The following is a 57671-nucleotide window of genomic DNA, read 5'->3' on the forward strand; positions in this document are numbered from 1 at the left end:
GGGGTCGGGGGTGTGCTGCCGGCGCGGTCGTTGGTCCTGGGTGGTGAGGCTGCTTCGTCGGAGTTGGTGCGGGAGTTGGTCGGGCAGGCGGGTGGTTGTGAGGTGTTCAACCATTACGGTCCGACGGAGACGACGATCGGTGTGGCGACCACGCGTCTGGACGTGGATGGTGTGGTTGCTGTGGGTGCGCCTGTGGCGAACACGCGTTTCTATGTTCTCGACAGCGCTTTGCGGCCGGTTCCGGTGGGTGTTGTGGGTGAGTTGTATGTGGCGGGTGTGCAGTTGGCGCGTGGGTATGTGCAGCGTCCCGCTTTGACGGCGGAGCGGTTTGTGGCGAATCCGTTCGAGCCGGGTGTGCGGTTGTACCGGACGGGTGACCGGGTGCGTTGGTCCGGTGATGGCCGGGTGGTGTTCGTGGGTCGTGCGGATGAGCAGGTGAAGGTCCGTGGGTTCCGGATCGAGCCGGGTGAGGTCCAGGCTGTGGTCGGCGGGCATCCGCTGGTCGACGGGGCTGTGGTGGTGGCTCGTGAGGATGTGCCGGGTGATGTGCGTCTGGTGGCTTATGTGGTTGCTGCCGATGAGGATGCCGATGTGGTCGGTCTGCCGGCGGTGGTGCGGGAGTTCGTGGGGCGTCGTCTGCCTGAGCACATGGTTCCGGCGGCGGTGGTGGTTTTGGAGGGTCTGCCGCTGACCGGGAACGGGAAGCTGGATCGCAAGGCGCTGCCCGTGCCGGAGTACGGTGCGTCGTCGGCCGGGAGTGGGCGTCGTGCGGTGAATCTGCGGGAGGAGCTGCTGGCTCTGGCGTTCGCCGATGTTCTCGGTGTTGAGGGCGTGGGCGTGGACGACGACTTCTTCGAGCTGGGCGGGCACTCGTTGCTGGCGGTGCGGCTGGTGAGCCGGATCCGGACCGTGCTGGGTGTCGAGACCGAGATCCGTACCGTGTTCGAGGCGCCGACCGTCGCCGGACTCGCGGCCCGACTCGCGGGCGCCGACACCGCCCGCGCCGCCCTCACCCCGATGCCCCGCCCCCACCACCTCCCCCTCTCCTACGGGCAGCGTCGGCTGTGGATCATCAACCGGATGGACGGGCCCAGCAGCACCTACAACATCCCCGTCTCCACCCGCATGGACGGCGACGTGGACACACAGGCACTGAGCGCGGCCTTCCGGGACGTCATCGGCCGCCACGAGGTCCTGCGCACCGTGTTCGGCGCGGAAGGCGGCGAGCCGTACCAGCGGATCCTCGACATTGCGGACGTGGACTGGGTGCTGCACTCGGCCGATGTCGACCCGGCGGAGCTGGCCGGGGCCATGGCCGAAGCCGAGCAGTACTGCTTCGACCTGGCGGCCGAGATCCCGATCCGGGCCTCGCTGTTCCGGACCGGTCCGGACGCGTGCGTACTGGTGGTCGTCGTGCACCACATCGCCGGTGACGGCTGGTCGTGGGACCCGCTGGCACGGGACCTGGCCACCGCCTATGCGGCGCGCCGCGAGGGCCGGGCACCGGAATGGGAGCCGCTGCCGGTCCAGTACGCGGACTACGCGCTCTGGCAGCGCGAGGTGCTCGGCGACGCGGAGGACCCGGACAGCCTGATCAGCCGCCAGGTCGCCTACTGGAGGGAGGCGCTGGCCGGGGTGCCGGAGGAACTGGAGCTGCCTACCGACCGGATGCGTCCGGCGACGGCGAGCCACCGGGGCCACCGCACCCGACTGGAGATCCCCGCCGAGGTGCATGCACGCCTGGCCGAGGTGGCGCGGGCCGAGGGCGTGACCATGTTCATGGTCCTGCACGGTGCCCTGGCCGTCCTGCTGAACCGCCTCGGCGCCGGCACGGACCTGCCGGTGGGGTCGGCGATCGCGGGCCGGTCCGACGAGGCGCTGGACGACCTGGTCGGGTACTTCGTCAACACGTTCGTGCTGCGGACCGACCTGTCCGGCGACCCGACGTTCCGTGAGGTGCTCGGACGGGTCCGGGAGTCCGGGCTGGGTGCGTTCGAGCACCCGGACGTACCGTTCGAGAAGCTGGTCGAGGAGCTGGCTCCGGCCCGTTCGATGGCCCGCCACCCGCTGTTCCAGGTGATGCTGCTGGTGGAGAACGCCGTCGACGGGTCGCCGGAACGGTCCGGCATCGAGCCCTCCGACGGTGGTGCCGCAGTCCTGTCGAGCGGCCCGGCCGTCGCCAAGTTCGACCTGGACGTCAGCATGGTCGAGGTGCACGACACGGACGGCGCGCCCGCCGGCATGCACGGCGCGGTGATCGCGGCAGCGGACCTGTTCGACCCCGAGTCGGGCGCCCGTATCGCCGAGCGGCTGGTCCGGCTGCTGGAGACGGTCGCCGAGCAGCCGGGAGCCCGGCTCAGTGCGGTGGATGTCCTCGGCGCGGACGAGCGGCGCCGTGTCCTCACCGAATGGAACGCCACCGAAGCCCCGGTACCGCACGCGACGGTCGTCGAGCTGTTCGAGGCACAGGTCGCCCGGACCCCGGACGCGGTCGCACTGGTGCAGGGGGACGTCGAACTCAGCTACGCCGAGCTGGACGCCCGGGCGAACCGGCTGGCACGGCTGCTCGCGGGCCGGGGCATCGGCCCCGAGGCGGTGGTCGCGGCGGTCTTCGAGCGCACGGTCGACCTGGTGGTGGCACTTCTCGGGGTGATCAAGGCGGGGGCGTGCTACCTGCCGATCGACCCGGCCTACCCCGCGGACCGGATCGCCTACGTGATCGCCGACTCGGGGGCGGCCTGCCGGCTCACCAGCGAGAGCCTGGGCCGGCGGCCGATGGAGCCCGAGGGCCGACCGCTGGCCGGGGCGGCCGAAGCGGAGGCGGACGAGGTCCCGCTGGTGCTGCTCGACTCCGCCGAGGTGGCGGCCGAGCTCGCGGCCCTGGCGGACAGCCCGCTGGCGGACGGCGAGCGCACGGTGGCGCTGCGGCCCGAGCACCCGATGTGGGTGATCTACACCTCCGGGTCCACCGGGCGCCCCAAGGGGGTTCTGGTGGAGCACCGTGCGATCGTCAACTTCCTCTCGGCGATGCAGGACCGCTTCGCGCTCGACGCAGAGGACCGGCTGCTGGCGGTCAGCACCCACGGCTGCGACATGGCGGGTTTCGAGTTCTATCTGCCGCTGCTCAACGGCGCCCGGATCGTGCTTGCCTCGCAGGAGCAGGTGCTCGACCCCTGGGCGCTACGCGGGCTGATCCGGGACACCGGGGCGACGATCGTGCACGCCACGCCGAGCCTGTGGCGCGGCCTGGTGGCCGACGCGGATGACCCGGTGGACTGGGCCCGGGTGCGGGCGATGATCGGCGCCGAGGCGCTGCCGGCCGATCTGGCGCGCACGCTGCTGGCCAGGACGCCGACCCTGACGAACCTTTACGGGCCGACGGAGACCACGGTCTGGTCGACCGGCAAGGAGCTGGCGGGGGAGGCGGCGGACGTCTCGTCGATCGGCGGGCCGATCGGCAACACGAGGGTCTATGTGCTGGATGACCTGTTGTCACCGGTGCCCGTGGGAGTGGCCGGTGAGCTGTACATTGCGGGCCGGAGTGTGGCACGCGGTTACCTGGGACGCCCGGAGCTGACGGCGGGGCGCTTCGTGGCGGACCCGTTCGCCGGCGTCGGTGAGCGGATGTACCGGACGGGCGACGTGGTGCGCTGGACCGCGGACGGTGACCTGCAGTACGTCGGGCGCTCGGACGACCAGGTGAAGGTGCGTGGGTTCCGGGTCGAACTGGGGGAGATCGAGGCGGTGGTCGCCGGGCATCCCTCGGTCGCCCAGGCCGTGGCGCTGGTGCGCGAGGACAATCCCGGTGACCAGCGGCTGGTGGCGTACGTGGTGCCGAACCGCGGTCTCGCCGAGGACGAGCTGGACCACCTCGGCCAGGCGGTACGCGCAGTGGCGCAGGACCGGCTGCCGGGTTACATGGTGCCGTCCGCGGTGGTGGTGATCGAGAAGCTGCCGCTCATGCCGAACAGCAAGCTGGACCGCAAGGCCCTGCCGGTACCGGAGGTCGAGGCCCGTGAGGAGGCGCACCACTCGGTCACCTCGTTCGAGGCGAACGTCGGTGCCGCGTTCGCGGAGGTCCTCGGCCTGGAGAGCGTGGGCGTGGACGACGACTTCTTCGCCCTCGGCGGTCACTCACTGCTCGCGGTCCGCCTGGTGGAGCGGCTGCGGGAGCGAGGGGTGTCGATCGCGGTCCGCGACCTGTTCGCGGCTCCGACCGTGGCCGAGCTGATGAAGCGGATGAGCCTGTCCTCGGTGCGCGACGCACTGGACGTGCTCCTGCCCATACGGGAGCAGGGCGACCGGCCGCCGTTCTTCTGCCTGCACCCTGCGGGTGGCGTGAGCTGGTGCTACATGCCGCTCGTCCGGTACGTCCCGGTCGACGTGCCGCTGTACGGGTTGCAGGCCCGGGGGCTGGACGGCTCGACGCAACTCGCGGGCTCCATCACCGAGATGGCCGCGGACTACATCACGCAGATGCGTTCGGTACAGCCGAGCGGCCCGTACCACCTGCTGGGCTGGTCGTACGGCGGCGTGCTCGCCCATGAGATTGCCGTCCAGTTGCAGGCGGCAGGCGAGGAGGTCGGGGCCCTGGTCCTGCTCGACCAGTACCCGTGGGACAGCGAGGCGGAGGCGGCCCTGGCGGCGCAGGAGGCGGAGCTCGACCCGGAGGCCGAGATCGACCAACTGGCCGACCTGGTGCGGCTGGAGGCGGGAGGCGTGCTGGGGACGATCACCGATGAGGAGTACCGGGCCTTCGCGCGGGTGTTGCACAACGGCCGCAGGATCCGGCGCACCCATGAGCACGGGCGGTTCGACGGTGACGCCTTGCTGGTCGTCGCCGAGAACGGCCGTACGGAAGAGGAGCCGACCGCCCACCGGTGGGCGGCTCATGTGACCGGCGTGGTGTCCGAGGCGGGTGTGCCGTGCACCCACTACGACCTCGCCAAGCCTGAGAACCTCGGCCTGGTCTGGGCCGAGGTAGCGGCCTGGCTTGGCTGGGAGGACTGAGGCCGGAACGGCGTGCGGGGTGTGCGGCCCGGTCGTCGCCGACCGGGCCGCACACCCCGCCGGCCCCCGGATGCGGTGAACGGTCAGACCGGGCTGCTCTGCCCGGCGAGCACCGAGGCGACCAGGCTCGGCTCGACGTTGCCACCGCTGAGCAGGACCCCGACCTCGCCGCCGTACTCGGCGGCGTGGCCGAGAGCGGCGGCGAGCGCTGTGGCCGCGGCAGGCTCGATGACCAGTCGAGCATGATGGAATGCGGCCCGGAGGGCGTCGGCGATGGCGGCCTCAGGGACGGTGATCACCGAGGTCACCTCCTGCCGGGCGAGACCGAAGGGAAGCGCGCCGATCCGGTCGGGGCGCAGACCGTCGGCGATGGTGTGCCCTACAGGGACTGTCACTGGACGCCCGGCGCGCAGCGCGGCGGTCAGGGCGGGTACGGCCTCGGGCTCGGCCCCGACCACGGCCTGCCCGTGCCGTGAGGCCGCCAGGCAGGCACCGGCGACGGCGCTGCCGCCACCGACCGGGACGACCACGGCGTCCAGCCGCACGCCCTCGGCTGCGACCTGGCCGATCAGTTCCGCGGTGGCGGTCGCTTGACCGAGGACCACTTGAGGGTTCTGATAGGGGTCGACCACGTCGTATCCGTACTGCTGCCGCAACTCTTCGACGACGGCGATCCGTTCGGCGAGCAGGGTGCCGGAGGTCACCACCTCGGCGCCGGTGTGCCGGATCCGCTCGATCTTGGTGGGCGGAGCATCGGCGGGCAGGACCAGGATGGCGGGCAGGTTGTGCTCACGGGCGGCGATCGCGACCGCGATCGCATGGTTGCCTGTGCTCTGTGCTATCACGCCCCGGCTCCCCGAGCCGGCCAGTTCGTCGACGGCCAGCAGGGCGCCACGAACCTTGAACGATCCGCCGCGCTGGAGGTTCTCGGCCTTCAGCCAGAGGCGCGTGCCCGCGATCGCGTCCAGCGGTTCGCAGCGCACCACCGGGGTCCGCAGGACCCGTTTGTCCAGTTTCCTTTCGGCGCGGTCGACGTCGATGGGGTGGAGCGGTGGTGTTCCGACCGCGGCCGTGGTCGGTCCGGTAAGGTGTTCAGACATCCTGCGCCTCCTTTCCGTCCGAGTCGCTGGTTTCTTTTTGCACTCCTTTTCCTGCCGCCGGGCCGACGTATTTACGGCACGCTGATGTATTGCCCATGGGGCTCCTCAGGGGGTTGTCTGCGGACAGTGCAGAAGTGTTCGTCATCCTTGCAGGGCTGGATCTCCCTGCGAAAGGCTCGGACAACGGGCCCGTGGCTGATCTCTGTTCGGACGGCAGTTTTCCGATGAGAACTATCCGATCCGCTCGTGCGGCATCAGGCCGCAGGTGTCATCCCGCGGTTGACAGATTTGTCGGCGACTGGACCCGGTGACGCGATGCGGTACGGGCCCGGTTTAATCCACCATGGTGATCATGATCGAGATCAGGGAACTGACGAAGCGCTACGGCGACGTCACGGCCGTCAACGGCCTCAGCTTCACAGCCGGGGCCGGGCGCGTCACCGGGCTTCTCGGACCGGCCGGCGCCGGCAAGACCACGACGCTGCGGTTGCTGTTGGGCCTGAGCAGTCCCACTGCCGGTAGCGCTGCGATCGGCGGCCGCGAATTCCGGGACCACGCGCCCGGCCCACGCGAGGTCGGCGCGCTGCTGGACACCCACGGCGTGTACTGCCCCCACATCGGGAACACCGCGCGGGAGTGCCTGGGCGGGCTGGCCCGGCGGCACGGCATCCCGCGAGCCAGGGTGGACGAAGTGCTGGACGAGGTCGGGCTGACCGAGGCGGAACAGCGCCGGGTCGGCACCTTCTCGCTGGGGATGAGGCAGCGGCTGGGCATTGCCTGCGCGCTGCTCGCCGAACCGCCGGTCCTGGTGCTCGACGAGCCCCTCAACGGGCTGGACCAGCAGGGTCTGGTCTGGGCGCGTGCCCTGTTTCAGCGGCTGGCCACCGAGGGGCGTACGGTGCTCGTCACCGGTCAGTTGTCCGCCGAACTGGAGTACCTGGCGGACGAGTTGGTGGTCATCGAGCGGGGCGAGCCGGTCCCGGTGCAACGTGCGGCCCCGTTCGCCGCCCGCGACGTCCGGGCGCGGGTGTCCGTGCGGACGCCCGATGTCGCGGTGCTGAGTGCCCTGCTGGCGGACGAAGGGGCGTCGGTGAAGGTGAACGACGACCAGTCGCTGACGGTGATGGGGCTGAGTGCGCTGCGCATCGGCGATGTCGCCTTTCTCAACGTCGTGCCGCTGCACGAGCTCGCCTCGGAGGCGCCGGGGCGTTGAGGTCTGAACCATCGCCGCTGCACAGGGGTGTTCAGGGTGTGCGGCATGCCATGGGCGTCATTGCCTTCCTATGATGACGGCTCGTCGACATCACCGCGCACCCCACGAGTCGTGCGCGGAAGCCCGAGCAGACGGTCGGATCCCGCTGGGCATGCGCCACGACCGTCGGCTCTTCCCGACGGCGCCCATCGTCCTACGGAGATACGGTGTACCGCCGCCCATGCTGCACGCGAACCCGCCTCGCCCGGCCCGCGGAGGCCGCGGATGCCTGAGGACCGCGACGTCTTCCAGCGCCTGATCGATCTCCTCTCGGCCGGCAAGGCGTCCTACCGGACCATCGCCCACGCACCCGAGGGCCGTACCGAGGCCGCCAGCCGCCTGCGCCGGCATCCGCTGGATCAGGCCGCCAAGTCCATCGTGGTCCGGGTCGCGACCGGCAAGCGCTCACGTCGCTACGTGCTCGCCGTGGTCCCCGGTGACCGCCGGGTCGATCTGCCTGCCTTGGCGCTGCGCTACGGCGGCCGGGAGGCCTCCTTCGCCGCCCGGGAGGTCGCCGAGGAGCTCGCCGGCACCGTCAGCGGCTCCATCGCCCCGTTCGCCTTCTCGGCCGAGCTGGACCTGCTCGTCGACGAGGGCCTGCTGGTCCACGACGAGATGTACTTCAACGCCGGGCGACTGGACGTGTCCGTCGCCCTGTCGGTCGCGGACTACCTGCACCTGGCCCGGCCCGCCGTCGCGGCGATCGCGGTCTGACGGACTCTCGTGTACCGGCCGGCCGACGGCCGTTCAACCGCCGCGCCGACGCAGTTGCACAGCGGGCGGCGGGCGTTCCGCGGGTTTCGCGACGCGTCCTGCCGCCCGCTCGCCCGTGTTCAACGACCGTGCCCCGCCGCCGAGTGTTGATCCATAGCGGCGCCCCGGGCCATTCTTTCCGGAGAGCGCTCTGTGCGCGGTGCTCTTTGTGTGGCGAGGCGGATGCGGTTTCGTCGGCTTTCCGGGCCCCAGGTCCTGGCTGATTCTCTCTGGTCGTCCTTCCATCGCGGTCCGGCCGGGCGCACGTAATTCCGGAGTGCTACCCGGTCGGTTGTTCAATTCCTTCTTATTTCTTCTGGAGAGAGAGGTGCAGATGTCCGACGAGCGGCTTTTCCTGCGATCGAAGGCCATCATCGAGCCACTGGTGGACAGGTTCTTCGCCTGGCCGTACACGGTGGCACCGGTACAGGCGGCAATGAACCTCGCGTTCCTGCAGTTGCCTCTGCTGGAGTCCTACCTGCAGTCCCCGCAGGTGCATGTCGCGGCCAGCAACAACCCGGAGCTTCGGGGCGGGTACTTCGTCAACATCCCCGAGTCACGCGCCGACGAGGTCCGCGACCTGGTCGCCGCCATCAAGCGCGACCGGGCCGACATGCTGCGCTTCGCCGAGGCCATCGCCGCGGGCCAGGAGATCCTGCGGGCGAACGCGACCGGCTTCGACCTCACCCCGCTCTACCCGAAGATGCCCGCCGAGCTCGGCGGACTCATCGAGCTCGCCTACGACACCGACAACCAGGCGCAGATCCGTTTCATGGAGCCGGTGGTCTACAAGAGCAAGGTCTACGACGACTCGCGCCAGTCGGTGCAGCTCTCCTTGGAGACCGGGATCGAGCGCCCGTTCATCCTGAGCACGCCGCGCCTGCCTTCGCCGGACGTCCTGGAGCTGGACATCCCGTTCCGCCACGACGGTCTGACCGAACTGTTCCGGTCCCGTGTTCACGGCGCCACGCTCGCGCACCTGCGCGAGGCGCTGGAGCTGGACGACGCCCAGGCCGCCCAGCTGTCCGGTCTGCTGACGGACCGTCCGGGCCTGGCGGAGGACCGCCACATCGACAGCGGCGGCCGCATTCGCTACTTCGGGCACGCCTGTCTGGTCCTGCAGACGCCCGAGGCCGCCATCGTCACCGACCCGTTCATCAGCGCCGACAGCACCGCGGGCGACCGCTACACGCTGGACGACCTGCCGGACTACATCGACCTCGTGCTGATCACCCACGGGCACCAGGACCACATCGTCCTGGAGACGCTGCTCCAGCTGCGCGGCCGCCTCGGCGCGATCGTGGTCCCGCGCTCCTCGCGCGGCAACCTCGCGGACCCGTCGATGGCACTGATGCTCAGGAACCAGGGCTTCAACGTGATCGAGGTCGATGACTTCGACGAGGTCGAGTTCCCCGGCGGTAAGATCACCGCGACTCCGTTCCTCGGCGAGCACTGCGACCTGGACATCCGTGCCAAGTCGACCTACTGGGCCGAGCTGGCCGGCAAGAAGATCTTCATCGGTGCCGACTCCTCGGGGATCGAGCCCGCGCTCTACCGCTACATCAAGGGCCACCTGGGCACCGCCGACATCGCCTTCCTCGGCATGGAGTGCGACGGCGCACCGCTGACCTGGCTCTACCAGGCACTGCTGACCATCCCGGTCACCAAGAAGATGAGCAACTCGCGCAAGCTCTCCGGGTCCAACGCTGAGCAGGCCGCCGCCATCATGACCGAGCTGGGTGCCCACGAGGCGTACGTCTACGCCATGGGCGAGGAGGACTGGCTGGGCCACGTCATGGCCACCACCTACACCGAGGACACCTACCAGATCAAGCAGATCGAGGAGTTCCTCACCTGGTGCAAGGACCGCAACATCAAGGCCGGCCACCTCTTCAAGCAGCAGGAATGGCGCTGGTAGCCGCCCGGCGTCGGTAGGGCTCGTCGGGGCGGGGCGCCCGGGATCCGTCATGTGCGGAGACCCGGGGGTCCCGCCCCCGGTCCTCGCTGCCCGGACCAATGAAGCCACGTCACGCACGAAACATCACCGGCCGTCGGCCGTTCAGGAGGTAGGTAGCACCATGGCTGTGCAGGACATCGCGTATGTCGAACTGTTCGTATTGAACAAGGTCTCCGCCGTCAACTACTTCGTCTCGGCCCTGGGCTTCACCAGAGTCGCGGACTCGGTGGAGACCGACCGGAGCTCCGTGCTGCTGCGACAGGGTGACGTGCGGCTGGTGGTCACTTCGGGCCGCGGCATCTGGAACTTCCTGGACAGCCATGGCGACGGCATCGCCGACATCGCCATGACCTGCGACGACGCGGCGGTGGCCGGTGAACGGGCGGTGGCGGGCGGAGCAGCACCGCTCGCCTCCGTCCGCGGCAACGTCGTGGTCTCGGGCTTCGGCGGCGTCGCGCACACTCTGCTCCCGGCAGCCGCCCGGCCCGGCGACATGCTCGCCGACGGTCGCCGGTGGACTCCCAGCCCGGTGGTGCCCGCCACGGAGCCGTCGCGGATCCGCCTGCTCGACCATGTCGCGGTCTGCCTCGCGGGCGACACCCTCGAGGAGTACGCCGACTTCTACCGGGACGCCTTCGGGTTCTCCCGCTATTCCTCGGAGTACGTGGCCGTCGGCGGACAGGCGATGGACTCCGTTGTGGTGCGCAGCGCCTCCGGCCGCGTCACCTTCACCCTCGTCGCGCCGGACCCCGGCAAGGAGCCGGGCCAGCTCGACGCGTTCCTGGAGCGCAACGGCGGCCCTGGTGTGCAGCATCTCGCCTTTCTCGTCGACGACATCGTCCCCGCCGTCGGCGAGGCCCGGGAACGCGGGGTGGAGTTCCTCAACACCCCGGACGCCTACTACGATCTGCTCGCCGAGCGATTCGACGGGATGGCGGAGCAGATAGCCGAGCTGCGCAAGGCGCAGGTGCTGGCCGACCGGGACGAATGGGGCCACCTGCTGCAGCTGTTCAGCCGCTCACCCTACGAGCGCAACACTCTGTTCTTCGAACTCATCCAGCGCGAGGGCTCCCGCGGCTTCGGCAGCGCCAACATCCGAGCCCTCTACGAGGCTGTCGAGCGTGACCGGCTGACCTCCTGATGAGCGACACCGGTGCCACCATCGCGAGGCCGTTGACGCCCGCCGACTACGCGGCCCTGGCGCGAGAGCGGTTGGAGCCCGCTGTCTGGGACTTCCTCGAGGGAGGCGCGGGCGAGGAACGTACGCTCGCGGCCAACCTGGCGGTGTTCGACCGTGTCCGGCTGCGTCCCAGGGTCCTGACAGGCGTAGGCATGCCCGCCATCGGTGCCGACATCCTGGGACGGACCTGGTCGGCACCGCTCGGTGTCGCGCCCATGGCCTACCACACGCTGGCCCACCAGTACGGCGAGGTTGCCACCGCCCGGGGTGCCGCACGGGCAGGTGTCCCTCTCGTCGTCAGCTCCTTCGCGAGCCGGACCTTCGAGGACATCGCCGCGGCTGCCACCGGGCCGCTCTGGCTCCAGGTGTACTGTTTCCGCGACCGCGTCACGACGCGCCGACTCGTCGAGCGCGCCGAGCGGGCCGGCTTCGAGGCGCTGGTGCTCACCGTGGACGCCCCGCACCTCGGCCGAAGGCTGCGCGACCTGCGCAACGACTTCCGGCTGCCGGCCGGCGTCGCTCCGGCCAATCTCGGCGGCGGGGACTTCTCCTCTCCGAGCGGACACGCCCGTACCGAGTTCGACCCGTTCCTCGACTGGTCGGTGATCGAGTGGCTGCGATCCGTCAGTTCTCTGCCGGTGCTGGTCAAGGGCATCCTCACCGCCTCCGACGCCCGGCGGGCGCTCGCCGCCGGGGCCGACGGCATCGTGGTGTCCAACCACGGGGGCCGGCAGCTGGACGGAGCCCCGTCGACGCTGGAGGTGCTGCCGGAGGTCGCGCAGGCGGTCGCCGGCGCCTGCCCGCTGCTCCTCGACGGCGGGGTGCGCCGCGGCGCGGACGTGCTGGCCGCCCTGGCCGTCGGGGCCGACGCCGTGCTCATCGGACGGCCGGTCCTCCACGGCCTGGCCGTGAACGGCGAACAGGGTGTGGAGCACGTCCTGGGTCTGTTCGCCGCGGAACTGACGGAGGCGATGACGCTCACGGGCACCGGCTCAGTCGCGGACGCCGGCCCGGACCTGGTGACGGACCCCGGGCCGGCGGACACGCCGCCCGGGATGCACCAGGAGGCCCAGCCGCGCCGGAGCCGGCCGCAGCGTCTCGGACCCGGCGATCAGGAACTGCCGGCCGGCGACCTGCGCAGGGACGAGCTGCACAGCAGCGTCTCGGACCCGGTGCTCGGCACGATGAACTTCCTGAACGAGATCACCCAGCGCTACCCCGAGGCAATCTCCTTCGCGCCGGGCCGCCCGTACGCCGGCTTCTTCGAGACCGAGCAGATCTTCACCCATCTGCGCCGCTACCTGGACCACCTGGCCGAGGGCGGGGCGTCTCCCGAGGGGATCCGTACAACGCTCTTCCAGTACGGCCCGACGGCCGGCCAGATCCGCGAGCTGATTGCCGAGACCCTGCGAGCGGACGAGGGCATCGAGGTGCCTGCGGAGTCCGTCGTGGTCACGGTCGGCGCCCAGGAGGCGATGCTCATCGCGGTCCGGGCCCTCATCGCCGGGCCCGAGGACGTGCTGCTGGTCTCGAGCCCCTGCTATGTGGGCATCACCGGAGCGGCCAGGTTGTTCGACATCGCGCCGACGGCGGTCCAGGAGGCACCCGACGGATTCCGCTGTGCCGACCTGGAGGCGGCGATCCTCGCCGAGCAGGCACGCGGGCGCCGCCCCCGGGCGTTCTACACAGTCCCGGACCACTCCAATCCGTCCGGGACGACGATGCCGCTGGAGCAGCGCCTGGAACTCCTCGACCTGGCGGCCCGCCATGGCATTCTGATCCTGGAGGACAGTCCGTACCGGATGGTGAGCCCGGGCCGGCAGCTGCCGACTCTCAAGTCGCTCGACCGCGGGCGCCGCGTCGTTCATCTGGGCTCCCTCTCTAAGACGCTCTTCCCGGGGGCCCGGGTGGGCTTCGTGGTCGCCGACCAGATCGTCGTCGGGGCCGACGGGACCACAGGCCTGCTGGCGGACGAACTCACCAGGATCAAGAGCATGGTGACGGTGAACACCTCCCCGGTCAGCCAGGCGGTCGTGGCCGGCATGCTGCTCGCCGCGGGCGGGCGGACCTCGGAGCTCAACACGGGGACGGCCGCGTACTACGGGGACGCGATGCGGGTCACCCTCCGTGAGCTCGAGCGTTGCTTCCCCGCAGCGGAGCGGGCGGACCTCGGCATCCGCTGGAGCGAGCCGAGCGGAGGCTTCTTCCTGGCCGTCGACGTGCCGTTCCGTGCGGACAACGCGGCACTGGAGATCTCCGCGGAGGAGTACGGGGTCATCTGGACGCCCATGTCGTACTTCTACCCGCAGGGTGGCGGCGAGCACAGCCTGCGGCTCTCCGTGAGCAATCTGACGCACTCCCGAATCGCCGAGGGCGTCGAGCGGCTGGCCCGCTTCGTCGGGTCCCGGCCGCGCCCGGGGCTCTGAGTACGACCGTGCTCCGCACCACGAAGGGCCCGCCGGACAGGCGGGCCCTTCGTGTTTCCCCGGAGTGGAACCGGGTTTCAGCCGTAGCGCCTCATCTCATGGAAGAAGCCGGGTACGGTCAACAGCGTGCCGGCCGCACTGACTTCGTCGTAGACGTACTTGGCCACGGCCAGGTCGAGCACGCCCAGGCCGAACGGGGAGAACACGACGGGGCGGTCGGCCGGGGGTGTGGTCCGGCCATCCAGCAGGTCGTAGAGGGTGCCGTCGACGAAGTCCCGGTTGCCGGTCCGCTGCTCCGCCAGGTGCGGCGAGGTACTGGCCTTCAGACAGTGGTCGATGTCGTCGACGAGGTTGTAGGAGGACAGGATGATCTCGGGGGAGAGATCGCGCAGTGAGACATGCAGGACCAAGGGGTTGTGGGAGAACAGCCCCGGGTCGAGGATGTGCGGCTCGCCCGCCACCGTGGCCAGCACGATCAGGTCCGACCCGGCGATCAGCGACTCGGCACTGTCGTGGATCGTCACCGGGCCGGCCTCGGAGCGGGTCAGGTACTCCTCGAAGCCCACTGCGTGTTCACGGGACAGGTCGAAGACGCCCACCTCGTCGAAGTCCAGGCCGTTGGCCACCAGATAGGTGTGCAGGTAGCGGGCGATCAGCCCGACCCCGATGAAGCCGACCCGACGCGGCGTCACACCACGCCGGTCGGCGATCGTCACCGCCGCGAGGGCCGCGGAGGCGGCCGTGCGCGAGGCGCTGATGACGGAGCTTTCCAGACAGGCCAGTGGGTAACCGGTCGTGGTGTCGTTGAGGACGACCACCGCGGATGCCCGGGGGATGCCGGCGGCGACATTCTCGGGAAACGAAGAGATCCACTTGATGCCGTGCACGTCAACCTCGCCCCCGACCGAGGCGGGCAGCGCGATGATGCGCGAGGAGGGGTTCTCGGGGAACCGCAGGAAGTACGAGTCCGGGTTCACCGTCAGGCCCTCGCCGTGCAGGCGGTACGCCTTCTCGACCATCGCGGTCACCTGCTTCTCGCGGCCGCGCAGGACGTCGACGACCTGCGCGCCGGAGATGACGGAGAAGGAGGGTGCCTGGGTCATGGGTGCTGGCTCCATTGAGGATCGGTGAACAGGTCTGTCTGGCCGAAGTGTTCGCGCAGCCAGCTCTCGTCGTAGATGGAGGTGAGGTAACGCTCTCCGAGGTCGGGGGAGATCGCGACCGCCACGGGATCCTCGCCCGGGTACTTCTCGCCCAGCCAGCGGGTGGCACCGCTCACCACCGTGCCGGTCGACCCGCCGAGCACGAAGCCCCGGGCTGCCATGGCGTGGCATGCGCGGATGGTCTCCGGCTCGGAGACGTGCACGACGTCGTCGATGCATGACTCGTCGACCAGTTCCGGGCGCGTGCTGGTGCCCAGGCCCGGGACCACCCGGCGCTCCGGCATACCGCCGAAGGTGACCGAGCCGACGGCGTCGACGGCCACGATCGTGACGGGCAGACGGCGCTCCTTGAAGTAGCGCGCACAGCCCATCAGAGTGCCCGTGGTGCCCGCGCCGACGAACAGCACCTCCAGGTCCGGGAAGCTCCGGGCGATCGCCGGCGCCGTGCTCTCGTAGTGCGCACGCCAATTGTTGGGGTTGGCGTACTGGTTGAGCCATACGTAGCGGTCGCTGGAGGCGCAGAGTTCGCGGACGTACTCGATCCGGCTGTGGAGGTAGCCAAGGTTGGCGTCCTGCCTCGAGATCACCCGGACCTCCGCGCCCAGTGAGCGCATCAGCCGTTGGGTGGTGGAGTTGCACCGGGGGTCGGTCACACACACGAAACGGTAGCCACGGTCGGCCGCGATGATGGCGAGCGCGATGCCCAGGTTGCCCGACGACGACTCCACCAGGACCGAGTCGGGACGGAGCAGGCCGTCGTGCTCCGCGGCGTCGACCATTTCGGTGGCCGCCTTCAGCTTGATGGATCCCGCTAAGTTGAAACCTTCGCACTTCAGATACAGCGGAGTGTCGTTCACCTTGCGCAGATCTATGTAGAGGTCCTCGACATTGAATTCATGAGGGGAGCTGATGATGGGCACGGTGCCGGACACCCTCTGCAGGACGGTAATGGATGTGGAAGTGGTCGGAATTCGGGCAGTCTGCGTCAAGACGTATTTCGTCCATTTGACCGGCCCTCAACAGCCGTCGCTCAACCGAAATTCCGCATCGCCTTCCATCGGGCGATGAAAGCGGTACCTGATCGCCCTAGCATGGATTACCGTACTGTAGGGAATCTTGCCCTGCAAGATCCGACTATTCCCTGAACAGTAAGTAGCGGCTATTAGTGCCGATCACAAGGAGCGGATTTCATGACGATCGTGGATGGCCTGCTCGGCCCCGCCGAGTTGCCGGAACTTGCGATCTCCCCGGGTGAGCTCCAGCGCGCTCGAGAGATGGCGGTGACCCGCGACCATGCGGTCGACCTTGCCGACGCCGTCATCACCAGGGTGGAGCACTTCGCCCGGGACCCCGGCAGGCCGGCGGTCAGGGACGCCCACCGCCGGCTCGGGTACGCCGAGCTGGCCCTGGAGGCAAGGCGCCTGGCCACCTTGATGGAGCGTGAGGGCGTCACCCCCGGCACGGTCGTCGCGGTCGGAGGCGAACGCGGCACCGCAGTCGTCGCCGCCTTCCTGGCCACCGAACTCCTCGGCGCGCTCTACCTGCCGGCGGACGGCAACTGGCCGGCCCGGCGGGTGGCGGACGTCATCGACCAGGCCGGAGCCGTCCTGCTGCTGAACACCGACCCGGAGACGGTCTCGCCCTCGCTCGCCGAGGGCGCCGAGGAGGCCGGGATCCCCGTGGTCCGGACCATCGAGGCCGCCTCCTGCGAACCCTGGCAGGGCCCGGCCCGGCTGGAACGCGTCGACCAGCCCCGGTACGTACTGTTCACGTCCGGCTCCACCGGTAGGCCCAAGGGCGCGGTGGTGGAGCACCAAGGCATGCTCAACCACCTCCACGCCAAGATCGTCGACCTCGGGCTGACCGAGCGCGACGTCGTCGCGCAGACCGCCCCGCTGGGGTTCGACATCTCGATCTGGCAGATGCTCTGCCCGCTGGTCGTCGGTGGCCAGGTCACCGTCGTCGCCGACGCAACGGCCCACGACTCGGTGGCCTTCGCCCGGCTCGTCGACGAACACCGGGTCACCGTTGTGGAGTTGGTGCCCACCATGGTCCGCCTGCTGCTGGACGACCTGGCCGCCGCCCCGACCGCGGGCCGGCTGGAGGGTCTGCGGTGGATGCTCGCCACCGGAGAGGAGCTGCCGACCGAGGTCGCCCGGCGTTGGCTGCGAGAGATGCCCCAGGCCGGCTTGGTCAACGCCTACGGCCCGACCGAATGCTCCGACGACGTCACCCATCACACCGTGCTCCCCGCCGACCTCGACCTGCTGCGTCTGCCGATCGGCGCCCCGGTCATCAACTCCCAGCTCTACGTGCTGCGTCAGGAGAATGACGGCTGGCACGCCTGCGAGCCCGGTGAGACCGGGGAGTTGTTCGTCGGTGGGGTCTGCGTGGGGCGCGGCTATGTCGGCGACCACGACCGGACCCGGGACGCGTTCTGCCGCGACCCGTTCCGCTCGACGCCGACCGGGCGGCTCTACCGGACCGGTGACGCGGTGACGGTCCTCCCACAGGGGGCTCTGCAGTACCTCGGACGTGTCGACCGCCAGGTCAAGATCGCGGGAGTCCGGATGGAGCTCGGTGAGATCGAGGCGGTCCTGCAGCAGCACCCCGCCGTCGGCGCCGTCGCGGTGGTCGTGCACGACTTCGCCCGCGGCCACTAGCCCGATACCGCCGGCTGTTCAACTGGCGCACCACCCCCAGTTGGCCAGGTCTGCGGACCGGCCGACCGGGCGCGGTAGCGCCCTCGGGTACGACGAAGGTGCCGTCCACCGGTCCAGGACCGGTGGACGGCACCTTCGTCGTACCCCGGAGAGCCACGTCAGCGCGGCTCCGGGCTGAGCACCGCCTCCTCCAGCGGGTCGTGCTGTGCGAACTGGGTGTGGTAGAGGTCGGCGTACAGGCCGCCCGCGGCCAGCAGCTCCTCGTGTGTGCCGCGCTCGCGGATCGACCCGGCCTCCACAACCAGGATCTGGTCGGCCTCGCGGATCGTGGAGAGCCGGTGGGCGATCACCAGCGAGGTGCGCCCGGTCAGGGCGGTCTTCAGCGCGCGCTGGATCGCCGCCTCCGCCTCCGAGTCGAGGTGGGCGGTGGCTTCGTCCAGGATCACCACCGGCGGTGCCTTGAGCAACAGCCGGGCCAGCGCGATCCGTTGCTTCTCACCGCCCGACAGCCGGTAGCCGCGGTCGCCGACCACGGTGTCGAGGCCCTCCGGGAGCAAGCGGACGGTGTCCCAGATCAGAGCCGCCTCGCAGGCCTCGACCAGCTCCTGCTCGCTCGCCCCCGGCCGGGCGTACTCGAGGTTGGCCCGCAGGGTGTCGTGGAACAGATGGGCGTCCTGAGTGACCACACCGATCGTGTCGCGCAGCGACTGCAGCGTCAGATCCCTGACGTCGTGGCCGTCCACGCGGACGGTGCCCTCGGTGGGGTCGTAGAGCCGGGGCACGAGCTGGGTGATCGTTGTCTTTCCCGCCCCCGACGGCCCGACCAGGGCGGTGAGCTTCCCGGCCGGGACCTCGAAGCTCAGCTCCCGAAGGGTCCATGCCTCCTCCGACTGCTCGGAGCGGCGGGCAGCCGGGTGCCCGAGCGAGGCCAGCGTGTCCTGGTCGCCGCTCGGGTAGCGGAAGGAGACCTTCTCGAAGGTGATTTCGGGCGCGCCGTCGGAGCGCAGCCCGCCGAGGTCCCGGGCATCGGGGCCCTGCGCGACGTTCGGCTGCAGAGTCAGGATCTCGAAGACTCGTTCGAAGCTGACCAGTGCTGTCATGGCGCTCGCCTGCAGGCTCGACAACTGGTTGATCGGACCGTAGAGCCGCATCAGCAGAGCGACCATGGCGACCAGAGTGCCGAGCGCGAGTGAGCCGTCGATGGTCAGCACACCCCCCAGCCCGTAGACCAAGGCGGTGGTGATCGCGGTGAGCACGACGCCGAGGACGCCGAGGATCTGGCCGTGCACGACCACCGAGACGGCGATGTCCCGTACCCGGCCGGCCTTGTGCGCGAACAGTCCCGACTCGTTCTCCGCGCGGCCGTACAGCTTCGCGAGCACCGCGCCCGCGACGTTGAACCGCTCGCTCATCAGCGTGCTCAGCTCGCCGTCCAGCTCCATCCGCTCCCGGGTGAGACGCTGCAGCCGGCGCCCGATGAGCCGCGCCGGCAGCAGGAAGAACGGGATCATCACCAGGGCGGCGAGGGTGATCTGCCAGGACAGGTAGAGCATCGCCGCCAGAACCAGCCCCAGCGACAGCACGATGGACAGCGACTGCGACAGCACGCCAGTCACCGCCTGACGGGCCCCGACCACGTCGGTGTTCAGCCGGCTGATCAGCGCCCCGGTCTGGGTGCGGGTGAAGAACGCCAGCGACTGCTGCTGGATGTGCGCGAACACCTTGTTGCGCAGGTCGTAGACGACGCCCTCGCCGATCCGTCCCGAGCATCGTGCCTGCACGTACATCGAGCCGGCCTCGACCAGGGCCAGACCGGCGACGGCCAGGCACAGCCACACCACCGTGTCGGTTCGCCCGGGCAGAATGCCGTCGTCGATGACCTTCTTCAGCACCAGCGGGCCGGCCGCGGTGACCACCGCGTCGACCACCGTGCTCAGCAGCAGCAGGGCCATGCTCCACGGATAGCTCAGGGCGTACGGCACGATCCGCCGGATCGTCCCCTTCCTGATGCGCCCGTCGGCCGCCTCGTCGTCGCTCCGCGCCCTGGTCCCGCCCGGTGCCGAGTCCTTGATCCTTGCCATGCTGGAACCAACTCCGCGCTTGTGATGGGCTGTCAGTACTTGTTGAGGAACTCGATGATCGCTTTGTTGACCGCGTCAGGGTTCTCCAGGTTCCCGAGGTGGCCGCAGCCGGGGATTTCCACGTAGTCGCAGCCCGGGATGGCGTCCGCCACCTCGGCGACCAGGTGGGGCGGGCAGATGAGGTCGTCGCCGAATGCGATCGCGCGGCACGGCACCGTGAGGCCGCGAAGCGCCTCGCGGCGGTCGCCGACAGTGTCGACCGAGTCCTGGCCGGGGACGGTGTGACCTGCGGTCAGTTCGAAGACCTCGAGCCACCCGGAGGCGGCGACGTCGTCGTTCAGTGTGGTGGGGGACAACATCTCCAGCGCGGTGCGCGCGGCCTGGTACTTGGGTGGGAGGGTGACGCCGGTGGCGTTCAGCTCGCGCTCCGCCGCCTGCAGCAACCGCCGGGTGGCGTCCGAGCGGGCCCTGGTGGCCATGAGGACGGCGCAGCGCACCAGATCGGGCCGGGCGAGCGCGAGCTCTTGGGCGATCATGGCTCCCATCGAGGTCCCGACGATGCGGCACGGCCCGATGTCCAGCGCCTCGATCAGCCCCAGGGTGTCGGCGGTCAGGTCGGCGAGCGAGTAGTCGCCGGGCGGTGTGTCTGACGGCGCGATGCCTCGGTTGTCGAAGACGATCGTCTCGTAACCCGCCCGCTCCAGGGCCGGTGACTGGTGCATGGTCCACACGCGGCCGGCAGCGCCCGAGCCCATGATGAGGAGCACCGGTTCCCCCCGGCCCGATCGCTGGTAGGAGAGCCGGATCCCGTTGGCGCTCACGAACGGCATGACGGCGCTCCCTCGCTGGCGGTGGGTGCGGGCAAGACGGCCTCCTGGAAGTCGAACGAGGGATGGTCCGGGGCGGACTGTCCGCGGCCGGAGGTGAGTTGCGCCATCGGGGTCCACTGGGCCGGTGCCGACGGGGAACGGCCCACTACTGCGGTGAGGCGGCTACTCACGATGACACCGGCCGGTAAGCCGATCAAGGTCGGCCTGTTGTGGACGAATGGGCATCGCGCCATCGTTCAACCGGCGCGCGGGGATCAGTTGAACAGCCAGCTGAGGCGGGCGGCTCGCATCGGTTGACTCGACGGCGCGGCCTGAGGCCATAGTGGCTTCGTACGGGGCCGGGCACCGCGCCGGACGGCCACCGACGGTGGGGCGAGGCCGGGTGAAGCGCCCAGGCGAACGCGCGCCACGATGCTATCCACCTCATGTACTCAAGAAAGGACGGCGTGGTGACGAATCCGTTCGAGGATCCCGATGCCGAATACCTGGTCCTGGTCAACGATGAGGGCCAGCACTCGCTGTGGCCCGTTTTCATCGACGTGCCCGACGGATGGAACTCGGTGTTCGGGAAGGCGGGACGCCAGGAGTGCCTCGACTACATCGAGAATTCCTGGACCGACATGCGGCCCAAGAGCCTGATCGAGGCCATGGCGGCGCAGAACTAGACGAGTAGCTCCGAATGCGGGGCTACTCAGACGTGGAGAGGGTGTCCAACCTCGGGTTGTGACCCCCGAGTTGGACACCCTCTTGACGGCACTGCGCACGCTTGTCGACAACCGCCTGAATGCCCGGCGATGGTGAGGACGACCGGCTCCGTCGCTTCGAGGCCGAGCCGATCACCCTGCTGTGGCCCGTGCCATGCCGGGCTGCCACTGCGAGGCCAATCGGTTGCGCTTCGCCCAGGCACAACTGCACTCGATGTTCCCCTGCCCTGCCCCGGTACCCGGCCTGCACCAACCTCCGAGGGCGGCACTGCCGCTCAATCGGACGACGCCCCTGCTTTGCGGCCCGCTGTCCCGCGGACAACGCACCTTTGGATCGTGACTCGACCCGTCGACTGAGCCCGCCCCCGTGAGACGGTGGAGCAGCGGCCTGCCGGCTACGGCCGCTGTCGCTCCGACTTCCGATTTCACCGTTGACCGATGCCGCACCTCGTTCACACCCCGGCCGGTCTACCGGCGACCTGGGCCGTGGCCGCCCCGACGATGCTCGAAACGGCAGGTCCTGGCCGCGTGATCGACGCCGAGCGGCACGTGGACCCGCCGACCGTCCCGGACTTCTGGCTCCGGGGGAGTGGGCTGCATCCCCGTTGAACTCGGCCGTTGCTGCCCCGCCAAAGGATCGAATCGGTCAACGACACCCTCGAGGGCACTCCACGAACGGCTCGCTCATCCGGCTCGACAAGGTAGGGACCACTGGGCCACATCGGACGGGCTGCGCGTTTCCCGGAGCCTGGTCACCTTCCGTACCGATCCCCGAGGAGCCGGTCGACGCGACGCCTCCGTCTCCCCCTCTGCGCCGCGCAGCCGCGGCAGCGTCCCGTGCACGCGCCGAGCCGTGTTCAACCGACGCGACGCGGCAGTTGAACACGTACGCGGGGCGCAGCGCAGACCTCATGGCGAGTTCCCCTTCCGGCAACGCCTGGCCAGCGGCCGGGGGCTCCGCTGAGGGCCGTTCGAACTCGCTCGAGTGCCAATCGGCCAAATCTCGGGGACGCCTCGACACTGCTGTGTCTCAAGGGTGACTATGGGTATGGGTGTTCGGAAGTTACTGGTGTTACGTGTGGGATCAGGGGAGGCTTGCCTTGCCTGAACCGCTGTCCGGCTTCGAGGGTGTCAAGTTCCCGATCGTCGGCGGCGCTCGGGCGTGCTTCCCCCACGGCGAGCGCGGTCCTTCCGGCCCCGGCAAGACGGGTTCAGCGCAACCGGATTGATCTATCCATCCGATGGGGGAGACGAGTATGAGTCGGGCAAGTGCGGATAATTTGCAATTTAGTTCAACCAGTGATAATGGCCGAGTCGCTGCGGCGGCAGAAATGCGTGGCCGCGACATCGTTTCCCTCCCGGTCGCGTCGCTCATTCCCGGAGAGTCGCCCCGTCTGGACGGGCAGAACACAGACCACGTGGCCCGCCTTGCGGAGCTCGACGAGCAGCTTCCCCCCATCCTTGTGGACCGCCGAACCATGCGGGTGATCGACGGGATGCACCGTCTGCTGGCGGCCTGCCTCAAAGGGCGGGAGACGATCGACGCGGAGCTCTTCGACGGGACCCCCGAGGAGGCGTTCCTTCGCGCGGTCGAGGCGAATGTGACACACGGCCTCCCGCTGTCGCAGGAGGACCGCCGAGCCGCGGCCGCGCGGATCCTCGAGGCCCACCCCCAGATGTCGGACCGAGCCATCGCCCGGGCCTCGGGCCTGGGCGCGAAGTCGGTCGCCACCATCCGGCGGACCTCGGCCCACGCGGCCCCTCAACTGATGGTCAGGATCGGACGGGACGGCAAGGTCCGTCCGCTGAGCAGCGCCGAGGGGCGCCGGAGGGCCGCCGAGCTGATCGCCGAGAACCCGGAGGCCTCGCTGCGCGAGGTGGCGCGGCGCTCGGGGATCTCGCCGGCGACGGTGAGCGACGTCCGCAAGCGGCTGCTCTCCGGGGAACTGCCGGTCGCGGAGCGCCGACCGGTCGTCGCCGCCCCGGCGCCCGACGGTATCCCACCGACCGTCTCCGAGCAGATTCCTCGGCAGCGCGCCAACCAGAAGGTGCGGCTGGTGCAGCCGGACCCGGTCGCGCTGATCGAAAAGCTGCTGCGCGACCCCTCCCTGCGCCACAAGGAGGAGGGCCGTCACCTGCTGCGCCTCTTTCAGCAGAACGCGCTCGGCGACCAGGTGTGGACCAAGCTGGCCGCCGTCGTGCCTTCGCACTGCAGGGACCTCGTCGTCGACCTCGCCCGCGAGTACGCAGAGACCTGGACGGAATTCGCGCAGGAACTGGACGAGAACATCCGCACCCCGGACAGGGACGTCCGCGTGCCGGAGCAGCGGATCGGTCTGGGCGCGTAGCCGCGCGTATCGGGGTCCGGCCGGCTGACGCGTCGACAGGATGAAACACGAGAACGACGAGGGGAATGCCTGTGATGCGGCACGTCAGGGGGTGACCTCTCGACGATTGGGGGAGCGGCGGTGAACGGGGCCGTCGACGTGGTGCGGGGGGCGTAACCACGTCGAACGACTGCCCTGACGCCGGATCGAATGGAACGGAGACGCGGGATGGGGTCCGCACATCCGGCCTGTGCTCTGTCGAGGTCCGTGACCTCCTCAGTGGGCAGGTGCATACAGCTAGTCAACGGGGTGAAACACTGTGAGCAATTTCCTCGTCCACCTACCCGATTCCGTGGACACCGACACAGCCGGTGGTCCGGCGGACCCTGCCGTGCCCGGCAGCACGTTCCCGCGAAAGGTCGCGACGCTACCGATCGCATTACTTCTTCCAGGGGACTCCCCCCGTTCGCGGGGGAAGGACGTCGACCACGTGGCCAGGCTGGCGGAGCTCGATGCCCCGCTGCCCCCGATTCTGGTCGATCGCCGTACCATGCGGGTGATCGACGGCATGCACCGCCTGACAGCTGCCACGCTCAAGGGCCAGGAGTCGATCGATGTCGAGTTCTTCGACGGCAGCGCGGAGGACGCTTTCCTGCGCGCCGTCGAGGCGAACGTGGCGCACGGTCTTCCGCTGTCGCACGCCGACCGGCGCAGGGCCGCGGAGCGGATCATCCGCTCCCACCCCCAGAGGTCGGACCGGGCGATCGCGCGGTCCGCGGGACTCGGGTCACGGACGGTCGCGAACATTCGGCGCGAGATGACAGGTTTCGCGCAGCAGCCGGCCGCTCGCGTCGGACTCGACGGCAAGGTCCGTCCGCTGAGCAGCGCGGAGGGCAGGCGTCGGGCCGCCGAGCTCATCGCCGAGAACCCGATGGCCTCGCTGCGCGAGGTGGCCCGGCGTGCCGGCATCTCACCGGCTACGGTCAGCGACGTCCGTAAGCGACTCGACTCGGGACAGCCTCCTGCCGCAACCGAGGCGCCAGGCCCGAGCGGTGACCTCGGGCCGGCCTCGACCGCCCGGCCGAAGGCCCCACGAAAGGCGCCGACGGCACCGCCCGCACCGGCCGCCGTCCTGGAGAAGCTGCTGCGGGACCCCTCGCTGAGGCACAAGCAGGAGGGGCGGCAGTTGCTGCGACTGCTCCAGCAGAATGCCATCGGGACCAGGGAGTGGTCCGCGCTGACCGCCGTGGTGCCATCGCACTGCGGCGACCTGGTGGTGGACCTAGCGCGTCAGTGCGCTGAGATGTGGCGGGAGTTCGCGCGGGAGCTGGGCGAGGTTTCGCACTCCTCGGAGCGCAGGGTGGCTGACTAGCGCTGCCCCGGAGTGGACCGGTCGGCCCTGCGACGCGATGCTCGCAGGGCCGACCGGTGTTTCCCGGCACGCCCGCTCCGACCGTGCCGGAAGACTGACCGGCCTTGGAACCGCTGAGTCGCCGTGCGAAAGCCTGCCGACATGACGTCCGTGCGTGCGTCTGCCGAGGTGCCGCGCAGGATTCTCACCGGCCTACGGCTGTCGTCGATCAGTACGGCGCTGTTTCCCCGCTCGTGATGAACAACGGATTCACGTCCTGTCCTCTTCGGTGCGGAAGCACGAACCGTTGACGTGGCCTTCACGGCCCGGCTGCCCAGGACGGGCACACGCGGCGCCGACCGGGGCGCGCACGGAGGCCTTCTCCCTCCCTCAGCGCTCCCGCCAACCTCGCGCCCGGAGAGACTTTCTCAGGGGCGCCGTCACATCGTGCGCGACGCTGAGGTGGACCACTCCGGCCAGTTGGCCAGTGGCGTGCTCCATGCGGATGTCCTCGATGTTGACCCCGGCGCGATCCGCATCCGCGAAGAGCTTCGCCAACTCGCCCGGCTGATCCCCGATCATGACGCTCACCACGTCGAACCGCTCGGGTCGGGACCCGTGTTTGCCGGAGATGCGGGCGCGACCCGACTTGCCTCGGCGCAGCATGTCCCCGACGATCTCGGCTCCGTTGTGGCGCTTGGCCTCATCCGTCGCTGCGACAGCACGCAGCCCCTCGACCATCCGCTCGAGGTCGGAACCCAGTTCCTCCAGCAAGTCAGCCACAGCACCAGCGTTGGCGCTCAGTATGTCCAACCACAATTGCGGGTCGGCTTCCGCGATCCGGGTGAGGTCCCGAAGGCCGGGCCCTGCGAGGCTCACCTCTCGTTCCTTGGCATTCTCCAGGCGCATGGCGACCAGGCTGGCCACGACATGCGGGGCGTGCGAAACCAGCGCGACCGCACGGTCGTGTGCGGCAGCCTGCATCACGACCGGTACGGCGCCGCACGAGGCCACCAATTCCAGAGCCATGTTGAGGGTGTCCGTGTCCGTGTCCGTCGTCGGTGTGAGGACCCACATGCGCCCTTCGAACAGATCGGCCCGGGCTGAAAGAGGGCCGCTGCGTGACGCGCCCGCCATTGGATGGCCCCCGATGTAGCGGGATGTGTCGCAGTCGAGGGTGATGGCATCATGCTGTGGCTCTGCTTTGACGCTCGCAACATCCGTATAGTGACGCGCCAGACCCTCTGCCTGCGCGTCCGCCAGTACCCTGCCGACCAGGGGCGGCGGCACTGCCACGATCGCCAGATCCACGTTCTCCGTCGGCGCCTGCGATGTCCCGGCTCCCAGCGATGCAGCCGTCCGTAACGCCTGCGGGTCAGTATCCCGAAGGTGCACGGTCACGTCATGCGCCCGGAGAGCCAGTGCCACCGAGGTGCCCATCAGACCTGTGCCGATCACCATCGCGGAGTGCATAGCGGCAGTGTCCATCCCTCGGTCGATCAGCAGCGTGGGGCGTGGATCCGCAGTGCAGTTCAGACCCCTGCTCAGTGCCCCCGCACCGAGCGCCTGGTAGGTCGGACGATAGGCCGTCGGTCGCGCCGCACGGAAGTTCAGACAGTGGTCGAACGCCCGACCGCCCTCATGGTGCAGCGAGTCGATGACCGATAGGCACCGAGGAATCGCAGTGGCCCGAAACCCGCAGTGACACGGCTCCCTGACGGCTGACCAGGACAGTCCTACTCGTCATACCTCAGAGCTACGCGGAAAGTGCCTTCTCAGGAGTGATGCAGATCAGGAGGCGTGATCCGTAGTTTCGGCACCGGAACACGACAGAGATCACATATGGAAGGACCATCAGCCATGGCGTCCCGCCCGCGCAGAGACCGCCTTTACCGGACCTTCTTCGCGGCCTTGGTCGCCGTATCGGTGGCGGTGCCGGTGTCCGGTGCGGCCCGCCCTGTGGCTGTGCCGGCGCCCGTACCGCCCACGCTTGCCCCTCTGAGCGCCGCCACCCCCGCGGCCCTCACCGACAGGTACGCCGTCAACCGCGACGGCATCAGGGCCGCCGAGCGGATGGCTGCGGATCACGGCGACCGGAAGCGGGCCGCCGAGCTGAGCAGAATGGCTGACCGGAAACGTCAGTTCCTCTCGTTCGACGGCCGTGACGGCGGCCGCACCGTCGAGGTGTACGGCGACCTGTCACAGGCCGAGCGGATCGTTGTGATGGTCCCGGGCGTGGACAACAATCTCGACAGGTACTGGCGCTTACGACGCGATTCCGTCATGCTCCAGCGGGAGCTGGGTAGCCGCTCTGCCGTCGTTGCCTGGCTCGGATACGAAACACCCACCATGGTGAGCCTGGCCGCCGTGACTTCGGGACGCGCCGAGAGCGCTGTCCCCGAACTACGGGCATTCATGGCCGAGTTGAAGAGACTCAAGTCCTCTGCTCGGACTTCGCTCGTATGCCACTCCTACGGTTCCGTGGTCTGCGCCGGGGCAGCCTCCGGGGTGGATGTCTCGGACATCGTTCTCTTCGGCAGCCCCGGCGTCGGTTTCGACCGAGCCGCGGAACTCGACACCCGGGCCACCGTCTGGGCGGGACGGGGCGACGAGGACCCGATCGCCGACGTGCCCCATGTGAAGCTCGAACTTCTCTTCACAACGGTGGGGTTCGGAACCGACCCGGTCTCGCCCGAGTTCGGAGCCAAGGTGTTCTCTGCCGGGCATTCCAACCACGACGGCTACCTGAAGGCCGATTCCGTGTCCCTGAAGAACATCGCTCGGATCGTTGCCGGACGGGCTGGGTCCGAGAAGGTTGCGGAGGCTGGCCGTGCGTGAACTCGTCCGGCGGATCGAATCCGCGACGCCTCCCAACCGGGACCGTGCCGTCGACGCCCTGCGTGCCGTCGCCATCCTGGGTGTGGTGCTGGGTCATTGGCTGGTGACCGGCCTGGTCGCCGACAGCGGCACGGTGCGCGGTGCCAGTCCGCTCCAGAACATGTCCGAACTCGCCCCGATTTCCTGGGTTTTCCAGACACTCGCGGTCTTTTTCCTGGTGGGCGGGCAGGTAGCCGCGTTGAGCTACGACTCCGCCCGCACCCGCAACGAGTCGTACGGTCGATGGCTCGGCGCCCGGTTGATGCGGCTGTTCCGGCCAGTCGTCGCCGTGCTGGTGGTCTGGATCGTGGCAGCGGGCGTGATGCTCGCGGCCGGGGTCGAATGGCTGACAGTACGAGCGCTGTGCAAGCTGGTGTGGTCCCCCCTCTGGTTCCTGCTGGTCTTCGCGGTCCTGACGGCGGCGACTCCGCTGGTGATGAAGCTGCATCCGCTGTGGCCGCTCGCCGTCGTACTCCATATCGACGTAATCCGGTTCGGCCTGGACGGACCTGAATGGCTCAGCTCGTTCAATGTGCTGGCCGGCTGGCTCGTCCCCTACTGCCTCGGCGCGGCCTGGGCCCGGGGCGGTCTGCAGAGCCGCAGCACCGGCTGGGTGCTGCTACTCGGTGGCGCAGCCACCACCGCCGGGCTCGTCCTCTGGGGGGGCTACCCCGCCTCCATGGTCGGGGTGCCCGGCCAGGAGATCTCCAACCTCGACCCGCCGACCCTCACGGTCGTCACCTTCGGTCTCACCCAATGCGGCGCGGCCCTGCTGCTGATCGGCCCGCTGCGACGAGCGCTGCGGCGCCCCGGCGTCTGGGCTGCGGTGGCGATGGCCAACCTCTCCGCGATGACGATCTTCCTCTGGCACCAGACCGCGATGATCGCTGTCACCGCACTCGGGCTGCTCGTCGGCGAGCCCCTGCCCGGCTTGCACACCGTGCCCGACAGCGAAGGCTGGGTGCTGGCGAGGCTGGCCTGGCTGCCCGTGTTCGCAGTGGCACTGCTGGTCTGCTGGGCCGTATTCCGTTCGTACGAGCAGCGCCGGCCCGACGGCCCTGGCCTCACCAGGGTCGTGGACACACGGTGGGCCGTTCCGGCCACGATCAGGCGGTCCGTCTGATGTGTGGGAGCTCCCGACTCACCGACCAGGTCGCCCGAGCGGTCCGCCGGCCCGGGAACGACGCTCGGCAACCGGTCCCCGCGACCCTTCGCTGACGGCAGCGGTCCTGCGGCGCGGAGACGGCGCACCGTGGCGACCGCCCACGGGCCATGAGGTCTGGTGGGCGAGACACCCCCGGACCGTGCTTGACGATGTGCCGGATGGGAAGCGGCGATGCCGTCAGCCAGCTCGGAGCGGTACGCCGCACCTCCGATGGCACCCCTGCCGATCCGCCTCGCTCGCGACGGAGATGCGGGGTCCCATGTCGTGTCCCCCTGCTGGTGATGTACATCCGGAAGCCGAGGAATGTGGCAGGGATCTCGTCCTGAAGGTGACTGTAACGGGCCGTGTCGGATGGTCAGATAGGAGGTCGACCACTTCCGAACATGAAAGGCTCTCATGAGCGGCACGTTGACACAGCGCACGGGATCGCCGTCCGTCCGGGCCGGGGGCTTCGCGTCCGCGGGATTGCGTGCGACCTCACTCGCCCGCGCGCTGCGCTGGGCCGCCCCGCGATGGCCGTTCATCGAGGAGGAGGTGGCCGGCCTGCGGCCGCTGGTGCCGCCGGGCGCCGTCTGTCTCGACATAGGGGCCGAGTACGGTCTCTACACCTGGACGCTGTCCGCGCTGAGTGGGCCGAAGGGTGCTGTGCACAGTGTCGAACCGCTGCCCGGCCCGGCCAAGTGGCTGCGGACGGCGGCCTCGGCCCTGGGATGCGACAACGTCACGGTGCACCGCATGGCCCTCGGCGCGCGGGCGCAGAACAGCACGATGAGTCTGCCCCGGCGCCGTCTGCTGCCCGTACACGGGCGGGCCTACCTCACCGAGGGAGCTTCGGGGCCCGGCCCGAACACCGAGTTCGCGCGCTCCCGGCCCGTGCGTACGGCCGTGCGTACCGTTGACGGCCTGTGCCACCACATGGGCCTGGACCGGGTCGACTTCATCAAGGCCGATGTCGAGGGCGCCGAGGCAGCCGTACTGGAAGGCGCCCGCAACACCCTGCTGCGGCACCGCCCTGCTCTGCTGCTGGAGATCGAGGACCGGCACCTCGCCAAGTACGATGTGCGGCCGGCCACGCTCGTGAGCGGCCTGGCCGAGCTCGGCTACCGCATGCACCGCTGGCGCAGCGGGGACTGGCGTCCGGTGGCTGGTGTCACGGACGAATTCCGGAACTACCTCTTCACGACTCGTCCGATCACCTGCGGCTGAAGGAATCTGCCCTGTCATGGGTTCCACACTTGTCATCACCAACGACTTTCCGCCCCGCCAGGGCGGCATAGAGACGTTCGTCCACGCCATGGCAACGCGGGTGCCCGGGGACGACGTCGTCGTCTACACCTCGCGCGAACCGGGCGACACCGCGTACGACGCCACACTGCCGTTCCCCGTCGTCCGTGACTCCAGCCGCACGCTGCTGCCGACCGCCCGGGTCACCCGCCGGGCCGTCGAGCTCGCCAGGGCCCACGGCTGCGACCGGGTCTGGTTCGGGGCCGCGGCGCCGCTCGCCATGATGGCGCCCGCCCTTCGGGCAGCCGGCGTACGGCGCATCGTGGCGACCACCCACGGCCACGAGATCTGGTGGGCCCGTGTCCCCGGGGCACGCAGGATGATGCGTCGCATCGGCGACGGCGTGGATGTCGTCACCTACCTCGGCGAATACACACGGGCCCGGATCGCACCGGCCCTCGGGCCGCGCGCCGAACTGAGCCGTCTGGTGCCCGCCGTGGACGCGCAGATCTACCGGCCCGACGCCGAAGCCGGTGCGGCTCTGCGCGCCGAACTGGGGCTGGAGGGCAAGCGCATCATCCTGTGCGTCGCCCGCCAGGTCGCGCGCAAGGGCCAGGACAAGCTGATCGAGGCCATGCCGCTGATCCGCCGACAGGTGCCCGACGCCGTACTGCTGTTGGTCGGCCAGGGGCCCGACGAGGCCCGGCTGCGCAAGCTGGCGCTGCGCCACGGCGCCGACGCGGTCAGATTCATCGGCGGCCGACGGCACGATCAGACCCCGCCGTACTACGCGGCGGCGGACGTCTTCGCCATGCCGTGCCGGACACGCAAGGCCGGTCTGGAGGCGGAGGGCCTCGGCATCGTCTTCCTCGAAGCTGCGGCGAGCGGTCTGCCGGTCGTCGTCGGTGACTCGGGCGGCGCCCCTGACACGGTGCTCGACGGCAGGACGGGCCGGGTCGTGGACGGCACCGACGCCGAGGTGGTCGCCGCCACGCTGACCCGGCTGCTGCTGGACCCCGAGCGCGCGGCGCTGATGGGCGCCGCGGGCCGTCGGTGGGCTCAGGAATCCTGGTCCTGGGACGTCTCGGCACACCACCTGACCCAACTGCTCACCCCTGCGCACGCGGACCAGCCGGCGCCGGTGCCGCCCGGCGGGGAGTAGTCCCAGCACCGCTCACGACACGGCTCCCGTCGGGCTCAGGGCTCGGCGGGAACCGCGTCGCGTCCGGGGCCGACCCGCATGGGCGCCGGCATCTCCGCGAGCGGAACCACCGGGTTGCGTGGTTGCGCCGCGCTGCCCGGACCGGGCGCGACCGAGGCCGACCGGGAGCAGGCCGCACAGTCCGGGCCGGACCCGTCCGGCCCCGACGGTGCGGCGCCGGACCCGTCAGGACTCAGTCCGCGCAGGGGGTGCCCCGGGACAGCCCGTACGGCGCGGAGATCCGGTACACCCCGGGGTGCGGCGCCGTCAGCCGGGTCCAGCCGTCGGCCTCGGCCAGACATCCGGTCTCCGAGGAGCGCCCTTCGACGCGCCGTCCGTCGGCGTCGACCAGTGCGAGCCAGGGCGACCACGGAACCCGCAGCGGCACCGCTCCCGATGACCTCACGGTGACGACCAACTCGCTCTCGTCGGCGCGCACCAGGGACGCGGAGGGCCCGGCCGGCGGCGCTGGATCCTTCACCCGGTAGAGCCTCCAGTCGGCGTCCGACCAGACCTCGGTCAGATAGGGCAGCCCACCGGAGACGAGTTCCGTCTCCTCCACCGAGCCGATGTCCGCCCGGCCCGACTTCGGCAGCACCACATAACGCACCGCCCAACGATCCAACCATGCACGGTAGTTGTCCGCGTCCAGCGAGCCGTCGTAGAACAACCCGTTGCGCTCCACATCGGCCTGCCGGTTCCAGCCGCGGGCGAGATTCACATACGGCACCAGCGCCGACGCCTCCCGATGGCTCCGCGGTGGCACCACCTCGACCCGGCCGAGCTCCGCGTCCCTGTGCTCCAACTGCCGCACCAACGGACCAAGTCCGCGTGCCCACGCCGCGTCGGGGGTGGTGAGGTCCACATCCGAGACGGTCTTGTTGGCTATCCAGGCCACCGTCCCGGCGAAGGCCAGCAGAGCCACCACCAGCCGCACCCGCCGTTGCACCCGGCTGCCCTCGTGGCGCTGTCCGGCCACGGCAAACAGCACCGTACCGCCGAAGATCTGCGCCAGTCGCTCGACGTTACTGCCCACCTGTGAAGCGACCAGCCAGGTCACGACCACCCCGACGGCATAGATCACCGCACCGGCACGCACCGTGCGCCACTGAGGTGGCGCGGTGAGAGCCACGGCTGTCGCGTAGAGGAAGGGCTGCACCACCGTGGCGAGCGCCAGCGGCTGCACCCCGTCGAACGGGAACAGCAACGCCGTCAGCCCCACCACCGCTGTCGGCGGCAGGGCCACCGCGCAGGCCGCGGACCAGCGCCTCTGCAGGACGAGCGCGGCACCGACCACCCCCAGGAACAGCCCCGCCACCGGACTGGCGGCGGTGGCGAGCAGCGAGAGCAGCGCCACGGCCGCACCCCGCAACAGCCGCGCCCGCCGCGAGGGCGAGGCGTCCAGGTCGCCGCTTCCGTGGCGGAACAACAGCACCACGGAGCCGAGCGCGAACAGCAGCCCCAGACCGAACGTGCCCCGGCCGGACACGACATTGCAGGTCAGAGCGACGGCTCCCCACAATGCCGGCACCAGAGGCCGCCGCACCGCACCGCAGCGCGTGAGAACGAGCGCGAGCAGGCCCGCGGAGAGCGTCCCGGCCACCATCATCGTCGTCCGCACGCCGATCGCCGCCATCACATACGGCGAGATGACGCTGTACGACATGGGGTGCATCCCGCCGTACCACGCGAAGGTGTACGCGGAACCCGGATGCCGGCCGGCGAACGCCGCCCACGCGTCCTGGGCCGCGACATCGCCGCCGCTGTTGGCGACGAACCAGAACCAGAGCAGATGCAGCACACCCGCGACGAGCAGCGTGACGGACACGGGATGCCGAACCAGTCGCCCGAGGCGGACGATCGCGCTCCCTGCGGGCGGGCCTGCGACCACTTGTGCGCCGACGGCTCCGCCTCGGGCGCCAGCAGTTGAACGCTTCTTCTGATAGACGATGGTCACCGCGGGCCCTCCCCATGTCGGCGGCGCGTCCCGAGAGCCACTCAGCCGACCGCCTCGCCTGCGGGGCGACCCTATCCAATTCGGTTCTGCCCACTGTCCGTCCACCGTCGGCAGCAGTTCCGGGTGCCTGGCCGGATGCCTCTCGGGACCGCGAGGGTACGTCTGCTCACCGGGGGGGGCGGACGGCCGCGGCGACGGCGGCCGGACGGTGCTCCGTACGGCCGCCCCGACCCGGCATGGCCGACGCGACGACGCCAGGTCGGTCCCGCCCGGCCGACGGTGTGCGGGCGGTCCGGCCGGCCACCGCCGTGTGTCGTGGGACCCACCGAGCCCGGGGATCCCGCGGCGGGGCCGTCGCTCGGGGGCTCAGGCTCCGCGGACCAGGGCGAGCAGCTCGGACCGGGTGGTGCTGTCCTCGGCGAACACCCCGTGGAACGCGGTGGAGGTCATCCTGGCGCTGGTCCTGATCCCCCGCATGGTCATGCACAGGTGCTCGCCCTGGCCGATGACGGCGACGTCCGGTGCTTCAGTGATCCTCATGACGTCCTCCGCGATGCCCGACACCAGACGCTCCTGGACCTGCAGCCGGTGGGCGTGCTGATGGGCGATCCGGGCGAACTTCGACAGCCCGAGCAGTTGCTTGGCCGAGCGGTAGGCAATGGTCAGCGAGCAGTTGAAGGGCAGCAGGTGGTGTTCGCACAGCGACCACACGTTGATGTCCGAGACCACCACCATCTGCCCCGAGGACGTCGTCTCGAAGAGCGTTTCTATGGTGCCCGGGTCGTAGTCGGTGAACTCGCGCCACCAACGCGCGTAGCGGGCGGGAGTGCCCCGCAGCCCGTCGCGGTCCGGATCCTCGCCGATCTCCACCAGGAGTCGGCGCGCAAGGTCCTCGAGCGGATCCGGCTGCACCTCGTCGGCGATGTCGAGGTCGACATCCATGAGCCGCTCTTCGGTGTCCACGAGCCGGCCTTCGATCTTGTTGTTGAGCACCCTCAGAAACCCCTCTTGTGTTCCCGGACCGGTGTGTGCGGTCCGGCCGTGATGTGCCGGCCTCGGTCAGTGGATCCGAACACCGGATTCCGCGTAGGGGCGTCCCTCGTGGTTCCCCCTGTGGAGCGGCCTCCCTGTCCACGGCGGCAGTGTTCGCAGCCGGGTCCGGACGCGGGACGGCGCAGTGCAGTCGTCCTGCCGGCTGTCTGTCCGTGGTCCGCGGTGCAGGGCACATGCGTGCCGCGCCGTGGAGGATGTACGGGCGGTGCGCCCCGTTGCCTTCGGAACGTGCCCTGTAGATCTCCTCCACATTCATGATCCACTCCCGCGATGCCGGTCGTTGATCATTTGAGGGAGATTTGAGGTCCGTGTGAGCTGCGGTTTCATCGGCCGGCCGGTGACCGCGGCGGTCGCGGCCCTCACAGCGGTGACGTCGCGGATGTGTGGCGGGCGTAACCCCTCATGATCGACGGGCGTGACAGCGGCGTAACGGTCATTTCGTACGGTCGGGATGCACGATCCGTTCGAGAGGGGGACGCCAGTGGTCGCTCAGGACTCGCGGACCGGGACCACACAGGTGCGGACGGTCTGCTCGTACTGCGGGGTGGGGTGCGGAATGGTGCTCGACATCGCCACGGGCCCCGACGGCCGCCGCACGGTGGCCAAGGCCGCCGGGGACAGAACTCACCCCGCCAACTTCGGCCGACTGTGCACCAAGGGCGCGACGACTGCGGACATGCTCGCCGCACCGGGTCGGCTGACCACCGCCCTGATACGTGCCGAGCGCGGAGCCGAGCCCGTCCCTGCCGGCGTCGAGGAGGCGATCGCGACCACGGCACGACGGCTGCGTACGATCGTCGACGAGCACGGCCCCGACGCCGTCGCCTTCTATGTCTCGGGGCAGATGAGTCTGGAGGCGCAGTACTTGGCGAACAAGCTCGCCAAGGGCTTCGTACGGACCAACCAGATCGAGTCCAACTCCCGGCTGTGCATGGCGAGTGCGGGTACCGGCTACAAGCTGTCGCTCGGTGCGGACGGGCCGCCCGGCTCGTACCAGGACTTCGAAAAGGCGGACGTCTTCCTCGTCATCGGCTCCAACATGGCCGACTGCCACCCGATCCTCTTCCTCCGCCTCATGGAACGGGTGAAGGCGGGTGCCCGGCTGATCGTCGTCGACCCGCGCCGCACCGCCACCGCCGAGAAGGCGGACCTGTTCCTGCAGATCAGGCCGGGGACCGATCTGGCCCTGCTCAACGGGCTGCTCCACCTCCTGGTGGAGAACGGTCACACGGACGACGGCTTCATCGAGGAACGCACCGATGGCTGGGAGGCCATGCCCGAGTTCCTCGCCGACTGGCCGCCCGCCGAGGTCGCGGGTGTCACCGGCATCCCGGAAGAGGACATCCGCCGGGCGGCGGAGTGGATCGGTTCGGCGGCGGAGTGGATGAGCTGCTGGACGATGGGGCTCAACCAGTCCACCCACGGCACCTGGAACACCAACGCCCTGATCAATCTGCACCTGGCCACCGGAGCGATATGCCGCCCGGGAAGCGGTCCGTTCTCCCTCACCGGCCAGCCCAACGCCATGGGCGGCCGGGAGATGGGCTACATGGGCCCCGGACTGCCGGGGCAGCGGTCGGTGCTCGTGGACGAGGACCGTGCCTTCGTCGAGGAGCTGTGGGGCCTCGAGCCCGGCACGATACGCGCCGACGGTTCCGGCACGGGAACCGTCGACATGTTCCGCAGGATGGCGGACGGCGGGATCAAGGCCTGCTGGATCATCTGCACCAACCCCGTTGCGTCGGTCGCCAACCGCAGGACCGTCATCGAAGGGCTGGAGGCAGCCGAACTCGTCATCACCCAGGACGTCTTCGCCGACACGGAGACCAACGCCTATGCCGATGTGGTCCTGCCCGGCGCCCTGTGGACCGAGAGCGAGGGCGTACTGGTCAACAGTGAACGCAACCTCACCCTCGCCCGGCCGGCCGTTGACCCGCCGGGGGAGGCACTCGCGGACTGGCGGATCATCGCCGGCGTGGCCCGTGGGATGGGATACGAGGACGCCTTCTCCTACGACAGCGCGGAGGAGATCTTCGAAGAGATCAAACGAGCTGCGAACCCGAGGACCGGCTACGACCTGCGGGGCGTGACCTACGAACGGCTCCGTGCCACCCCCGTCCAGTGGCCCGCGCCGACCGCGGGCGGACCGGACCGCAACCCGGTCCGGTACCTGGGCGAGGACGGGAGCGGCCCGGTGTTCCCGACGCCGAGCGGCCGCGCGGTGTTCTTCGCGCGCCCGCACATCCCACCCGCCGAGATGCCGGACGACGACTTCCCGTATGTGCTCAACACCGGCCGGCTGCAGCACCAGTGGCACACACTCACCAAGACCGGCAAGGTCCGCAAACTCAACAGGCTCAACCCGGAGCCGTTCGTCGAGATCCACCCCGAGGACGCCGCCGGACTCGGGATCGGGGAGGGCGACCCGGTGGAAATCGCCTCCCGGCGGGGACGCGCCGTGCTGCCGGCCGTCGTGACGGACCGGGTGCGGCCCGGGTGCTGCTTCGCGCCGTTCCACTGGAACGACCTGTTCGGCGAGTATCTGAGCATCAATGCGGTGACGAGCGATGCCGTGGACCCGGTCTCCTTCCAGCCCGAGTTCAAGGTGTGCGCGGTGTCCCTGACGAAGGTCGCCGCACCCGTGGCGATGCTGCGGGAACCGGACGACGTCCCCGTCGGGCAGCCGCCGGCGGAGGTCCCGGCCGCCGCCGCATCGCCGGCACCGACCGCGGGCGTGTTCGGGCTGGAGACGGTCCCGCCGCCCGTGCTGGCCGAGCACGAACGCCAGTATCTGGTCGGGTTCCTGGCCGGACTGGAATCAGGCGCGCCCGGCATCCCCGTACTGCCGCCCGGCGCACCGTTCACCGACGCCCACGCGCGATGGGTCAACGGAGTCCTCGCCGGCATGTACTCACGCGCCCCGCAGCACACCGGCGCCCCCGTGGAGAGCCCCGGCCGCGATGTGGTCGTCCTGTGGGCGTCGCAGACGGGCAACGCCGAGGAGTTCGCCGCGGCCACCGCGGGCCGGCTCACCGCCGCCGGACACCGTGCGGCGCTCGCCGGCATGGACGACACCGACCCGCACGCCCTCCCGCCTGCCGCCGACCTGCTGCTGATCACCAGCACCTTCGGCGACGGCGACGCGCCCGACAACGGCTCCGGCTTCTGGGACGCCCTCGCCGCTCCCGACACCCCACGCCTGGACGGCCGGCGGTATGCCGTCCTCGCCCTCGGTGACTCCTCGTACGACGACTTCTGCGGCCACGGCCGCCGTCTGGACGAACGCCTCGACGAGCTGGGGGCCGTGCGACTGGCCCCTCGCACCGACTGCGAACCGGACTACGAACAGTCCGCCCACGCCTGGCTCGAGCAGGTCCTGGCCACCCTCGTCACCGGCCCCGCCGGCCCGCCCGCCGTCCCGACGCCACCGTCTCCGCCCGCCCGGCCCGCGGCAGGCGGGCTCAGGCCCGCTCCCGTCACCGCCCGTCTCGTCGGCAACCGGCTGCTCAGCCTCCCCGGAGCCGGCAAGGAGGTCCGCCGGTTCACCTTCGACACGCATGACAGCGGGACACCGCTCAACTACGAGGCAGGGGACGCGCTCAGCGTCACTCCGGTCAACTGTCCGGACCTGGTGGCGGAATGGCTGGCCGTCACCGGCCTCGACACGGACGGCGCGGTGGAGGTCGGCGGGGTGGGAACGGTCGCCCTGGGGGAGGCCCTGTACCGGCACCTGGACATCACGAGGATCACTCCGGCCCTCATGGCCTTCGTCGCCGACCGTACCGGCGACCGCGACCTGAAGAAGCTGATGCGCCCCGACAACAAGGGCGAGCTCGCCCGGTGGTCCTGGGGACGGCAGGCCGTCGACGTCGTCGCCGAGCACGCCGTCCGTGCCGCCCCGCAGGAGTGGGCCGAGGTCCTCAAGCGTCTCCAGCCACGGCTGTACTCGATATCGTCCAGCCCGCTGGCCGACCCCCACCAGGTGTCCCTGACGGTATCCGTCGTGCGGTACGAGAGTCTGCACGGCCGGCTCCGCAAGGGCGTCTGCTCCGCATTCCTGGCCGACTCCGCACCCGACGCCCCCGTGCCGGTCTCGGTGCAGCGCGCCCCGCACTTCCGGCCCCCGGCCGACCCGGACACCCCGATGGTGATGGTCGGCCCCGGAACAGGGGTGGCTCCCTTCCTCGGCTTCCTCGACGAACGCCGTGCCCGTGGCCACCGCGGCCCCAACTGGCTCTTCTTCGGCGAACAGCACAGGGCCACCGACTTCTACTACGAGGACGAGCTGACGGCATACCTCGAAGACGGAACCCTCGGCCGTCTCGACACCGCCTTCTCCCGCGACCAGCGGGCCAAGGTCTATGTCCAGGACCGGATGCGCGAGCACGGGCCACAGCTGTGGACGTGGCTCCAGGAAGGGGCCCACTTCTATGTGTGCGGTGACGCCTCACGCATGGCCAAGGACGTGGACCGGGCACTGCGCGACATCGCCGCCACGCACGGCGGCCTCGACACGGAGGCGGCGGCCGCCTATGTGAAGCAACTCGCCTCCGAGAAGCGGTACGTCCGTGACGTCTACTGACCGGTGCAGGCCGGTGCAGGCCGGTGTCGATGGGGCGGGTTCGCGGACGGCGGGAAGGCGTGACCCGTGGGAAGGCATGACCGACGGGTCGCGGACCCCGGTGCGGCGGGCCGTGACGCCGTCCGGGCTCGCGCTGGACTCCCGCCCCGTACGCTCAGGAGCCGCGCGCCAGTTCCCGTTCCCGCCCGGTGCTCCCGACCGGCTCGTCCCAGCTCTGCGGCGGACCGAAGTGGTGCTCCACCCACCGGGGGTCGTACACCGAGTCGAGATAGCGCTCGCCCTGGTCCGGGGCCAGCGCCACGGCGGTGAGCGTGGCGGCGTCCTGGCGGGCGGCCAGCCAGCGCAGTGCGCCGCTGACCACCGTCCCCGTCGACCCACCGAACAGAAAGCCATGCCGCGCCATGGCATGGCAGCAGTGCAGGGTGTCCCGCTCGGGCACCATCACCACCTCGTCCACCAGGCTCGCATCGAGCAGCGGGGGCCGTACCCCCGCTCCGAGGCCCGGGATCATCCGCGGCAGCGCCGGGCCGCCGAAGGTCACGGACCCCACGCTGTCGACGGCCACGACCGTCACGGACCCGGTCCGCTCCCGGAACCAGCGGGCACAGCCCATCAGCGTGCCCCCCGTGCCCGCCCCGACGAAGAGGACGTCCAGCTCGGGGAACTGCGCCGCGATGGAGGGCGCCGTGCTGCGGTAGTGCGCCTGCCAGTTGTTCGGGTTCGCGTACTGGTTGAGCCACACGTACCGCGGGTCCTCCTCGCACAGCCGGCGCACCACGTCGAGCCGCGCACCCAGCAGACCGCCGTCGTCGTCGGCCCGGGTGAGGACCCGGACCTCGGCGCCGAGCGACTCCATCAGCCGGCGGCTCGCCCGATTGCAGCGGGAGTCGGTGATGCAGAGGAAGCCGTATCCCCGGTGCGCCGCAATCATGCTCAGTGCGACACCGAGGTTGCCCGAGGACGACTCGACGATCACGGATCCGGGCGTGAGCACGCCGTCCCGCTCGGCGGCGAGCACCATTTCCAGCGCAGCCTTGAGCTTGACGGAGCCCGCGAGATTGAACCCCTCGCACTTGAGATGGAGCGGTACCCCGAAGACCGGCTCGAGGTCGACGAACACATCGTCAGCGTTGATCTCGTAGGGGGCGGACACAACCGGCACTTCATCACCCCTTTCGTCCGGGCGCGGATCGGGCGCCGGTGAGTCCGTAGCGGTCGAGTGCGCGGAAGAGGCCTCCGCGACTCCGGGCCTCCCCGACTCCCGTGGCCGGTCGTGCACTTGCATCGAGCGCGAGGGCCGGCACCACAGGACTGGGGGGCAAGGCCGGCTCCATCCTCTGGGCCGTCCGGAGATTGTCGACGATCATGTGGGCCCCGGTCCGCCACGACTCGCGGATGTGTGCTCCTCGTACACGTGGTCGACGGCCGGCACGGCACGCCTCGTCGACGACCGTGCCACTGCCGAACCCGCCGCCTGCCGCCGCCATCGCCCGGCGCGCAGACGCGGCCCGGCAGCCGGCCCTGCGCCTCGAAGCGTGGCAGGAGTCGGCGGGAGCCCCCGGGACCGGTTTCGGGCAATGCTGCCGCGTATGCCCGGACCGATGCTATTTTCGGATCATGGGTGCGCGGAGGCTGGACGGCAGCGCGGGGGATGTCGAGGGGGACGCCGACCACGGCTCTGTGGGCGAGGGCTGCCTCGCCCACCGCCTGCCCGACGAGCGGATCGCGGCCCGTATCGGGGCGGCGCTCGGAACGTCGCGCACGGTCGTGGACGTCGGCGCGGGCACCGGCTCCTACGAGGCGGTGGCCCTCGAGGTGACAGCGGGTCGAACCGTCGGAGTCGACGAGGGCCCAACGTCCGGCCCACCTGTCCCGGGCGGTCGACGCCATCGCGGAGGATCTGCCGTTCGGGGACGACTCGTTCGACGCGGCGATGACCACGTCGAGCGTGCATCAGCGGGGCGATCTCGCAGCCGGCCCGCGCGAGATGCGAAGGGCGGCGCGCGGCCCGGTCGTGGACCTCACCTGCGCCCCCGACCTCGTCCGCGACTTCCGGCTCCAAGAGGGCGCACCCGAGGTCCTGGACACCGAGGCGCGCCGTGTCCGTCGGTCGCGGACATCGCCGAAGGTCCGGGCGGTCACACGACGGTACCTGTGCCCGAGTGCTCGGGGGGCTTCAGCGAGGCGTACTGCGCCTGTCCCCAGCGCCTGCTCGATCCCCGTGCACGACAGGCGTGTTCGGCACCGGGCCTCGTGGACGACGCCCGTACGCGGACGATTCGCCGCGGACCTTCGGCGCGACCTGGAGACCGGGGTCCGGGACAAGCGGTTCGGTCATCTGCGCGAGCAGCGGTTCTTCGCCGGATCGCTCGTCATCGTCCGGTCGGTTCCCGCCTGACGGGCCCGCAGCTCCCCGCCCGGTGGAACTGACGGCGGTGACCAGAGAAGAGGTTCCGTACGGTGATCGAGGGCCTACTGCCGCAGAGCGTGGCGGCGGTCGAGGACATCGGTGACGTCCCCGGCGATGTCGCCGGCCTCTTCCCCGAGGAAGAGGCATTCATCTCGGCGGCGTTGACAGGGCGCCGGCGTGAGTTCGCCGCCGCCCGTGCCTGTGCACGCCGGGCGATGATGCGGCTCGGAGTACGCCCGCAGTCCGTTCCCGCCTATGCAACGGGAGCGCCCAGATGGCCCTCGGGACTCGTCGGAAGCATCACGCACTGCCGGGGGTACCGGGCTGCGGCGCTCGCCCGCAGCACCGACGTCGCCTCACTCGGCATCGACGCCGAGCCGAACGTTCCCCTGAGGGACGGCGTGCTGCCGTTCGTCGCGTCCGCCGACGAGCAGGCGCACCTCCGTGATCTCTCCCGGGAGTTGCCTGCGGTCCACGTGGACAGGGTCCTCGTCAGCGCCAAGGAAGCCGTCTACAAGGCATGGTTCCAGCTCCACGGGGCCGGACCGGGATTCAGGGACGCGGAACTCGCCCTCTGCGACCTGGACCGCGACGAACTCCGGGGCGGCAGCGGCGACCCGGCGGCAGGGACCTTCGGCATCCGGCTGCTCGAGCGGCACGGCGCACCGAGGCACTCGCGCCACGAGGTCTTCCACGGCCGCTGGTGCGCAAGCGCATCCTTCATCTTGGCGGCGGTGGTGTGCCTGTGACCCAAGGCACCGGACCCCGGTCCCCGCGGGGGCCGACGGCCATCGGTGCCCAGGTGCAGGACAGGACCCCGAAGAGGAGAGAAGCGCCATGGATCACCAAGAACTTCGGCGACGGTTCGCGACGCTGACCACGGCCCATCTGGCCGATGCGTGCATCCGCGCACACGTCCCGGTGCGCTGCGCCCCCTCACTCGTGCGCCCCGTGGTGCCCGGGGCCCGACTGGCCGGCCGGGTCGCACCCGCTCGCCACGTCGGCAGTGTCGACGTCTTCCTGGAGGCGTTCGAAGAGGCGGCGCCCGGCGATGTGCTGGTGGTCGACAACGGGGGACGCGGCGACGAGGCATGCGTCGGTGACCTGGTGGTGCTGGAGGCCAAGGCCGCCGGGCTGGCGGGGGTCGTGATCTGGGGGCTGCATCGCGACACGGCCGACATCCGCGAGATCGGGCTGCCCCTGTTCAGCCTGGGAACGATCCCCACGGGACCGCTGCGGCTCGACGACCGCCCGGAGGACGCGATCGCCGCCGCCACCGTGGGCGCATGGACCGTGGGCCGGGAGGACCTGGTCCTGGGCGACGACGACGGTGTGCTCTTCGTGCCGGCGGCCCGCGCGCAGGAACTGCTCACGCTCGCGGAGACCATCCGGGACACCGAGCACCGTCAGGCCGAACGGATCCGGGAAGGCACCCCGCTGCGCAGCCAGGTCCGGTTCGACACCTACCTCGCCCAGCGCCGCAGGACACCGTCGCTCACCTTCCGGGACCATCTGCGAGCCGTGGGCGGCGCCATCGAGGAATGACCCGTCCTTCGGGATGCAGGCCCGTGCCACAGCCGAGGGGCTGTCCGTCGGAAGCCGCGGTGCGCTCCCCGCCGCCACGCGGCGCCAAGAAGAACCACCTCACGTCATCCCACGGCAGAACAGCCACACGCCGTCCAGCCCGCAGCGCTGCCCCACACCGACCGGATTTCCTCGACGCACCCCATGGAGCACCCCCGAGTGAGCCCCGTGCCCGCCACGGAGCACCGGGTCCGCGGCGCCCACCCGGACCGGTCGGCGGGGTCGCGGGGGTGTCGACCCGGTTCTAGAGTTGTCCGTGTCGCACCAATCGTCCGATGAACCATGCCCCGTCACAGGGAGGGCTGATGACCCGTATCCCGGAGACGGCGGGCGGCACACACCACGAGGACCATGCGTGAGATCATCCCGGCCCTGAGCCGGTGGTACGCGGCGGGCGAACCCTTCGGGCTGGCCACGGTCGTCGCCGTCAGCCGGAGTGCGCCGCGCAGCCCCGGAGCGGCCATGGCCGTCGGACCGGACGACGAAGTCCTGGGCAGTGTCTCCGGCGGATGTGTGGAGGGGGCGGTCCTCGAACTCGCCAAGGAGGTCGTCGACGACGGGGAAGCACGGATCCAGACCTTCGGCTTCAGCGACGAGGACGCCTTCGCGGTGGGACTGACCTGCGGCGGATCGATCACGCTGCTCATACGGCGGGTGTCACGGGACTCGGACCCTGCCTTCGGCGCCGTAGCCGATTCGGTCGCGGGCCACCGGCCCGTAGCCGTGGCGACGGTGACGGACGGTCCGGCGCCACGAGGCGCCTCGCTCGCCGTGTGGCCCGACACCGCCGAGGGCACGCTCGGCACGCACGGACTCGACGTGGCCGTCACCGCCGACGCGCGTGGCGAACTCGCGCAGGGCATGACCGGGCTGCGGCACTACGGACCGCATGGCGAACGCCGCGAGGACGCCGTCACCGTGTTCCTCCAGTCGTTCGCCCCGCCGCCGAGAATGCTCGTCTTCGGCGCGATCGACTACGCCGCCGCAGTGGCCCGCATCGGCGACTTCCTCGGCTACCGGGTGACCGTGTGCGACGCCCGCCAGGTATTCGCCACGCCCAAGCGCTTCCCCCAGGGAGTCGAGGTCGTGGTCGAGTGGCCGCACCGCTATCTGAGCGCCACCGAGACGGACTCCCGCACGGTGATCTGCGTGCTCACCCACGACCCCAAGTTCGATGTGCCGCTGCTGGAGGAGGCCCTTCGCCGTCCGGCCGCGTACATCGGCGCGATGGGCAGCCGCCGCACCCACGACGCACGTGTCGAACAGCTGCGGGAAGCCGGGCTGGGCGACCCCGAACTGGCGCGACTGCGCTCGCCGGTCGGCCTGGACCTCGGCGCCCGTACCCCGGAGGAAGTGGCCGTGTCCATCGCGGCCGAGATCGTCGCGCTGCGCTGGGGCGGCAGCGGCGCACCGCTGACCGCGACGGCGGGGGCGATCCACCCCACGGAGGTCTCCTGAGCGGACTCTTCCGAGCAGACGGTCCCAGGGTGTGCCCGCGCGGAGCGCCGAGCACGCCACGGCAGCCGGATCTCAGCCCCGGGGGAGCTCGAGGTGGCGCCGGGCGAGCACGGCGAGTGCCGCCGCTCCGGCCAGTGCGAGAGCGGCCGCCACACGGAGGACGGCTTCGATGGCGGGCCCGTCGGAGGCCGCCCGCGCGGCGGAGCCGCTCACGGCCTCGAGAACCGTCGCGGCAACGGCGACGGCCACCGCGCCGAGCAGCACCAGCGAGGTGAGGACCAGCCCGGAGGCGGCGGCGAGCCGGGCAGCCGGGACGTACGACTGCGTCGCCACGTTGGTCAGGGCCCACCCCAGGCCGAGACCCAGTCCGACCACCGCGAAGACCGCCGTGTACAGGGGGAGGGGGGTCACCCAGGTCAGGGCGTAGAGGCTGAGTCCGCTCAGCAGCATTCCCCCTGCCATCAGTGATTCGGGGCGCCAGTGCGTGGCCAGCCGCCCCGACCAGTAGCTCGCCGCCCCGGCACCGCCGGACAGGGAGAGGAAGACCAGCCCCGACTCCAGCGGCGAGAGTCCGCGTACCTGCTGCAGGTACAGCGCGGACAGCACCGCGACGAGGCAGTACACGACATTGGACACCGAGCCGGCGGCGGTGACCGTGACGAACGGGGCGTTGCGCAACAGGGCGAGGTCCAGGAGCGGCTCCGCCGTGTGCTGTTCGATCCGTACGAACACGGCCAGCAGAGCGAGCCCGCCGAACAGGCACACGAGAGTGGCCGGGGACGTCCAGCCCCACGAGGCCCCCTGGTCCACCGCGAGCATGATGGCGGTGAGGCCGGCCGCGATGGTGCACACGCCCGGAAGGTCGAGCCGATGGCTCGCCTGCTCGTCCCGGGTCTCGGGCACGCAGCGCAGCATCAGCACCACCGCGACGATGCAGAAGGGCACGTTGAGCAGGAAGACCGCCCGCCAGCTCACGTGCTCGGCGAACGCGCCGCCGACGAACGGCCCCAGTGCGGTGCCGATGGCACTGAAGGCGAGCACCGTCGCGACGGCCCTGCCCTGGCGGTCGTCCCGGAAGTACGCGGTGACCACCGCGACGGCCACCGGGAAGATCAGCGCGGCGGTCGCTCCCTGCACGGCCCTCCCGGCGACGAGCCAGGGCACGTTCTGCGCTGCACTGCACACCACGGACATGACTGCGAAGCCCACGAGTCCCGATACGAGAACCCGGCGTCTGCCGTGCACATCGGCCAAGCGCCCACCGGTGATCATCAGCGCACCGAGGGTCAGCATGTATCCGCTGACGAGCCATTGCAGATCGGTCGTCGGTGTGCCGAAGTCCCGCGCGATCACCGGCAGCGTCAGATTGAGGGCGAACCAGTCCATCTGCACGAGCAGCATCGAAATGGCAGCCGCGGCGATCACCGCGCGATCGTGCGCAGGGAAGAGGCCCGGCGCCTTCGTCCGCCTGCCGGATGTGGTCATGGGGCCCGCTCTCCGCGTCTTTGCCCATCGTGGCATCGGCCGACCGGCGCCGCGACCGCTCCGGGCCCGGTTCGGCTCGCCGGGCGAGCCGGTTGCCGACGGCGGACCGTACCCCGCCCGCCGCTCCCCGGGGCGTCCGCACGCTCTCGTCCGTCGACAGCCGCGCTGCTGCGGCCCGCTCTGCCCGTACGGCGCCCCCGGTGAACCGACCGCCCGGGTCCCGTCACCGCGGCCGGCCCGCCGCGGGCCCCGCGAAGGCATGGGACCTCGGGGCGGGGGTACCCGACGGCCACCTCAATCGACTTCGTCGGGGGACAGGGATGACACGGCCTACGAGCGATGACACGGCAGCGGCGGGCACCACGACGACGGTCCGCAGACCACCGATGACACCAGTGCTCCGAGTCGCGGCCATGTTGCTCGCGCTCGCCGGGACGGTGGCCTTCAGCGTGGTTCTGGCCCGGCTCACCCTGGAGCCGTCCGCCGCCTCCGAGCAACTGACGCACAGCAACGTCCGGCCGGGCGCCTCCATCGGGTCCTACCTGGCACACGCCGAGCCACGGGACATCGCCGAACAGCTGGGCGGGAACGTGCTCCTGGGCGTGCCGTTCGGTGTGCTGCTGCCCGTGCTGGTGCCGCGGGTCAGGGGCCTGCTGCGGGTGGCCGTGACCACGGCCGTGGTCATGGTGCTCGTCGAGCTGGTGCAGGGAGCCCTGGTGACGGGCCGGGCCTTCGACATCGATGACGTCATCCTGAACACGACGGGCGCGGTCCTCGGCTATCTGGTGCTCGGCCGCCGTCTCGGCCGCGCCGTCCATCCCCGCCGTCGCCACTGGTGGCACCGCTGGACCCGCCCGGTCGCGCCGCCCGAGCGGGCCCAGGGCTGAGCCGCCGGCCGCTGCGCCGCCACGAACTGCGGCTCCGGGGGCCCGGGGAACGCACCTGCGGCGCCCGCCCCGCATGATCAGTCCTTCGGACGCCTGCCGCTGCGGCGCGGCACCGGTGGCGCCCCGTCGAGGAGCTGCAGCCGCCGTTCCTCGCCGTGCTTCTCGATCTGCGTCACCACGCGTCGCAGCGCGTCCGCGGCCTGCCGGCACTCCTCGTCGCTGAGCTGCCCGGCCACAAAGGCCTCCTCGGCGTTGAACTCCGGGAACAGGCTCTGCATCAGCGCCTCGCCCTCGCTCGTGAGGGCCAGCAGGACCCTCCTGCCGTCGGTGGGGTGCTCGGTGCGTCTGACCAGCCGCCGGGACTCCAGAGTGCGGGCGACTCCTGTGAGGGTCCCCTTCGAGATGCCCGCCTCGTCGGCGACGAGCCGGGTCTCCCGCTCGCCCCGGATCCACACCACCCACAGCACGACGAAGCCGGTCCACGTCAGATCGGAGCCGCGCAGGACGGAATTCTCCACGTGCTGGCGCACCGCGGCAGCCGCGCGGTGGATGTTGCCCACCATGGCCATCTGCACATGGTGGATCGGGGTCTCGCCCAGTTTCGCCCGGATCAGCTCCTCGGTCTCGGCGATGGACCGCTGATCGCGCTCACCCGGCTGAGCTGGCACGCATCCTCCTCCGGAAGATCAAAGCCGTCCTGGTCCGATTTTCGAGGAGGTGAGGACACGCCGCCAGTCACGACGCGGGGGAGGGCGGTCGGGCCTCCGTGGCGCGGGCGCCAGGTGGCAGAGACCGGTCCGGGGCACCGGGTACGGAACCGGGATGTGCGCAACCGGCGCCCACTGCCCCGTGTCGGTGTTGGGCCGAACGGGTGAAGGGCGCAAGGATGGTCCCATGAGCAGGTGCGAGAGGTACGACGTCACCGACGAGCAGTGGGAGGGCCTGGCCCAGGTCGTCCCGCTGCGCGGTCGCAACGAGTGGCCGTCGCGAGTGGACCACCGCACGATCCCGCAGGAGTACGGCGCTGCTTCGGCCGCGGTCGTGGAATCCGAGCAGCGCCGTATGGTCGTCCTGCGGGTGCAGGTCTTCGCCGACGCGCGCGAGGTCGCCGAGTACCTCATCGCGCACATCCCCGTGCTGCTGGACCTCACGGGCGCGGACACCGACGTGGCCAAACGCATCCTGGACTTCAGCAGCGGCGTCGTCTTCGGCCTGGGGAGCGGGATGCACCGGGTGGACCGCAATGTCTTCCTGCTCGCACCGAACGGCACGGAGGTCGAGGGCGTCGCGGAAGCGGCCGTCCCTCATGCCTGACCGGCGGCCCCCGCGTGCCTCGGTCCATGTCCCCCCGGCCCCCATGTCCCTTCCGCCTTCCCCGCCTTTCCCGCCTTCCCCGGCTTCCGCGAGTGCTTCGGGTTCCTTGTCCTTTGCGCGCTGCACGGTCCCTCGTTCGTAGGAAGCCCCCCACGGCGGAACGGTTCGGCGTCCTGACCGGTGCGTAGCGTCCCCCGTATGGACTCGCTCAGCACCCGCCCGACGGTCACCGAACTGCGGCTCTCCGCCTTCGCGTCCCATCGTCGCGGCGCGTTCTCCCTCGGCCCCGTGACTCTGTTCGCGGGGCCGAGCGGCAGCGGCAAGTCCCATGCCCTGCGGGCCTACGAATCACTGGCCCGGCTCGCCGCGGGCATCGAACTCGCGCAGGTGTTCCCGGACCCCGGGGGCTGTGTGCCGGACCAGGCGGAGCGGGACGGGCAGGGCAGGCGGGGGTTCAGGATCGGATGCAGGGTCGAGGGCCCGGTCGGCCCCGTACAGCTCGATCTCGCCGTACAGGCCGAGCCGGAACTGCGCATCGTCGGTGAGCGTTTGACGGGCGACGGGCAGACCCTGCTCAGCACGGCACTGCGCGACCCGGAGCGCTCCTGCGTCCAGGCCGCCTGGCACACCGCCGGTGCCGCGACGGTCACCCGTGCCCCATTCCCCGACGACCGCCTGGGCACGGCGCTGCTGCCGTTGCGCGTCGCCGGCAGTACGGACGGACAACGGCAGGTGCTTGCCGCGGCCGAGCAGGTGGTGGTGGCCCTGCGGTCCGTGTTTCCGTGCGACCCCCAGCCGCAACGGATGCGCACGCCGGTACCGCGGGGGCAGGACCGTCTGCTCCGCGGCTGCGACAACCTGGCGGCGGTGCTCCACCGCACGCGGCACGAATGCGTCCGCCGGTACGCCCGGCTGACGTCGGTGGCCGGGGCGGGCTGTGCCGGCCCGGTCCGTGAAGTCGGCGTGGACGAGCTCGCGGACGGAACGCTCCGCGCGTACCTCGGCCGGGCCGCCGGCCGCACCACCGCCCTCGGGCGTCTGGGCGACGGTGAACTGCGCTATCTGGCAATGGCCCTGGTCCTGCTCACCGGACCGGGGGTGCTGGCGGTGGACCAGGCGGCGGAGGTCCCCGGGGCGCTGCAGTCCCTCACCGTCCTCGCCGACGGCTTCGACCGCTGCCTCGACCTGCGTCAGACGCGCGAACTGGCCTCCCTGGCCGCGTCGGTCTGCGCCGACGGGCATCTGCGGCTGGTGGGCGCGGTGAGCGGGGACGCCGCCTTCGCACAGGAGCTGGAGGGAGTGACGGTGGTAGACCTGTCCCGTGACAGAACTGGACGTGAAAGTACTGCAGCGCAGGCTGGCCGAGTTCGCGGCCGCCCGTAACTGGGAGCCGTACCACACCCCGAAGAACCTCGCGGTGGCGCTCACGGTCGAGGCGGCCGAACTGGTCGAGATCTTCCAGTGGTTGACGCCCGAGGAGTCCGCGCGGGTGATGGACGACCCGCGCAAGGCCCACCGGGTCGCGGACGAGGTCGCGGACGTCCTCGCGTATCTGCTCCAGTTCTGCGAGGTGCTCGGGGTCGATGTGCTGGCCGCGCTCTCCGACAAGATCGACCGGAACGAACTGCGTTTCCCCGCCGCCGAACGCCCGTCCGACGGCCCGGCATGACGGGATCGTCACTCTGCGGAGTGACTGATCTTTCCTCAATCGGCTTCCTGTCCACAGATTTCCGAAATCCCCTGGCCATTCGTCTGGGATGCCCTCACTCTGGGTAGTGACCCAGTGAGCGGAAAGTCGTACGAACGGGGGCGGCGTACATGGAAGCGGAACGGCTCATCGCAGCCGGCCGGCACGCAATGGCGGAGTGCCGGGACGCGCTGGATGTCGTGGCGGAGGCCTGGCAGGCGCAGGCCCTCGCCCAGGCGATCGGAACCCGGCTGGCTCTGTGCGGTCCCCAGGAGCTTCGCGGCGAGGCACGGGGCCTCAGTGAGGAGGGCGGGCGAGGCGGCGGGTTCGTCGATCCCCAACTGCTCGGAATCGGCAGCCTCCGAGCGTCGCAGCTCACCGAAGTCCTCGATCCCCGCCGTGCCCTGACCCTGCTGAGCAATCTTCTCGGCGAGGTCGGCATGGCGCTCGTCGGTGTCGCATGCGCCACCGACGAGGAGGGTCTCTACTGGCAGTGCATCGAGGCCATCGACGCCACGGACGAGTCCAACGACCGTGTGCGCGCCATGCTACGAAGACTCTCCCTGCGCGAGCACGAGCGCGGCCGCGTGGACCCGGACTCGGCCACGAGCCCGCCATGACCGCCTGCCGGGCAGGACGCGACGTCCGCCCGGTCCGGCGCACGGCCGCGGCCGTCAGGCCGAGGCCGGAAGGCCCCCCGCCTCGGCAAGAGGCCGAAAGGGTGAGTACGCCGCAACCGCTGCCGGCACGGGCTCGGGCGGGTCGCGGCTGCAGTCGATGCCCGCAGCGGCCTGCCGGATCCTGCACAGCACGAGCCGTGACCCGTCCTGGCGCCGGCCCACGCCGCTCGGCCGTCCGCGCGGCATCGCGCCTGCCGGACGGGGAGAGGTCGCTACAGCCGCGACGGTGCAGGATGGATGCATGGATCTTCGAATCTTCACCGAGCCCCAGCAAGGGGCTTCCTACGACACCCTGCTGACCGTTGCCAAGGCCACCGAGGAACTCGGCTTCGATGCCTTCTTCCGGTCCGACCACTATCTGCCCATGGGTTCGGCCGACGGCCTCCCCGGCCCCACCGACGCCTGGATCACCCTGGCCGGGCTCGCCCGCGAGACCAAACGGATCAGGCTCGGCACACTCATGACGGCCGGTACCTTCCGTCTGCCCGGTGTGCTCGCCATCCAGGTCGCGCAGGTCGACCAGATGTCGGGTGGCCGGATCGAGCTCGGACTCGGAGCGGGCTGGTTCGAGGAGGAGCACAAGGCGTACGGCATTCCCTTCCCGAAGGAGAAGTTCGCCCGCCTGGAGGAGCAGCTCGCCATCGTCACGGGCCTGTGGGCCACGGAGACCGGCAAGACGTTCACCTACGAGGGCCGGCACTACCAGCTGGAGGATTCGCCCGCACTGCCCAAGCCCGCCCAGGGCCGGGTTCCCGTGCTGATCGGGGGCCACGGGGCGACGCGTACGCCGCGGCTGGCCGCCCGCTACGCCGACGAATTCAACATTCCCTTCGCATCGGTGGAGGACAGTGAACGGCAGTTCGGCCGGGTGAGGGCCGCCGCCGTCGAGGCGGGCCGCAGGGCCGACGACCTCGTCTATTCCAACGCTCTCGTCGTCTGCGTCGGCAAGGACGACGCGGAGGTCGCCCGACGTGCCGCCGCCATCGGGCGCGAAGTCGCGGAGCTCAAGGCCAATGGCCTGGCGGGATCGCCCGCAGAGGTCGTCGACAAGCTCGGCCGGTATGCCGCCGTCGGCTCGTCCCGTGTCTATCTGCAGGTCCTCGACCTCGACGACCTCGGCCATCTGGAACTCATCTCCGCCCAGGTCCAGTCCCAGCTGGACTGAGCTCGGGTGAACGGAAGGGAACCGAACCCAGCCGATCGAGTCGAGCCGGAGACCTGGGAGACCTGGGACACCAGGGGGCCCGGGGAGGTCTGCGGGACCTGGGATGCCCGGAGGCCCTCACTCCCGGGCGAGCCGGTCCGTCCGGTCCCGCCGTCCGAACGCCCCTGCCGGCGACCCACCCCGGAGCCGACCGTGAAACCTGCGCGCACTCTCGCAGCCGCCCTTGCCGAAGGACCTCTCGTCCTGGACGGCGGCCTCTCCAACCAGTTGCAGGCACAGGGCTGCGATCTGTCCGACGACCTGTGGTCGGCACGGCTGCTCGCCGATGGTCCCGAGCAGATCGAGGCCGCCCATACGGCGTATCTGAGGGCCGGCGCGCAGGTGCTCATCACCTCCAGCTACCAGGCGACCTTCGAGGGCTTCGCCCGGCGTGGTGTCGACCCGGCAGGGGCCGCCGCCCTGCTGGCCCGCAGCGTGGAGCTGGCCCGCGCGGCCGCCGAGGACCAGGACCGGGAGGTGTGGGTCGCGGCCTCCGTCGGTCCGTACGGAGCGATGCTGGCCGACGGCAGCGAGTACCGCGGCCGGTACGGGCTCACGGTGCAGGAACTGGAGGCATTCCACCGCCCCCGCATCCGGGCTCTCGCCGCCGCACGCCCCGACGCCCTCGCCCTCGAGACGGTGCCGGACACCGATGAAGCGGTGGCGCTGCTGCGGGCCGCTCAGGACAGCGGGCTGCCGCTCTGGCTCTCCTACACCATCACGGGAACGCGCACACGGGCCGGACAGGACCTGGCCGCGGCGTTCGCGCTCGCGGCGGACAACGACCAGGTGATCGCCGTCGGCGTCAACTGCTGCGAACCGGCCGACGCGGACCACGCCGTGGAGCTTGCCGCCCGGGAGACCGGCAAGCCGGTCGTCGTCTATCCGAACAGCGGCGAGCGGTGGGACGCCACCGCGCGGGCCTGGCGCGGCGGAGTCACCTTCGACCCGGCACGGGCGCACGACTGGCACGCGGCCGGGGCTCGGCTGGTCGGCGGATGCTGTCGCGTCGGCCCCGACCGCATCGCCGCGCTTGCGGCGCTCGCCGGGCGGGAGCCGTAGCGGGCACCGGAAGGCGCCCGTCCCCGGTACGGCGGCATACGCCCGGCTCGTTCTCCGGGACACGGCCGCACAGACGGAGGCGATGCGGGCCCGTCCGTTCCGCCGGTCCGGACAACCGGAGAAAACACCTGGTCACAGGGAGCCGCGCCGACAATACTCGGACGTGTGTTCATGACGATCAGCACGACCGGCACCCCCGAGCGTCCCGCCACCGATCTGGGCTTTCTGCTGCACAAGCATCCCGACAGGGCGCAGACGTTCTCCACCTCCCACGGCACCGCACATGTCCTCTACCCCGAGGCGACTGCCGAGCGCTGCACCGCCGCGCTGCTGCTGGAGGTGGATCCGGTGGCGCTCGTGCGACGCGGCAAGGGCCGCGGCGGTGCCCCCGATTCCGCACTGGCGCAGTACGTCAACGACCGTCCGTACGCGGCGTCCTCACTGCTCTCCGTCGCCATGAGCACCGTCTTCAAGAGCGCGTTGCGCGGTGTGTGCCAGGCGAAACCGGAGCGTGCGGAGAGCTCGCTGCCGCTGCGGATCGAGGTACCCGCGCTGCCCGCCCGCGGCGGGGCCGAACTCGTGCGCAAACTGTTCGCGCCGCTCGGCTGGGCCACGGTCGACGCACAGCCCGTCACACTGGACGAGCAGTTCCCCGAGTGGGGGGAGTCGCGGTATGTGCGCCTCGTGCTGGAGGGAGAACTGCGACTCGCCGACGCACTGCGGCAGCTGTACGTCCTGCTGCCGGTCCTCGACGACGCCAAGCACTACTGGGTCGCGCCCGACGAGGTCGACAAACTGCTGCGGGCGGGCGAGGGCTGGCTGGCCGGGCATCCCGAACAGCAGCTGATCACCAGCCGCTATCTGTCACGCCGATGGGGGCTGACCCGGCAGGCGATGGAGCGCCTCGAGCTCGTACGGCTGGCCGAGACCGACGACCTCGAGGTCGAGGACGTCGACAACGCCGTGGACGAGAGCACGGACACCGAAGAACGGCCGGTGCCGCTCGCCGAGCAGCGCCGTACGGCCATCCTGGCGGCGCTCCGCGCGGCAGGAGCGTCGTCCGTGCTCGATCTGGGCTGCGGACAGGGCCAGTTGGTACAGGCCCTCCTCAAGGACGTGCGCTTCACCGACATCGTGGGTGTCGACGTGTCCGTACGCGCCCTGACCATCGCCGCCCGCCGGCTGAAGCTGGACCGCATGGGCGAGCGACAGGCCGGCCGCCTCACCCTGCTGCAGGGCTCGCTCACGTACACCGACAAGCGGCTGGGGGGCTATGACGCCGCCGTGCTCAGCGAGGTCATCGAACACCTCGACCTGCCACGCCTGCCCGCCCTGGAGTACGCCGTCTTCGGCTCCGCCCGTCCCTGCACGGTCATCGTGACCACGCCGAACTCCGAGTACAACGTCCGCTGGGAGTCCCTGCCGGCCGGGCACGTCCGCCACAGCGACCACCGCTTCGAGTGGACCCGCCAGGAGTTCCGGGAGTGGGCGGACCGGGTCGCCGGCCGCCACGGGTACGGCGTCGAGTACGTGGGCGTCGGCGACGACGACCCCGACGTGGGCACCCCGACCCAGATGGCCGTATTCACCATGACCGTGAAGGAGGCGGAGGCGGCATGACCACCACCCGCACCCTGCCCGTCCCCGACCTCTCCCTCGTGGTGCTCGTCGGCGCCACCGGCTCCGGCAAGTCCACTTTCGCCCGGGGGCACTTCAAGCCCACCCAGGTGATCTCCTCGGACTTCTGCCGCGGACTGGTCGCCGACGACGAGAACGACCAGAGCGCGAGCAGCGACGCCTTCGACGTGCTGCACTACATCATCGGCAAGCGTCTCGCCGCCGGGCGGCTCACCGTCGTCGACGCCACCAGCGTCCAGCAGGAGAGCCGCCGCCGGCTCGTCCAGCTCGCCCGTGAGCACGACGTCCTGCCGGTCGCGATCGTTCTCGACCTGCCCGAGGAGGTGTGCGCCGAGCGCAATGCGGCCCGTCCCGAACGGGCCGACATGCCGCGCCACGTCATCCAGCGGCACCGCCGCGAGCTGCGCCGCTCACTGCGCGGCCTGGAACGCGAGGGCTTCCGCAAGGTGCACATCCTGCGCAGTGTCGAGGAGGTCGAAGCAGCCCGCATCGTCCTGGAGAAGCGCTACAACGACCTGCGGCACCTGACGGGCCCGTTCGACATCATCGGCGACATCCACGGCTGCCGTTCCGAGCTGGACAGCCTGCTCACCAAGCTCGGCTATCTGGACGGGGCACATCCCGACGGCCGCACTGCCGTGTTCGTCGGTGACCTCGTCGACCGCGGGCCGGACACCCCCGGTGTGCTGCGCCGGGTGATGAGCATGGTGGCATCCGGCAATGCCCTGTGCGTGCCGGGAAACCACGAGAACAAGCTGGGCCGCTGGCTCAGGGGAAGAAAGGTGCAGGAGACCCACGGGCTCCCCGAGACGATCGAGCAGCTGCAGCGCGAGGACGAGCGGGATCCGCAGTTCCGGGAGCAGGTGAGGGAGTTCATCGAGGGGCTCGTGAGCCACTACGTACTCGACGAAGGCAGACTCGTCGTCTGTCACGCGGGCCTGCCCGAGAAGTACCACGGCCGCACCTCCGGGCGGGTACGTTCGCACGCGCTGTACGGCGACACCACGGGGGAGACCGACGAGTTCGGGCTGCCCGTGCGCTATCCCTGGGCCGAGGACTACCGCGGCCGCGCCGCAGTGGTGTACGGCCACACACCCGTGTCGACTGCGTCCTGGGTCAACAACACCATCTGCCTCGACACCGGTGCCGTCTTCGGCGGCAAGTTGACCGCGCTGCGCTGGCCGGAGCGCGAACTCGTCGATGTTCCCGCGGAAAAGGTGTGGTACGAGCCCGTCAAGCCACTGGTCACCGAGGCACCCGGCGGACACCAGGGGCGACCCCTGGACCTCGCCGACGTCCACGGCCGCCGCATCGTGGAGACCCGCCGGATGGGCCGTATCGCGGTGCGCGAGGAGAACGCGGCCGCGGCTCTCGAGGTGATGAGCCGCTTCGCGGTCGACCCGCAGCTGCTCGCCTACCTCCCGCCGACGATGGCCCCCACGGCGACCTCGCAGGAAGAGGGCTATCTGGAGCACCCGGCCGAGGCGTTCGCGCAGTACCGGGCGGACGGCGTGCGGCAGGTCGTGTGCGAGGAGAAGCACATGGGCTCCAGGGCGGTCGCACTTGTCTGCCGCGACTCCGGCGTGGCGCGCACACGCTTCGGCGCCGAGGGAGTGACCGGCTCCCTGCACACCCGCACCGGCCGCCCCTTCTTCGACGACCCCCGGGTCACCGAGGAGATCCTGGAACGGCTGCGGACAGCAGTCGGCGGAGCCGGTCTGTGGGACGAACTGGGGACGGACTGGCTGCTGCTGGACGGCGAGCTGATGCCCTGGTCGCTCAAGGCGTCCGGGCTGCTGCGCAAGCAGTACGCGGCCGTCGGCGCAGCATCCGGCGCCGTGTTCCCCGGTGCCACCGCCGCTCTCGAAGCGGCCGTCGCGCGCGGGGTCGACGTGGACGGACTGCTGGAGAGGCAGCGCGAACGGGCCGCGGACGCGGCCGCGTTCACCGAGGCGTACCGGCGGTACTGCTGGACCACCGACGGTCTGGAGGGGGTTCGCTTCGCACCGTTCCAGATCCTCGCGACCGAGCAGCGCTCCCACGCCGCCGTACCGCACGACACCCAGCTGGCCTGGCTGGACCGGCTGGTGGCGGCGGACGCCGACACCGGTTCGGGCCTTCTCCAGCGCACCCGGCGCCTTGTCGTCGACACGGGCGACACGGAGTCGGTGCGCGCAGGAGTCGACTGGTGGCTGGAGATGACCGGCGCAGGCGGCGAGGGCATGGTCGTCAAGCCGCTGCAGGCCCTCGTGCGGGACGACAAGGGCCGGCTCGTCCAGCCCGGCATCAAGGTGCGCGGGCGCGAGTACCTGCGCATCATCTACGGCCCCGAGTACACGCGTCCGGACAACCTGACCCGGCTGCGCAGCCGATTCCTCGGCCACAAGCGGTCGTTGGCGCTGCGTGAATACGCGCTGGGTCTGGAGGCGCTGGACCGGCTGGCCGAAGGGGAGCCGCTGTGGCGGGTGCACGAGGCGGTCTTCGCCGTACTCGCGCTGGAGTCGGAGCCGGTCGACCCCCGGCTCTGACCGGCGGGCCGCCGATGCCCGGACCGGTCCCGCGCAACGGCGCACGGGCCCCGGGGTGCGCCGAGGCACACCCCGCGGCCCGTCCCGCCGGGTGCGCCCGCCGAGCCCACCGCGCGGTCGGCCGCACCCCGGGCGGCGCCGCGCGGCAATGCCCGGCCGGTGCCCGTTTCATCCGCAATGGTGGTGCTCCCGTTCCGCTCCGTCTGCCCGCATCACGCGCCGTGGTGGGCGGGGACAGGGCCCGTCTGGGAACGTTTCTTCCATGGGATTTCATGTCGACTCCGAGACCGGGCCGCTGCGCCGGGTCATACTGCACCGTCCTGATCTGGAACTGAAGCGGCTCACCCCCACCAACAAGGACGCGCTGCTCTTCGACGACCTGCTGTGGGTCCGGCGCGCCCGCCAGGAGCACGACGGCTTCGCGGACGTCCTGCGCGACCGCGGTGTCGAGGTGCATCTCTTCGGCGATCTGCTGCGCGAGTCGCTGGAGATCCCCGTGGCCAGGAAGCTCGTGCTGGACCGGGTCTTCGACGAGAAGGAGTACGGTCCGCTGGCGACGGACCATCTGCACGCCGCCTTCGACGCGATGGACACGGCCGATCTTGCCGAAGCCCTGGTCGGCGGCATGACCAAACGCGAGTTCCTGGCCGGTCATTCCGAGCCCGCGTCCGTCCGGTTCCATGTGATGGACCTGGACGACTTCCTGCTTCCCCCGTTGCCCAACCACATCTTCACCCGCGACACCTCCGCCTGGATCTACGACGGCGTCTCCATCAATGCGATGCGCTGGCCCGCCCGCCGGCGGGAAACCGTGCACTTCGAGGCCATCTACAAGCACCATCCACTGTTCACCGGCCCGGAGGCAGGGACCTTCCACC

40 protein-coding genes (1 of these 40 running past the window's edge) are annotated in these 57671 nt (G+C 70.5%); 29 read left to right on the forward strand and 11 right to left on the reverse strand.

The features are described 5' to 3' along the window. Positions 1–12 precede the first annotated feature (12 nt). Positions 13–5010 carry an amino acid adenylation domain-containing protein gene (locus tag AC068D_RS00005; protein ID WP_478820600.1) on the forward strand — a complete coding sequence of 1666 codons (4998 nt, stop codon included), beginning with the start codon at positions 13–15 and terminating at the stop codon, positions 5008–5010. Between the two features lie 83 nt (positions 5011–5093). Here the strand turns inward: AC068D_RS00005 and AC068D_RS00010 are convergent, their stop codons facing one another. Then, the gene (locus AC068D_RS00010) at positions 5094–6110 is read right to left on the reverse strand and encodes a threonine ammonia-lyase (protein ID WP_478820601.1); all 1017 of its coding nucleotides are present in this window, start codon (positions 6108–6110) and stop codon (positions 5094–5096) included. Between the two features lie 352 nt (positions 6111–6462). Here AC068D_RS00010 and AC068D_RS00015 point away from each other — a divergent pair, with 352 nt between their 5' ends. The 5 genes from AC068D_RS00015 to AC068D_RS00035 all read left to right on the forward strand — a co-directional run bounded on the left by AC068D_RS00015 (position 6463) and on the right by AC068D_RS00035 (position 13678). Next, on the forward strand, positions 6463–7323 hold the full coding sequence (locus AC068D_RS00015; protein ID WP_478820602.1) for an ATP-binding cassette domain-containing protein: 861 nt from the start codon (positions 6463–6465) through the stop codon (positions 7321–7323). A 264-nt stretch (positions 7324–7587) separates the two neighbouring features. Continuing rightward, complete coding sequence (locus tag AC068D_RS00020) at positions 7588–8076, forward strand: YbaK/EbsC family protein (RefSeq protein WP_478820603.1); 489 nt, start codon at positions 7588–7590, stop codon at positions 8074–8076. A gap of 373 nt (positions 8077–8449) precedes the next feature. Next, entirely contained in the window at positions 8450–10033 is a 1584-nt protein-coding gene (locus AC068D_RS00025; protein WP_478821361.1) for an MBL fold metallo-hydrolase, read from the forward strand. Between the two features lie 160 nt (positions 10034–10193). Further along, positions 10194–11213, forward strand: coding sequence for a 4-hydroxyphenylpyruvate dioxygenase (hppD, locus tag AC068D_RS00030; RefSeq protein ID WP_478820604.1), 1020 nt, complete (start codon positions 10194–10196; stop codon positions 11211–11213). Further along, on the forward strand, positions 11213–13678 hold the full coding sequence (locus AC068D_RS00035) for an aminotransferase class I/II-fold pyridoxal phosphate-dependent enzyme (protein ID WP_478820605.1): 2466 nt from the start codon (positions 11213–11215) through the stop codon (positions 13676–13678). Before hppD ends, AC068D_RS00035 begins: the two co-directional genes overlap by 1 nt. A gap of 77 nt (positions 13679–13755) precedes the next feature. On the opposite strand, the gene sbnB is transcribed toward AC068D_RS00035, so the two are convergent. Both sbnB and sbnA (AC068D_RS00045) read right to left on the reverse strand, forming a co-directional pair. Continuing rightward, positions 13756–14781 carry a 2,3-diaminopropionate biosynthesis protein SbnB gene (gene sbnB, locus AC068D_RS00040; RefSeq protein ID WP_478820606.1) on the reverse strand — a complete coding sequence of 342 codons (1026 nt, stop codon included), beginning with the start codon at positions 14779–14781 and terminating at the stop codon, positions 13756–13758. After that, on the reverse strand, positions 14778–15761 hold the full coding sequence (gene sbnA / locus AC068D_RS00045; RefSeq protein WP_478820607.1) for a 2,3-diaminopropionate biosynthesis protein SbnA: 984 nt from the start codon (positions 15759–15761) through the stop codon (positions 14778–14780). Before sbnA (AC068D_RS00045) ends, sbnB begins: the two co-directional genes overlap by 4 nt. Positions 15762–16031: 270 nt before the next feature. On the opposite strand from sbnA (AC068D_RS00045), the gene AC068D_RS00050 reads away from it, so the two are divergent. Then, positions 16032–17504: an amino acid adenylation domain-containing protein gene (locus AC068D_RS00050; RefSeq protein WP_478820608.1), complete on the forward strand. Its 1473-nt coding sequence runs from the start codon at positions 16032–16034 to the stop codon at positions 17502–17504. A gap of 158 nt (positions 17505–17662) precedes the next feature. On the opposite strand, the gene AC068D_RS00055 is transcribed toward AC068D_RS00050, so the two are convergent. Together AC068D_RS00055 and AC068D_RS00060 are read right to left on the reverse strand one after the other, a co-directional pair. Further along, on the reverse strand, positions 17663–19585 hold the full coding sequence (locus tag AC068D_RS00055; RefSeq protein WP_478820609.1) for an ABC transporter ATP-binding protein: 1923 nt from the start codon (positions 19583–19585) through the stop codon (positions 17663–17665). Between the two features lie 32 nt (positions 19586–19617). Further along, positions 19618–20415, reverse strand: a complete 798-nt coding sequence (locus AC068D_RS00060) for an alpha/beta fold hydrolase (protein WP_478820610.1) — start codon at positions 20413–20415, stop codon at positions 19618–19620. Between the two features lie 449 nt (positions 20416–20864). On the opposite strand from AC068D_RS00060, the gene AC068D_RS00065 reads away from it, so the two are divergent. The 3 genes from AC068D_RS00065 (at position 20865) to AC068D_RS00075 (ending at position 24818) form a co-directional block, all read left to right on the forward strand. Beyond that, complete coding sequence (locus tag AC068D_RS00065) at positions 20865–21080, forward strand: MbtH family protein (RefSeq protein ID WP_478821362.1); 216 nt, start codon at positions 20865–20867, stop codon at positions 21078–21080. 1457 nt (positions 21081–22537) lie between these two features. After that, positions 22538–23467, forward strand: coding sequence for a ParB/RepB/Spo0J family partition protein (locus tag AC068D_RS00070; protein ID WP_478820611.1), 930 nt, complete (start codon positions 22538–22540; stop codon positions 23465–23467). 469 nt (positions 23468–23936) lie between these two features. Then, a complete protein-coding gene (locus AC068D_RS00075) occupies positions 23937–24818 on the forward strand; it encodes a ParB/RepB/Spo0J family partition protein (protein ID WP_478820612.1) in 882 nt (293 codons plus the stop codon). Positions 24819–25187: 369 nt separating this feature from the next. On the opposite strand, the gene AC068D_RS00080 is transcribed toward AC068D_RS00075, so the two are convergent. Next, the gene (locus AC068D_RS00080) at positions 25188–26285 is read right to left on the reverse strand and encodes a prephenate dehydrogenase (protein ID WP_478820613.1); all 1098 of its coding nucleotides are present in this window, start codon (positions 26283–26285) and stop codon (positions 25188–25190) included. A gap of 372 nt (positions 26286–26657) precedes the next feature. Here AC068D_RS00080 and AC068D_RS00085 point away from each other — a divergent pair, with 372 nt between their 5' ends. From AC068D_RS00085 to AC068D_RS00100, 4 genes are all read left to right on the forward strand, one after another. Further along, positions 26658–27635 carry an alpha/beta hydrolase gene (locus AC068D_RS00085; protein ID WP_478820614.1) on the forward strand — a complete coding sequence of 326 codons (978 nt, stop codon included), beginning with the start codon at positions 26658–26660 and terminating at the stop codon, positions 27633–27635. Then, positions 27628–28797, forward strand: a complete 1170-nt coding sequence (locus AC068D_RS00090) for an acyltransferase family protein (RefSeq protein ID WP_478820615.1) — start codon at positions 27628–27630, stop codon at positions 28795–28797. Before AC068D_RS00085 ends, AC068D_RS00090 begins: the two co-directional genes overlap by 8 nt. Positions 28798–29235: 438 nt before the next feature. Continuing rightward, positions 29236–30045: an FkbM family methyltransferase gene (locus tag AC068D_RS00095; protein WP_478820616.1), complete on the forward strand. Its 810-nt coding sequence runs from the start codon at positions 29236–29238 to the stop codon at positions 30043–30045. Between the two features lie 16 nt (positions 30046–30061). Further along, positions 30062–31225 carry a glycosyltransferase family 4 protein gene (locus AC068D_RS00100; protein WP_478820617.1) on the forward strand — a complete coding sequence of 388 codons (1164 nt, stop codon included), beginning with the start codon at positions 30062–30064 and terminating at the stop codon, positions 31223–31225. A 232-nt stretch (positions 31226–31457) separates the two neighbouring features. Here AC068D_RS00100 and AC068D_RS00105 read toward each other — a convergent pair whose 3' ends face one another. After that, complete coding sequence (locus AC068D_RS00105; RefSeq protein ID WP_478820618.1) at positions 31458–33221, reverse strand: MFS transporter; 1764 nt, start codon at positions 33219–33221, stop codon at positions 31458–31460. A gap of 366 nt (positions 33222–33587) precedes the next feature. After that, positions 33588–34214 (reverse strand): GTP cyclohydrolase I, encoded by a 627-nt coding sequence (folE, locus tag AC068D_RS00110; protein WP_478820619.1) that lies wholly within the window; start codon positions 34212–34214, stop codon positions 33588–33590. Between the two features lie 616 nt (positions 34215–34830). Between folE and AC068D_RS00115 the strand changes: the two genes are divergently transcribed. Next, positions 34831–38856, forward strand: a complete 4026-nt coding sequence (locus tag AC068D_RS00115) for a molybdopterin-dependent oxidoreductase (RefSeq protein WP_478821363.1) — start codon at positions 34831–34833, stop codon at positions 38854–38856. 154 nt (positions 38857–39010) lie between these two features. Here AC068D_RS00115 and sbnA (AC068D_RS00120) read toward each other — a convergent pair whose 3' ends face one another. Further along, a complete protein-coding gene (gene sbnA, locus AC068D_RS00120; RefSeq protein WP_478820620.1) occupies positions 39011–40018 on the reverse strand; it encodes a 2,3-diaminopropionate biosynthesis protein SbnA in 1008 nt (335 codons plus the stop codon). A 1059-nt stretch (positions 40019–41077) separates the two neighbouring features. On the opposite strand from sbnA (AC068D_RS00120), the gene AC068D_RS00125 reads away from it, so the two are divergent. The 4 genes from AC068D_RS00125 (at position 41078) to AC068D_RS00140 (ending at position 44308) form a co-directional block, all read left to right on the forward strand. Beyond that, positions 41078–41254 carry a hypothetical protein gene (locus AC068D_RS00125; protein ID WP_478820621.1) on the forward strand — a complete coding sequence of 59 codons (177 nt, stop codon included), beginning with the start codon at positions 41078–41080 and terminating at the stop codon, positions 41252–41254. Between the two features lie 62 nt (positions 41255–41316). Beyond that, a complete protein-coding gene (locus tag AC068D_RS00130) occupies positions 41317–42015 on the forward strand; it encodes a 4'-phosphopantetheinyl transferase family protein (protein ID WP_478820622.1) in 699 nt (232 codons plus the stop codon). An 88-nt stretch (positions 42016–42103) separates the two neighbouring features. Further along, positions 42104–42811, forward strand: a complete 708-nt coding sequence (locus AC068D_RS00135; RefSeq protein WP_478820623.1) for an RraA family protein — start codon at positions 42104–42106, stop codon at positions 42809–42811. Between the two features lie 390 nt (positions 42812–43201). Further along, a complete protein-coding gene (locus AC068D_RS00140) occupies positions 43202–44308 on the forward strand; it encodes an XdhC family protein (protein WP_478820624.1) in 1107 nt (368 codons plus the stop codon). Between the two features lie 72 nt (positions 44309–44380). Here AC068D_RS00140 and AC068D_RS00145 read toward each other — a convergent pair whose 3' ends face one another. Next, positions 44381–45793, reverse strand: a complete 1413-nt coding sequence (locus tag AC068D_RS00145) for an MFS transporter (protein ID WP_478820625.1) — start codon at positions 45791–45793, stop codon at positions 44381–44383. A 413-nt stretch (positions 45794–46206) separates the two neighbouring features. Here AC068D_RS00145 and AC068D_RS00150 point away from each other — a divergent pair, with 413 nt between their 5' ends. Then, positions 46207–46680, forward strand: a complete 474-nt coding sequence (locus AC068D_RS00150) for a VanZ family protein (RefSeq protein WP_478820626.1) — start codon at positions 46207–46209, stop codon at positions 46678–46680. A 77-nt stretch (positions 46681–46757) separates the two neighbouring features. Here AC068D_RS00150 and AC068D_RS00155 read toward each other — a convergent pair whose 3' ends face one another. Next, a complete protein-coding gene (locus AC068D_RS00155) occupies positions 46758–47294 on the reverse strand; it encodes a MarR family winged helix-turn-helix transcriptional regulator (RefSeq protein ID WP_478821364.1) in 537 nt (178 codons plus the stop codon). 280 nt (positions 47295–47574) lie between these two features. Between AC068D_RS00155 and AC068D_RS00160 the strand changes: the two genes are divergently transcribed. The 9 genes from AC068D_RS00160 to AC068D_RS00200 form a co-directional block, all read left to right on the forward strand. After that, positions 47575–47994 carry a cell division protein SepF gene (locus AC068D_RS00160; protein ID WP_478820627.1) on the forward strand — a complete coding sequence of 140 codons (420 nt, stop codon included), beginning with the start codon at positions 47575–47577 and terminating at the stop codon, positions 47992–47994. 198 nt (positions 47995–48192) lie between these two features. Beyond that, complete coding sequence (locus AC068D_RS00165; protein ID WP_478820628.1) at positions 48193–49377, forward strand: AAA family ATPase; 1185 nt, start codon at positions 48193–48195, stop codon at positions 49375–49377. Next, positions 49316–49663, forward strand: coding sequence for a nucleotide pyrophosphohydrolase (locus tag AC068D_RS00170; RefSeq protein ID WP_478820629.1), 348 nt, complete (start codon positions 49316–49318; stop codon positions 49661–49663). Before AC068D_RS00165 ends, AC068D_RS00170 begins: the two co-directional genes overlap by 62 nt. Positions 49664–49812: 149 nt before the next feature. Beyond that, positions 49813–50301 carry a DUF6099 family protein gene (locus tag AC068D_RS00175; protein ID WP_478820630.1) on the forward strand — a complete coding sequence of 163 codons (489 nt, stop codon included), beginning with the start codon at positions 49813–49815 and terminating at the stop codon, positions 50299–50301. 301 nt (positions 50302–50602) lie between these two features. After that, positions 50603–51526 carry an LLM class F420-dependent oxidoreductase gene (locus AC068D_RS00180; protein ID WP_478820631.1) on the forward strand — a complete coding sequence of 308 codons (924 nt, stop codon included), beginning with the start codon at positions 50603–50605 and terminating at the stop codon, positions 51524–51526. A gap of 192 nt (positions 51527–51718) precedes the next feature. Next, complete coding sequence (gene mmuM, locus AC068D_RS00185) at positions 51719–52627, forward strand: homocysteine S-methyltransferase (protein WP_478820632.1); 909 nt, start codon at positions 51719–51721, stop codon at positions 52625–52627. Positions 52628–52792: 165 nt separating this feature from the next. Further along, on the forward strand, positions 52793–54247 hold the full coding sequence (locus AC068D_RS00190) for a 3' terminal RNA ribose 2'-O-methyltransferase Hen1 (protein WP_478820633.1): 1455 nt from the start codon (positions 52793–52795) through the stop codon (positions 54245–54247). Continuing rightward, positions 54244–56793 (forward strand): polynucleotide kinase-phosphatase, encoded by a 2550-nt coding sequence (locus AC068D_RS00195; protein WP_478820634.1) that lies wholly within the window; start codon positions 54244–54246, stop codon positions 56791–56793. Before AC068D_RS00190 ends, AC068D_RS00195 begins: the two co-directional genes overlap by 4 nt. 262 nt (positions 56794–57055) lie before the next feature. After that, positions 57056–57671, forward strand: the start of a protein-coding gene (locus AC068D_RS00200; protein WP_478820635.1) for an arginine deiminase. Its footprint extends 635 nt past the window's final position; 616 of the gene's 1251 nt are visible here — the first part of the coding sequence; the start codon lies at positions 57056–57058; its stop codon lies beyond the right edge, outside the window.

The sequence above is a fragment of the Streptomyces sp. NPDC043861 genome (assembly GCF_056435905.1).

Excerpts from the sequence above, each read along its gene's own strand:
- AC068D_RS00010 (WP_478820601.1), bottom strand. The coding sequence starts at position 6,110 with ATGTCTGAACACCTTACCGGACCGACCACGGCCGCGGTCGGAACACCA.
- AC068D_RS00015 (WP_478820602.1), top strand. The coding sequence starts at position 6,463 with ATGATCGAGATCAGGGAACTGACGAAGCGCTACGGCGACGTCACGGCC.
- AC068D_RS00020 (WP_478820603.1), top strand. The coding sequence starts at position 7,588 with ATGCCTGAGGACCGCGACGTCTTCCAGCGCCTGATCGATCTCCTCTCG.
- AC068D_RS00025 (WP_478821361.1), top strand. The coding sequence starts at position 8,450 with ATGTCCGACGAGCGGCTTTTCCTGCGATCGAAGGCCATCATCGAGCCA.
- hppD (WP_478820604.1), top strand. The coding sequence starts at position 10,194 with ATGGCTGTGCAGGACATCGCGTATGTCGAACTGTTCGTATTGAACAAG.
- AC068D_RS00035 (WP_478820605.1), top strand. The coding sequence starts at position 11,213 with ATGAGCGACACCGGTGCCACCATCGCGAGGCCGTTGACGCCCGCCGAC.
- sbnB (WP_478820606.1), bottom strand. The coding sequence starts at position 14,781 with ATGACCCAGGCACCCTCCTTCTCCGTCATCTCCGGCGCGCAGGTCGTC.
- AC068D_RS00050 (WP_478820608.1), top strand. The coding sequence starts at position 16,032 with ATGACGATCGTGGATGGCCTGCTCGGCCCCGCCGAGTTGCCGGAACTT.
- AC068D_RS00055 (WP_478820609.1), bottom strand. The coding sequence starts at position 19,585 with ATGGCAAGGATCAAGGACTCGGCACCGGGCGGGACCAGGGCGCGGAGC.
- AC068D_RS00060 (WP_478820610.1), bottom strand. The coding sequence starts at position 20,415 with ATGCCGTTCGTGAGCGCCAACGGGATCCGGCTCTCCTACCAGCGATCG.
- AC068D_RS00080 (WP_478820613.1), bottom strand. The coding sequence starts at position 26,285 with ATGGACACTGCCGCTATGCACTCCGCGATGGTGATCGGCACAGGTCTG.
- AC068D_RS00085 (WP_478820614.1), top strand. The coding sequence starts at position 26,658 with ATGGCGTCCCGCCCGCGCAGAGACCGCCTTTACCGGACCTTCTTCGCG.
- AC068D_RS00095 (WP_478820616.1), top strand. The coding sequence starts at position 29,236 with ATGAGCGGCACGTTGACACAGCGCACGGGATCGCCGTCCGTCCGGGCC.
- AC068D_RS00100 (WP_478820617.1), top strand. The coding sequence starts at position 30,062 with ATGGGTTCCACACTTGTCATCACCAACGACTTTCCGCCCCGCCAGGGC.
- AC068D_RS00115 (WP_478821363.1), top strand. The coding sequence starts at position 34,831 with ATGGTGCTCGACATCGCCACGGGCCCCGACGGCCGCCGCACGGTGGCC.
- AC068D_RS00135 (WP_478820623.1), top strand. The coding sequence starts at position 42,104 with ATGGATCACCAAGAACTTCGGCGACGGTTCGCGACGCTGACCACGGCC.
- AC068D_RS00140 (WP_478820624.1), top strand. The coding sequence starts at position 43,202 with ATGCGTGAGATCATCCCGGCCCTGAGCCGGTGGTACGCGGCGGGCGAA.
- AC068D_RS00145 (WP_478820625.1), bottom strand. The coding sequence starts at position 45,793 with ATGACCACATCCGGCAGGCGGACGAAGGCGCCGGGCCTCTTCCCTGCG.
- AC068D_RS00150 (WP_478820626.1), top strand. The coding sequence starts at position 46,207 with ATGTTGCTCGCGCTCGCCGGGACGGTGGCCTTCAGCGTGGTTCTGGCC.
- AC068D_RS00160 (WP_478820627.1), top strand. The coding sequence starts at position 47,575 with ATGAGCAGGTGCGAGAGGTACGACGTCACCGACGAGCAGTGGGAGGGC.
- AC068D_RS00165 (WP_478820628.1), top strand. The coding sequence starts at position 48,193 with ATGGACTCGCTCAGCACCCGCCCGACGGTCACCGAACTGCGGCTCTCC.
- AC068D_RS00175 (WP_478820630.1), top strand. The coding sequence starts at position 49,813 with ATGGAAGCGGAACGGCTCATCGCAGCCGGCCGGCACGCAATGGCGGAG.
- AC068D_RS00180 (WP_478820631.1), top strand. The coding sequence starts at position 50,603 with ATGGATCTTCGAATCTTCACCGAGCCCCAGCAAGGGGCTTCCTACGAC.
- AC068D_RS00195 (WP_478820634.1), top strand. The coding sequence starts at position 54,244 with ATGACCACCACCCGCACCCTGCCCGTCCCCGACCTCTCCCTCGTGGTG.